The sequence below is a fragment of the Neobacillus bataviensis LMG 21833 genome, assembly GCF_000307875.1.
GTDB classification, from domain to species: Bacteria; Bacillota; Bacilli; order Bacillales; family Cytobacillaceae; genus Neobacillus; species Neobacillus bataviensis.
The window spans coordinates 1-54,486 of sequence record NZ_AJLS01000053.1; the positions used below are offsets into that span (position 1 = coordinate 1).

Sequence of the window (54,486 nt, forward strand, 5' to 3'; positions counted from 1 at the left end):
CGAGTTTTGTCCTTCATTCGTTTGATGAAGGACATTTCTCCGGATTCTTTCCGAGTTTTGTCCTTCATTCGTTTGATGAAGGACATTTCTCCGGTTCTTTTCTGAGTTTTCTCCTTCATTCGCATGATGAAGGACATTTCCACAAATTCTTTCCGAATTTTGTCCTTCAATATAATGGATTTTTATTTTTTATATTGCTTTGTCCGTTAAATAGAAAAGACCACCGTTAATGAAGGATATGTTAATCTTTGGCTCGTATTGCTCCTGAAGGGCCTGTTTTTCTGTCGAGTAGCTCTCATTATCTTCTTCAGCATCCTCATAAAAATGGTCTAATAACCGTAAATCCTGATCCCATCGCTTTCGTGCCTCATCAGCCCATGAATGGTCTTCCTCTGAAATCACTGATTTTAAATACGTTTCCACCCGCGACATTCCACTTTTGGGCCGAACTAAAGGTGATAAGGTAAAGGAGTAATCCGGAATTTTGGGTGTCAATGGTATTTGCAGTAATCGGTCGTGGAAATCCTCGACCATTTGTCCATTAATGAGCTGCAGGCCGATGGATTTAAAAACATCGCGCTTGCGGTCACATTGATAGGAAATCTTAACATTCATGCACAACCATGGGAGCAAGGGGGTCTGGTTCCCTTGCTGGCGATGGTTCTCATAAAGGCGAATATAACTGGCGAGATTTTTTGTTGATTCAAAAATTTGATGCAAACGTGGTGAACCAAAATGAATGATTTCGCCCTTCATATTTTCAGGGGCTCTTTCTTTGTCGGTAATGAACGTTAGACGCATTGGATTTGGACTTCCACCAGTTTTTTCAAGATAGTGCCAGTAAAACGGCCGGTTCATGAGTTCTTTATCGAGTTCAATCGTTAACTGAACGGTTAAATAGCCCGGTTTATTTTCAACTATTGGGCATTCATTCGCTTTAAAATAATTCAAAAGAAAGTTATGAATTTCCTGCTGCTGCATGTGAATCCCCTTTCTTCATATCCTCGGCAAATTCAATCATTGATGATAAATTTTCCATTTTTATTCGCATTTCGCCTTCGGATGCAGATTGACCGAAAATATCAATCAAATGATCTTCAATATTGCCAAATTCCAGTTTGGTTAAAATATCATCAAGTTCCCCGATAACCTTTTCAAAAAGATGTATTTTTTCATAAAGAAGCTTTAAGATATGTTCTTCGACCGTGTTTTTTATGGCAAAATTGTAAATCATGACATCCTTTTCCTGGCCAAGCCGATGAATCCGTCCAATTCGCTGTTCAAGCCGCATGGGATTCCAAGGCAAATCAAAATTAATAATATGATTACAGAACTGTAGATTAATACCTTCGCCGCCCGCTTCTGTCGCAATTAGTACTTGTGCATGCTTTTGGAACAATTCCCGCATCCAATCCTTTTTCCCGCGCTTAAAGCCGCCGCGGAACGGTACAGACGAAATCCCATGTTGTTTTAAAAACCACTGCAGATACATTTGTGTTGCACGGTATTCGGTAAAGATGATAACTTTATCATCAATTTTTTGAATCAATTCAAGAGCCTTTTCCGCTTTGGTATTTTGCTGAACGGCTTCCACCTTGTTAATCAGGAACTGTATTTGTTCCTCGAAAGCATGGGTTGGATTCTCCTTTTTCTGAAGCATGTTTTTCAGCGTATAAAAAACAGCTTCTCTGCTGCTGCATGCCTCACGTTGAAGTGTCATAACTGAGAAGGCACTTGACTGAAGCCAATCACCTTCGTGTTTCATTGTATTAATCGCCTCATATAGCTCTTTTTCAGGAGCTGTAAATTCAATTGGGATGGTTTCTACATGCCGTTTCGTCCATTCAATCCCTGTATCGGCCCGGCGGTTGCGGATCATCACCTTGTTTACCAATTCTTTTAAATGCTCATTATCATTTAATGACCTTGCGTCACGTTTATATTTTTCATAGAATGCGGTCTCACTGCCTAAATGTCCGGGTTTTAGCAGGGAAACAAGGTTAAAGATTTCCTCAATTCGATTTTGAATCGGTGTGGCTGTTAAGAGTAAACAAAACTTCTTTTTAAGATTTTGCACGAATTCGTAGTTTTTCGTTTTGTTATTTTTTAATTTATGTGCTTCATCAATGATGATGAGATCGTAGTCCAGGTTGTAAATAATACTGCGATGGGGGTCACGTTTGGCTGTATCAATGGAGGAAACAACGACATCACATTGTTCCCAAACATAACTTTTCCTCTGGGTTATCGCTGGGATAAAAAATTTGCTATTAAGCTCAATCGCCCATTGGGTTACCAATGAAGCGGGGACAAGAATCAATACCTTTTTTACTAATCCACGAATCATATATTCTTTTAAAATTAAGCCAGCCTCAATTGTTTTCCCAAGACCTACCTCATCAGCTAAGATGGCTTTTCCATTCATGTGTTCAATTACTTGTTTTGCTGTTTCGAGCTGGTGCGGAAGGGGAGTTAAATTAGGCAAATGACCTGGAGCTTGCAATCCCTCAAATTCAGGAATCACCAGATGTTTTTCGACTCCGATTGCCAGCTTAAAAAGCTCCCAGTTCCCCCATGGGCCATCGTTGTCAATTCTATGTAAAAAGTCGTCCTGCCAAGAGGAATCAAATTGAATTTCGACCGACATGATAACAGCTCCTTTTCATACATTGTCTACTTAAGTGCTTAACCAATTTTCATATTGGGAAAGCGCCTCCACTTTTATCATAAAGTTATTGCCCAATGTGTTGGTTTAATGGTAGGATGAAAATAGCTTTGAAAGTTTTAAATATTTTAATAAGGTAATTTATTTTAGAAGTATAATTAGTATGACCAAATTGGAAAATATTATAATGCGAATGACAACAAGGGGAGAGACTACTTTGTAGCGCCGAAGGAGCAAGCAGATTTGTGAATCTCTCAGGCAAAAGAACTCTTGTTTGACGCAGCTCTGGAGAGTGCTGGCCAATAGGATCAGCCACCAAAGGGGAAAACCATTTTCGGTAAACTTTCAGGTGCAAGGACAGAGACCTTCTTTATTCAAAGGGAGGCTTCTGTCCTTTTTTATGCTCTTTTTCGGAAGACCCAAGCATCTGTTTGTTTTTCTTAAATGAAAAAAGGATAATATTTTTTTCAGAGTAAAAGATTGAAGGGGGATATTAGGATGACGGAATTAAAACGTACTCCACTTTTCGATGTGTATAAAGAAAATGGGGGGAAAACCATCGATTTTGGCGGCTGGGAGCTTCCTGTTCAATTCTCGGGCATAAAGGATGAGCATGAGGCAGTCCGTAATCGAGCAGGGTTGTTTGATGTATCCCATATGGGGGAAGTGGAAGTAACAGGCCCTGACAGTTTAAGCTACTTGCAAAAAATGATGACAAATGACATTTCAAAAGTAAAAAACGGCGGTGCCCTGTATACAGCAATGTGCTATGAAAACGGCGGTACAGTGGATGATTTACTTGTTTATAAAATCGAAGATGACCATTTTCTCTTAGTTGTTAATGCGTCCAATATTGAAAAGGATTATAACTGGCTTGAAGAGCATTTAGAAGGTGAGGTCAGCATCGAAAACCTATCAGAAAAAACAGCTCAACTTGCTATTCAAGGGCCACTTGCTGAACAGGTATTACAAAAACTTGCGACTGAAACAAATTTAAGTGAAATTGGCTTTTTCAAATTCCAGCAAGAAGTAAACATCCACGGCAAAAAGGCACTTGTATCTAGAACTGGTTATACAGGTGAAGATGGTTTTGAAGTGTATTGTGATGCAAAAGATGTTGTCGAATTATGGAGAGCTATTTTAGAAGCAGGTAAAGAAGAGGGCGTTATTCCGTGTGGCTTAGGCGCACGTGATACCCTCCGTTTTGAAGCGAATTTAGCCCTTTATGGACAAGAATTATCACCGGAAATTTCTCCGTTAGAGGCAGGTATCGGCTTTGCAGTCAAGGTTAATAAAGAAGCTGATTTTATTGGGAAAGAAGCCTTAAAACAGCAAAAAGAAAATGGGTTAACCAGAAAATTGGTTGGGATTGAAATGATTGACCGCGGAATCCCTCGTCACGGATATCCTGTCTATACGGGTGAAGAGCTAATTGGCGAAGTGACTACTGGAACCCAGTCGCCTACATTAAAGAAAAATATCGGTCTTGCCCTCATTAAGACTGAATTTACCGGGCTTGAATCCGAGGTTGAAATTGAAATTCGTGGGAAACGTTTAAAAGCTGCTGTAGTTCCAACACCTTTTTATAAAAGACAAAAGTAAAACTAGAGGAGGGAATTAGGTATATGAAACATCGCTATTTACCTATGACTGAACAAGATAAGAAGGCTATGCTTGAAACGATTGGTGTTTCTTCAATTGATGAACTGTTTAGCGATATCCCGGAAAAAGTAAGATTTAAGGGTGAGTACAATATTAAAGCGGCTAAGTCCGAGACAGCGCTAATGAAAGAGTTATTTATGTTAGCCGACAGCAATGCCGACCTTAAAAGGAATGTCTCTTTTCTAGGTGCCGGTGTATATGATCATTACATGCCCGTCATCGTTGATCATGTGATTTCGCGTTCTGAATTTTATACTGCTTACACACCGTACCAGCCGGAAATTTCTCAAGGCGAGCTGCAAGCCATTTTTGAATTCCAAACGATGATTTGTGAATTAACAGGAATGGATGTGGCCAACTCCTCGATGTATGACGGCGGAACTGCTCTAGCGGAAGCGGCAATGCTTAGTGCCGGTCATACTAAACGGAAAACAATCGTCGTTTCAGGTGCGGTTCATCCTGAGTATCGTGACGTTCTTAAAACGTATGCAAAGGGTCAGTATCTTGAGGTGGTAGAAGTTCCGGTGAAAGATGGCGTGACAGATGTTGATGCATTAAAAGGAATGGTGAATGAGGGCGTTGCAGCGGTAATTGTTCAATATCCAAATTTCTTTGGCAGAATTGAACCGTTAAAAGAGATTGAAGAAATCGTTCATGCTGCTAAAGGGATGTTTGTTGTTAGCAGCAATCCGTTATCCCTTGGCGTTTTAACACCTCCTGGAAAATTTGGTGCGGATATTGTCATAGGGGATGCACAGCCTTTCGGAATCCCAACTGCATTTGGCGGCCCGCACTGCGGCTATTTCGCTGTTACAACCAAATTAATGCGGAAGGTACCGGGACGTCTTGTCGGTCAGACCGTAGACGATCAAGGCCGCCGTGGATTTGTCTTGACACTCCAAGCTCGTGAACAGCATATCCGCCGTGAAAAAGCGACATCCAATATTTGTTCAAATCAAGCGCTCAACGCCCTTGCAGCATCTGTTGCAATGACAGCTCTTGGTAAAAAAGGTGTCGGTGAAATGGCTGCAGCAAATTTACAGAAGGCGCATTATGCAAAAACGGCTTTTAAAGAAGCAGGATTTGAAGTCGTTAATGATGGCTATTCGTTCAATGAATTTGTTGTTAAATTAAACAAACCAGTTAAAGAAATCAATCAAAAACTGTTACAAAAAGGTATCATCGGTGGTTACGATCTAGGACGTGACTATACTGAACTAGCCAATCATATGCTGATTGCCGTTACAGAGCAAAGGACTAAGGAAGAGATCGATACTTTCGTGAAAGAATTGGGGGATCTGCATGCATAATCAAGACCAAGCACTCATTTTTGAAGCTAGCACACCAGGACGAATCGGATACAGTCTTCCAGAAATGGATGTTCCTGAATTAGATATCAGCGACCTGCTTCCTGATGGTTATCTGCGCACAGTAGAGCCTGAACTTCCTGAGGTTTCTGAGCTTGATATTATGCGCCACTATACTGCTCTTTCAAAAAGAAACCACGGTCTAGACTCAGGATTTTATCCATTGGGTTCTTGTACCATGAAATATAATCCGAAAATTAACGAAAATGTTGCCCGCTTTAATGGATTTGCCCATGTCCATCCACTACAGGACGAAAGCTCTGTTCAAGGTGCATTGGGACTTTTATACGATTTGCAGCAGCATTTAATTGAAATTACCGGTATGGATGAAGTGACATTACAGTCTGCTGCAGGTGCACACGGGGAGTGGACTGGATTAATGCTAATCCGTGCCTACCATGAGGCAAATGGAGATCTGAACCGGACAAAAGTAATCGTTCCTGATTCTGCCCATGGTACAAACCCTGCCTCTGCCACCATTGCAGGTTTTGAAACAATTACGGTAAAATCCACTGACAAAGGACTTGTTGATCTAGAGGACTTAAGGCGTGTGGTAGGTGAGGATACGGCTGCCCTCATGCTTACTAACCCGAATACGCTTGGGCTCTTTGAAGAACACATCATTGAAATCACTGAAATTATTCACGATGCAGGCGGAAAGGTTTATTATGACGGGGCAAACCTAAATGCCGTTCTTTCAAAAGCAAGACCTGGCGATATGGGCTTTGACGTTGTACATTTAAATCTTCATAAAACCTTTACAGGCCCACATGGCGGTGGCGGCCCTGGTTCTGGTCCTGTTGGTGTTAAGGCAGATCTAATTTCGTACTTGCCAAAACCAATTATTTCAAAGCGCGGCGAAGAGTTTATCCTTGATTACGATCGTCCGCAGTCTATTGGCCGTGTGAAGCCGTTCTATGGTAACTTCGGCATCAACGTTCGTGCCTATACCTATATTCGTTCGATGGGTCCAGATGGCTTAAAAGCTGTGACGGAATATGCGGTATTAAATGCTAACTATATGATGAGAAGATTGGCTGAGCATTATGATCTGCCGTTTGAAAAGCATTGTAAACACGAATTTGTTCTTAGCGGCAAACGCCAGAAAAAATTAGGTGTCCGCACATTGGATATTGCAAAACGACTGCTTGATTTTGGTTACCATCCACCAACCATTTACTTCCCATTAAATGTGGAAGAATGTATCATGATTGAGCCGACTGAAACAGAATCAAAAGAAACACTTGATTCCTTCGTCGATATTATGATCCAGATTGCCAAAGAAGCAGAAGAAAATCCAGAGGTTGTTCAAGAGGCGCCACATACAACAGTTATTGGCCGCTTAGATGAAACTCTTGCAGCACGTAAACCAGTTTTAAAATACCAAAGAGCTTAATAAATAAAAAAAGGTCAGATTCGAAAAATGAATCTGGCTTTTTTGCGTTTATGACATAGAAAAATAATTATAATGTCAATCTCAGGTAAATAATAAAAATAAGACAAGGAGGGAAAAGATGTCTAATTCAAATGATATTTCATTGACAGCATCGGAATTAGGAAATCTATGGATGACCTATCAGGATAAAACGATGTTAATGAGGATGGTAGAGCATTTTCTTGAACATGTGGAAGAGCAAGAAATTCAACAATTATTGACGTCTTGTTACGATTTTTCGAAACAAGCCGTAGAAACAATTACTACGATTTTTGAGGAAGAAGGGGCAGTGATCCCTCTTGGTTTTACTGAAAATGATGTATATAAAGGGAAGCCCAAATTATTTGACCATCTTTATGACTTAATGTTTTTACAAATGATCGATAAAATTGGGATTAGCCTTTTTGCGCTCTACTCAACCATGTCTTTCCGAAAAGACATCAGGAATTTTTTTAAACAATTGACTGATAACGCCCAAGAGGAATTAGACAAGGTGACACAAATTCTTTTAGAGAAGGGAGTTCTTGTTCGTTCGCCATATGTGTCAATGCCTAAGGAGGTTAAGTTTGTTCAAGATAATAATTATTTATCAGGTTATAACTTTTTAAATAAGACAAGGGCCTTAAATACAATTGAAGTATCGCTGATTCATCATGCCATCGAGACAAACCTAGTTGGTTTGCAATTAATGATTGGCTTTGCCCAAGTTGCAAAAGATAAAGAGGTAAAAGAATATTTTGTTAAAGGCATGAAATTATCAATGAAAATTGAAACTACATTAGGTGAATTTCTGCGCCAAGATTTCATTGAACCACCGGCTACCCCTGCTGGGAAAGCCACCGATTCTACTGTTGCTCCATTATCAGATAAGTTGATGATGTATATCACTAACTTGTTAAGCACTTTTGGTCTTGGAAGTAATGCACTTGGGGGAGCATTTTGCTTACGAAGTGATTTACCATTGACAATGGCTCGGATGGCGTTGGATATTTACAATTTTGCCAAAAATGGCGGGGAAATTATGATTAAAAACGGTTGGATGGAGGAGCCGCCGCAAATAGAAGATCGAAGAAAGTTGACTAATTCCTAAAGAATGAGATTTAGACCTAATAAAGAGGATGTATTAAAAGGGTCTGACCCTTTTGATGCATCCTCTTTTGTTCTTATTTCTTCGCTTTTACTTTACCTGTCCATTTCTTGAACCCGCCTTGCAGCTGGGTAAGTTCTTTGTAACCTCTTTTGTGTAAAAATTGTGCAGCACGTGCACTGCGCATACCACTTTGACAATACAGGTAAACTGGCAAATCTTTGCGAAGTTCTTGCATACGCATTTTCATTTGTGACATTGGGATATTACGTGCTCCTAAAATATGGCCGCCATCAAATTCGTTCGCTTCACGAACATCTATTAGTTGTGCCTTTCTGTAACCTGCACGGAATTCTTCTTCTGTTACCGTTTTAACAATCCTCTTCTGATAGAAATAGGTGATAACGGAATAAATGATAACTGCTGCGAGAATGATTAATAAAACATAAAGTGAACTCAACTTCTTTTTGCCCCTTTCAAGCTTTCTTGCACTAGTTATTATTATATAAGTCATTTTGCTAAAGATAAAGATGAATAGCGAAAAATCTTTTACTTTTGCCTATTTAAAATTATAACAGAAACAACTTGTTTTGAAATCATATCAGATTTTGGTAGACTTAAATTAGAAATATTTTTTAAAAAATGAGGTTTGTTCATGAAAAGAGAAGTTTGGCGTTTTATCGATTCTGGAAATTGTTCTCCATCTTTTAATATGGCGTTGGATGAAGCCTTACTAGATTGGCACAGCGAGGGAAAAATTCCTCCCGTCATCCGTTTCTATGGCTGGAATCCTCCGACGTTGTCTGTAGGGTATTTTCAAAAGGTTGAAAAAGAAATTGACATGGATGCTGTAAAGGCACACGGGTTGGGGTTTGTCAGAAGACCTACAGGCGGGCGCGGCGTTCTCCATGAGCATGAGCTTACATATAGTGTAATCGTTTCAGAAGAGCACCCGGCAATGCCGAAATCTGTAACCGAGGCCTATCGTGTTATTTCGGAAGGAATCTTAAAAGGCTTCCACCATTTGGGTCTTGAAGCTTATTTTTCCGTGCCAAAGACAGCAGAGGAACGGGATGCCTTGAAAAATCCCCGCTCCGCAGTATGCTTTGATGCGCCGAGCTGGTATGAGCTGGTCGTGGAGGGCAGAAAGGTTGCTGGAAGTGCGCAAACAAGGCAAAAAGGGGTTATCCTCCAACATGGAGCAATTCTATTGGATTTGGATGAAGATAAGCTGTTTAGTTTATTTAAATATTCAAATGAACGGGTAAAGGAACGAATGAAAAAGGCATTTAAGGATAAGGCAGTTGCCATCAATGCGATTAGTCCAAAGCGGATTTCACTTGAAGAGGCAAAAGAGGCTTTTTATAAGGGGTTTGCTGAAGGGCTTAATATTGATCTAGAACCATATCAATTAACGGATGTAGAAATTGCATACGTTGAAAAAATAGCAAAAGAACGCTATGAAAGTGATGAATGGAATTTTAAACGATAATGGGAAGCGGCCGCGGCCGCTTTTTCTATTTTCTTTTTTTAAAAAAGAGGCAAGCCGCAAAAATTGTTGAATTTTCCTGTTTTAGGGCGAAAAACAAATAATAGCTTTTGTTTTCTCCTAAATCTAGTTTATTTTAAGTTTGACAAAATAAATGTTATTTGCTCGCTATACAATATATAGTGGTGTCGAAAATATTTTCGGTACTATATATTGATTTTTGATGTTTATTTTGTTAACGTAAGTGTATTAAGACAACTAGATATAGCAAAACATACTAGAATCTAACATAAGATAGAGATTTTTATTGAAGGAGTTGTTCTCATGTCTGTAGTTTTTAGACAAAAAATGAATATCGATTTTGAAAGGTTGAATGAGGATATCCGCTTGTTCCCCCAAGTACACCCGGTAACCCCAGATATGAAAATAACTCATAAGGGTGTTTCACGATTGGTCATGCTAGACCGTTACACCTTCAAAGACACAGCAAAAATTACCCTTACAAATGGCGACTTTGTTGTTTTAACAATTAAAGAAGATCCGAAATTTCCAGCAAGAGGTTTAGGAACGATCATGGAAATTGATTGGGAAAGTAAAAAAGCAAAGGTATTAATTGAAGAGGAATTCAGAGGCGCGCTCGACAATCCCGAGGAGACAAGTACAGGTATCATTGTCAGGTCTTTAGATGTCATTGAAAAGCCTCTCGAGCTCTTCTACGAGCAAATTGCGAAGAGGAATGCCACAGGTCTTGCATCTGTTGAAGAAACGGAAGAGAAGCGCCGCGAGTGGTTTGAAAAGTTCTATCAAGAACTTGTAACGATGAACTTTATTCCTGCAGGCCGTGTCTTGTATGGTGCTGGGGCAAATACCGACGTTACATTCTTCAATTGTTACGTAATGCCGTTCGTTGCAGATTCTCGTGAAGGTATCTCTGATCATCGTAAACAGGTAATGGAAATCATGAGCCGCGGCGGCGGTGTGGGCACAAATGGCTCGACTTTGAGACCTAGAAATACATTGGCTAGAGGCGTAAACGGAAAATCATCTGGATCGGTTTCATGGCTGGATGATATTGCGAAATTGACTCACCTTGTCGAACAGGGGGGGTCCCGGAGGGGGGCCCAAATGATTATGTTGACCGACTGGCATCCAGATATTATTGAATTTATTATTTCTAAAATGCAAAATCCTAGAATTCTACGATTCTTAATTGAAAATACAAAAGATGAAACGATTAAAAAACATGCGAATGATAAGCTAAAATTCACACCGTTAACTCTTCAAGAAACGGCAATGTACCAGGGAATCGTGAACTACAAAAACATTCCAGGATATGGTGGATTTAATGAAAATATCATAGCTGATGCAGAAGAAAAATTAGCAACCGGTGGAAATTACACTGTCCATAATTCAGAATTCTTAACTGGAGCAAACATTTCCGTTTGTTTGACAAAAGAATTTATGGATGCTGTAGAAAATGATGCTGAATATGAACTACGTTTCCCGTATGTAGAACACTACAACGAAGAGGAAATGAAAACTTACAATGAAGAATGGCATCAAGTCGGCGATGTACGTGAGTGGGAAAAACTTGGTCACAAAGTGCGGGTATACAAAAAAATCAAAGCCAAAGAGTTATGGAATTTAATTAACATTTGTGCTACCTACTCAGCAGAACCAGGAATATTCTTTATCGACAATGCCAATGACATGACCAATGCAAAAGCATATGGGCAGCAAGTCGTTGCAACAAATCCGTGTGGTAAAGTGGCTTAGTTTGCCTCACGTTAAAAATTGCGGAATTAAGCGGGAAGGCTGAGAGGCTAATCCGAACCGAAGGCTAGATGTAAAAGTTTGGTCAGGGGCAACGCATAGATGGTGAACCTGCGCTGCAGAATATAATCCATCCACGAGGCCGCAACATTACACACAAAAAACCATGTTCAAAAAATGAATTGATAGGATTAAGGTGATTAAAGTGAATAGAGGGTATGCGGGTTTTTATAAAGGACATTATTTAAGAAGTTCTTATGAATACGCATATGCTAAATATCTTGATTTTTATTCAATTCAATGGACCTATGAAGAAAAAGTATTCGATCTAGGTTATAAATTGTATAAGCCGGATTTTTTCTTTTACGATAAGGATAATAAGCTTGAAAAGATAGTGGAAATAAAATCGAGAAACAAGGAAGCAAAAGACAATGCAAGAAAATCTCTAAATACCATTGAAGAAAAATACAATATCAAATGCGAACTTATCTCATATGAAGAATTGCTTAAGATTTATAATGAGTTGCCATTTTCGTGCTATGGGCTACAGAAGGTACTGCAAAACAAAAAATGTTAGAGGGTTTAAGGAAATCTGGTTTAGCTCAAAAAGGTAAATTTAAAAAAACTAGACAAACCAGATTCTGCATAGAATGCGGACAAGAATTTATTGTAATTGAAACGTCCCCTCAAAAGTTTTGTAGTCAAACATGTGCCGGAAAAGAAGCTATAAGAATTGCCACAGATATTTACGTGGAAAAAAGAAAAGAGATTCATTATGGAATCAAGGAATATATAATTCAATGGACGAATGAAAACAGAGAACTTGTTCTTGCAACTCCTTTAAATAAGATAAAAACCACTATTAATCCATTATTAGAAGACATCCAAAAACTGTTTGATGTGAAAGATATTAGGGTTATTTCAAAGGCGGTTTTTGGAGAAGATCGTGGAAGAAAAGAGCTAATTAAATTTATGCAAAAGGTGTGTAATGAAAAGATATGCTGAACTAACAGGAATTCAACTGTTAGAACTATAGGATAAAAAGCCTTTAGGATAACAAACTGGAGCAACCTCTCGCACCATTTTCAGTCTGTAACCTTGCTGCTGTAAATCTTGCAGAAATGGCAGACAAGGAAACAAAAACTGTTGATTTTAAGAAACTAAAGAAAACTGTTGAAGTTGGCGTTAGAATGCAGGACAACGTTATTAACGCAACGCCATACTTTCTAGAAGAAAACAAAAAGCAAGCCCTTGGTGAGCGCCGCGTTGGACTTGGTGTAATGGGCCTACACGATTTACTAATCTACTGTGAAACAGAGTATGGTTCACCTGAAGGTAATAGACTAGTTGATCAAGTATTTGAAACAATTGCAACGACAGCTTATAGAACATCAATTGATTTAGCAACAGAGAAGGGAAGTTTCCCATTCCTAAACGGAGAAACAAGGGAAGATACAAACCGTCTTAGACAAGCTTTCATTGAAACAGGTTTTATGAAAAAAATGCCTGAAGATGTCCGTCAATCGATTTTAGAAAACGGAATAAGAAATTCACATTTGCTAACTGTTGCTCCCACGGGGTCCACTGGAACAATGGTTGGCGTCTCCACCGGATTAGAGCCTTATTTCTCATTCTCTTATTTCCGTAGCGGACGTCTTGGTAAATTTATCGAGGTAAAAGCAGATATCGTTCAAGAATATTTAGATCAGCATCCAGAAGCAGATGCAGACAATCTTCCAAACTGGTTTGTATCATCGATGGAGTTAGCTCCAGAAGCTCATGCAGATGTTCAGTGCGTCATTCAACGTTGGATTGATAGCTCCATTAGTAAAACGGTTAATGCACCAAAAGGCTACAGTGTTGAGCAGGTAGAGAAGGTTTACGAGCGTCTTTACCGTGGTGGTGCAAAAGGCGGTACTGTTTATGTGGACGGCTCAAGGGATTCACAGGTATTGACACTGAAAGCTGAAGAAAATACAAACGAACAATTATCGATGTTTGAGGATAAACCAAAGCAGCATGTCGTCCTAGTTGATACCATTACTGACCTACGATCAACGGATGTTACAATCGGTTCCGAGGTTGGAAACACATGCCCAGTCTGCCGCAAAGGAAAGGTAGAAGAAATGGGCGGCTGTAATACTTGTACCAATTGCGGTGCGCAATTGAAGTGCGGTTTATAATGGAATTCAAAGGGGATGGATGTAGTTTTGAAATAAAGTTGCGATGTTTATAAAAAAGTCGCGATATTAAAAAAAAGTCACGATGTTTATAAAAAAGTTGCGAGGAAATACCTCTTTGGATTTTTTTGTCTAAAGAGGTGTTTTTTTATGTCTAAAAGAACAAGAACGTCTAAAATCGACAAATGGATTAAAGAAGGCCGTGGATCTGGTTTGGCTCAGATAATAAACCGTGGTTGAATATTCAAGATGTCTCTTCGTTAGGTCGCTCTACTCGATTGAAAGGAATCAAAACAGGAAGGCAGCACGAATTTTTGTCCGATTTTCATATCTCCAGCTTTGAAATGTTTGAAGAACGTGAAATATGCTACTGGATTGACCGTGAACATTGGGGAAAAGGCATTGCAACGGATGCGCTTAAGCAGTTTCTATCTTTGGTAACAATAAGTCCGTTATACGTACGTGCTGCAAAAGATAATATCGGATCGAGGCTGGTTCTCGAAAAATGTGGATTTGCGATAACGGGAGAAGACAGTGGATTTGCAAATGCACGTGACATGGAAATTGAAGAATTTATCTTCACTCTTCGATGATAGTAGAAACTGAACTCATGATTGTTCTTATTTCATAAAAGGGGGCAAGAGTTAAAGTTCAATAACAAATCGATGGCTCCATTTTTCTTATTATGCTAATTGGTCAGGATTATTGAATAAGCAAGGGGGGCTTATTAAGGTAGATATTTCTAAATCATAAAGTTCTGGCAGGTCAAACAGGATTTCTTGTCGAAACTTAGACATATGAAATTCATTAAATTGGAGGAAAAACAGATGGCAGATGTTTTGTTGTTACACCATGTTTTAGGCCGGACGAAGGGGATTGAAGCAATCGCCGATCAACTAAGAGATGCGGGGCATACTGTGCACGTGCCAGATTTATTTAACGGTCGCATGTTTTCCTCTCTGGAGGAAGGCTTGGTGTTTGTTAAGGAAATCGGATTTGAAGAAGTGACGGCGCGTGGCGTTCGGGCAGCCAGCGAGCTTTCACGCGATGTCGTCTATGCTGGTTTTTCACTTGGTGTCCCGGCAGCACAGCAGCTCGCTCAAACTCGTGAAGGCGCCAGAGGCGCACTGTTTTTTCATGCCTGCCTCCCGACATCGGCGTTCGAATCTCAGTGGCCGGTCGACTTGCCTGTGCAAATTCACGCCATGAGTGCAGATCCTTTTTTCGTTGAAGACGGCGATATCAACGCGGCCCGTGAGCTTGTGGCGTCGGCCAATCACGCTGAACTTTTTCTGTACGAAGGCAAGGAACATCTCTTTACCGACAGCAGTTTACCGTCTTACGATGCTGACGCGACGAAACTTGTGATCAAGCGGGTTCTCGACTTTCTCGCATAGTTGTTTACGAAAAAAAATTCAGCAGCTGGGACATAACTAGACTAAAATAATAAGAAAAGCGGCAGAGCGCCATTGATATGTCAATATTTTATAAGAAATCAGCATAGCAAATGGCACCCTCTTTCGCACGATGACAATAGATATTGTCATCGTGCGAAAGAGGGTGCTATTTACTTGTTATTTGGTATGTCATTTTTATCAAAAAAAACAGGACACGATGCACCTCTTTTCAAATGGTTAAATTAATGTTATGATTCTATTGCTTTAAAAATAAATTTTAATGAGGTGAGGACAATGAAAACAAAAAAATATACGTCATATCCTCATATTGCTTTTTAGTTATCTTTTTACGAATACATTAGGCTCTGAGGGTAGGATTCACTCTCAGGGCTTTTATATTTAGGCAGAAGTAACGTTTAAGCTTTCTTGCCGATCTATGACAGCCACTTACAGAGTGGCTGTTATTTTTTTGTTTTCCGTTATTCACCGCTTTCCAAATATGAAAGGATGATGCTTTATTAAAAGACTCGCTCAATATTTTCGCTCCTTACAATCCGGTCAGTCATCTTACAGTATGATTTATGAAGACCCAATTTATTGGAATAATGATGTTGCCTATTACATTGAACGGACACATAAACTCACACTGGATAAACCATGTATCACCATAAAAATACCTTTTGACCGTATCGGCTTAGATAAAAATATGGACCAAGTTGTTCTCTCAGATTTTGCATTAAGAGGATGGGTTAATCATATTGAGGCATTAAATAAATTGATTTATAACCGGTCACGTTCTGATAAAGAAAATGGTGCTTTTTATTGTTTTCGTCCAACCAATGTGGTGTTGCACCGTAATGCATCCTTTGTCGAAGTCATCTCGGAAAAATGGTATCTATGCTTAATGATTACAGTTCAACTTCCATTCAGAAATAATGATAAAGCCATGCGCATGCTCTGCAAAATGCTTCCTAAAGAAGTGGAGGAGTTTATTGCCAAGTTTGATCTCATCAAATTAAATGCTGCCTATGAATTGGTAAAAAAGCAAAATATGATTCGCGAATGGCTAAAATCCAGTGGTTATAGCGCGTTTATTGGGAATGGCAGCATTTTGCCAAGAAATAAAGAAAACAGCGGGCCACTAGGAGGTGCCTTGTCTTTTACATCCCCGGAAGATGTTGAAGTTGAAATTTGTGGTTTGCGAGGAATGGGAATAAAACATGGTGTGACGGTCATCACCGGCGGTGGTTATTCCGGTAAAAGCACATTGCTGGATGCACTAAATTCGGGGATTTACAATCATATCATTGGTGACGGACGAGAATTTGTGATTACAGAACAAAGTGCAATGGAAATATCTGCAGAGGAAGGCCGTTCCATAAAAAATATCAATATTACGCCTTTCATAAAATGGATACCCAATAGTTCGGCTGAACAGTTTTCGACTGACTACGCCTCAGGTTCCACTTCTCAAGCCGCAAATATTATGGAGGCAATCAACTTCGGATGTAAGCTTCTTCTTATTGATGAAGATAGAAGTGCGACCAATTTTATGATTCAAGACATCAAAATGCGTTCATTAATCAAGCATGAACCCATTACACCTTTTACGGAACGTGTCAGGGAGCTTTATGAGGCTGTTGGCGTATCATCCGTTCTTGTTATTGGAGGTAGCGGTGAATTTTTATCCGTTGCCGATCAAATTATTTTGATGGACAATTTTGCCCCAAAAAATGTAACACAGGAAGCAAAAAATTTATGTGAACACGACAAACCACGCGAACGTATCCCCCTTACAAAATGGGAGATAGAAAGAAAAATAACCGCCGATCACTTTTCGAGCTATCCACAGGGCAGTGGTACAGAAAAGCTGATGGTTTCAACCATGGGATACATGATGATAGGTGATGAACAAATTGATATCAGAGGGCTATACAATATCACATCACACGCCCAGCTTGCGGCTATTGCCTTTTTAATTCGAAAAATCGCTATAAGAAATCAGGATCGTGTCATCTTTCTTCATGAAAAGATTAAAAAAGCTCTCGAAGATATGGAGAGAGAAGGAGTGGATATTGTATTTTCTTCCTTTTTTCCCGGTTTCGAAAGATGGCTTGAATTACCTAGAATTAATGAAGTATTATCTGTCATAAACCGAATGAAACATTTGAATTTTATTCAGTTTGAGCACTCTGAACACCTCTAATTACGACATAAATATTGATTTGTAAAAATAGCTTCCCAAATAAATTATATCAATATAACGATGTAACCAAATTGTAATCTTCCCGTGATGTCCTTGTTATTCTTTCCTTGTATAGTATGAGTATCAAATCACTCCAAGGGGGAATAACATTATGCTAAAAAAATTCATTACCGCTCTTGCGATTACAATTGGACTTAGCTCAGTGTTTGCCACGACGGGTGATAAAGCAGAAGCGGCTTATTATCATACAAAAGCAATCTCAGTTGCCAAAGCAAATCTCGGTGTTCCCTATCGCTGGGGAGGAATTTCACCAAGAGGTTTTGATTGCTCAGGTCTTATAAAATATTCATTCGGTCAGGCTGGAAAAGTATTACCACGTACAGCGGCTGATATGTACTATACAAAAGGATATCGAGTAAGTTCTATACAGCCGGGAGACTTGCTGTTTTACGCACCAAATAAAGCAAGCAAACCAACACATGTTGCGATGTATATTGGAGCAGGCAAGATGATTATGGCTTCATCGTCAAAAGGCGTCATGATTACCTATACCAATAACAGCTACTGGAATCCAAAATTTATTGGTGCAAAACGAATATAGTTTTTATTTAGTATCCACCCGAACATTGGCAAAGCCAATGTTCTTTTTTTATATTGCTATTACGGAAATCCCAAGTGGGTTATTGAATTTGCGGCAATAATTTGAACAATGGACAATCTTCACACATTCTTCATCCTATTATGTTATCGTAAATCTATTACAACTGCAGGGTGAGGATATGTACAATTTATTTAGTCAAATAAGTTCATTCTTAAGCCAACCGTTTTTGAATGTGACCAATAGTATAGAAGCCTGGCCTCTTTTATTTGCATTAATACTAGGACTTGTCGGAGCACTTGCCCCATGCCAGCTTACGGGAAATATTAGTGCAATCACGCTGTATGGAAATAGTTCGATTCAAACGAAAATTGTCTGGAGGGATGTTTTCAGTTTCACCTTGGGTAAAATAGTGGCATTCTCCCTATTAGGTGGTTTAGTTTGGCTCCTGGGCAAAGGAATTGAACAAAACCTAATCCTTTATTTCCCGTGGCTTCGGAAGATTATGGGCCCTATCTTAATTATTGTGGGATTATATATGTTGGGTTTTATAAAAATTAGAGGGACTATAAATCTATATAAGCACTCTAAGGAGAACAGAAAGGAAAGCCGTTTCGGTTCCTTCATGCTTGGATTTAGTTTTTCCTTAGCTTTTTGTCCGACCATGTTTATTTTGTTTTTCGTCACATTAATGCCAGTAGTGCTGTCAAGCTCATATGGTTTTATTCTTCCTTCCATTTTTGCCCTAGGAACAGCCTTACCACTCTTAATTGTCATTTTGATCATTTGGTATCTTGGCGGTGGTGGGGTATTAATGAAAAAGGGGAGAAAATTCGGTACCTTTGTTCAAAGACTAGCAGGAATCCTTATGCTTCTCTTAGGTATATTTGACACCTTAACGTATTGGTCACTATAAATTGAAAGAAAGCGCTGAGAATCAAGTACGTTGCAACAAATTATGTGATTTCAACAAGTTAGTACCGTCATAAAAAATATAATGAGATTATTAATGAGCTAACATTTTGAACAAATTATGAAAAGAGAAAAATTTTTGAAAAAATAAAAGGTACCTCTTTACATAGGGTAGGGGGGTATGGTAAGATTTGTTTATAGAAGTTCACATTATAAAATTTTCACGAAGAAGGGTTGGTTTTTTATGGAGAAGATTACACTAAACGTACAAGGAATGTCTTGCAATCATTGTGTGAAAGCAGTAGAAGGAAGTGTTGGAGCACTTAACGGTGTTGCCGCTGTAAAGGTAAATTTAAAAGCAGCTACTGTTGATGTGGAATATAACCAGCAGCAAGTTTCCTTGGATCAAATTAAAGAAACCATCGACGACCAAGGTTACGATGTGAAATAAGTAGTAAAACGACGTGCTTTCTTATAGCACGTTCTTTTTTCTAAAATATATACCTATATGGGGTATAAGGAGTTGGCTTTTATGAGTCATAGTCTCAAAGAAACAAGTTTACAAATTTCCGGGATGACCTGTGCGGCCTGTGCCACAAGAATTGAAAAAGGTCTAAACAGGCTAGCTGGTGTTGAGTCAGCGAATGTGAATCTCGCCTTGGAAAAATCCGCTATTAAATATGACCCGTTGCAGATCAACGTTGATGATATTGAAAAGAAAATTAGAGATTTAGGATACGAGGTTGTCACCGAGAAGACAGAGCTTGACATCACCGGAATGACCTGTGCTGCCTGCTCAACAAGAATTGAAAAAGGGCTAAATAGAATAGATGGCGTCATCAAGGCAAATGTGAATTTAGCTCTTGAAAAAGCAACCATTGAGTTCAATGGCTCCGTCCTTTCAACTGCCGACATAATAAAGAAGGTCGAGAATCTAGGGTACGGGGCAAAAATCAAAGAAGGAACGAAGGATTCTAGTGACTATCGCGAAAAAGAAATAGCCAAACAAACGAAAAAGCTGATTTTTTCGGCTATTTTATCCCTTCCCCTATTATGGGCAATGGCTGGCCACTTTTCGTTTACTTCCTTTATTTGGGTACCTGAAATATTTATGAATCCTTGGTTTCAGTTGCTATTGGCTACTCCGGTTCAGTTTATTATTGGAAGTCAATTTTATATCGGTGCCTATAAGGCGCTTAAGAATAAAAGTGCCAATATGGATGTACTTGTTGCCTTAGGTACTTCCGCCGCCTATTTCTACAGCCTTTACCAGGCCATCCTGACCCTGAGCGGAAAGATCCATATGGTGGAGCTCTATTTTGAAACAAGTGCTGTATTAATTACCTTGATTATTCTAGGAAAGTTGTTTGAAGCAAAGGCAAAGGGCCGTTCATCTGAAGCTATTAAAAAATTGATGGGACTTCAGGCAAAGACGGCTATTGTAGAACGAGAAGGAATGGAGCAAGAAATTCCGCTTGAGGAAGTAAACGTTGGCGATATCCTTCATATTAAACCGGGTGAAAAGATTCCCGTTGATGGAATCATTATCGAGGGTCAGTCAGCTATTGATGAGTCGATGTTAACCGGTGAAAGTGTTCCTGTAGATAAAAAAATCGGTGATCCCGTAATCGGTGCGACACTTAATAAGAATGGATTTTTAAAGGTTGAAGCTGCAAAGGTCGGCAAAGACACAGCGTTAGCACAAATAATTAAAGTAGTAGAGGAAGCACAAGGCTCAAAAGCCCCTATTCAACGTCTTGCTGATAAAATCTCTGGTGTGTTTGTTCCCATTGTTGTGGGCTTAGCCGTTTTAACGTTTATCGTTTGGTATGTTTGGGCAGCTCCAGGGGATTTTGCGGAAGCCCTTGAGAAAATGATTGCCGTTCTTGTCATTGCTTGTCCATGTGCCTTGGGGCTTGCTACGCCAACATCGATTATGGCTGGTTCTGGTCGTTCTGCCGAATATGGCATCCTTTTTAAAGGAGGCGAACATTTAGAAATGACCCACCGGATTACCACTGTTGTCCTAGATAAAACCGGTACGGTTACAAACGGAACTCCTGTATTAACCGATGCTTTCCCGGCTGAATCTTGGACTGAAAATGAACTTTTAGCAATCGTTGGATCAGCAGAGAAGCAATCGGAACACCCGTTGGCAGAAGCTATTGTCCAAGGAATCAAGGAAAAAGGGATCCAATTGAAGGAAGTTTCAAAATTTGAAGCAATCCCGGGATTTGGCATTAAAGCAACAGTTGATAAAAATGAAGTGTTAATTGGTACGAGAAAATTAATGAACATGTATGATGTCAATGTTGAAAAATCCCTTAAAAAAATGTCTGATCTTGAGACGGTTGGTAAAACCGCCATGCTTATTGCGATAAATGGACAGTACGCAGGCATGGTTGCTGTCGCAGACACCATCAAGGGAACTTCCAAAATGGCAATCGGACGTTTGAAGGAAATGGGACTTGATGTCATTATGATTACAGGTGATAATCAACGAACTGCGGAGGCAATTGCAGCCCAGGCGGGGATTGACCACGTAATCGCTGAGGTTCTTCCCAAAGGAAAAGCCGATGAAATCAAAAAATTACAGGCACAGGGCAAGAAAGTGGCTATGGTTGGAGATGGAATTAATGACGCCCCGGCATTAGCGATTGCTGATATTGGAATGGCCATTGGTACCGGTACGGATGTAGCAATGGAAGCGGCCGATATCACACTGATCCGCGGTGATTTAAATAGTATTGCTGATGCCATTTTCATGAGTAAAAAGACCATAACGAATATTAAACAAAATCTGTTCTGGGCGCTGGCCTATAACTCACTGGGCATTCCCATTGCGGCTCTTGGGTTCCTTGCACCATGGCTTGCCGGTGCTGCAATGGCATTCAGCTCGGTTTCAGTTGTTCTGAATGCATTAAGATTACAAAAAGTAAAATTATAGAAAGTGCCCAAAATGAGGGCAGAGTGTTTTAAAGGGCTGACACATAATTGTCAGCCTTTTTCAATTCTTACACCATCTATAGCTATTATACTGAATACATATAATTTCATGTTAGCAGGGTGATTTCCATGAATCAAATCTTATTAGTAGAAGATGAACAAAGTGTATTAGGGGTAATAAAAGCCTATTTAGAAAAAGAAGGTTACCTGGTTCACAGCGCTGATACGGGATTAAGAGGAATTGATCTTTTTATGGCTGAAAGATTTGACCTGGTAATTCTAGATTTAATGCTGCCGGATATTAGCGGTGAAGAGGTCTGTAAAATTTTCCGGCAAACCTCCGATGTTCATATTTTTATGCTGACGGCAAAAGGGTCATTAAATGACCGCATTGAAGGATTAAGGATAGGGGCAGATGAATATTTAATCAAACCCTTTAGTCCGAGAGAGTTGACAGCAAGAGTAAATGCTCTTTTCCGCAGACTTAATGGAAATGTATATTCTTCAGGTGTCATTTTTGATGATGGGAATCTGCAAATAGATTGTTCGAAAAGGACTATTAAAGTTTGTGGTAAGGAAAAGCCCTTTACCCCAAATGAGTTTGATATATTGAGAATCCTTGTTGCGAATAAAGGGAAGGTTTTATCCAGGGATCAGCTAATAGATAAATTATATGGAGAAGAATTTAGCGGCTTTGATCGGACAATCGATGCCCATATTAAAAATATTCGTAAAAAGATTGAAATGGATACGAAGAATCCTAAATATGTCGTAACCGTGTTGAAAGCAGGCTATAAATTTGGATGATTTCACAAATAATTAGTTGATTTTGTAAAAAAGAGGAAGTCAAAAAGCAGTGTGCTAAAGTCCATGCAAGACATCCTCTTTTTTAGTATTATATTTTCTTTAGATCATCAACTACCTTAATAACTCCTCGTTTCATTCCCATCCAGCAGCTAAACGGAATATCTTCACTACCAGGGGTAAATTCAATGATATTTTTTCCACTTTGAAGTTTCTGCTCTACATTCATATCAGGCATGACAATCGTATTGTTACAAACGGTAATTTGCTCTCCGTCCACAACCCACTTAACTGGAATTCCCTTTTGGACATAAAGTGTATTGGGAGTATAACCGTAGACGTTAGCTGTCATATTTAAAACCTGCACCCCATCCTTGAGTGTGGCATTCGTCGCATTTGCAGCGGCGGCGGGACTATTACCAAAAGCTCCGATATTGGCAAGCATAGAAGTCGGGCTTATATTCATTCCGGCAAGAGCTAAGCCCCTATTACTCATAACAAGTCCAAGAACGACAATAAGAATGCCGCTAAATTTAAGGATTTTCTTTGTGTAGCCTTTACTTAAAAGACTTGATAAGGCACCGAAGGTAAGCATGAGTGGGATCGTTCCAATGGCAAACATAAACATTGAGAGCGCCCCGCTGATTGCGCTTCCTGTTCCCAAAGCATATAGCTGCATGGTTTGCAGAGGGCCGCAGGGCATTAACCCATTAAGCATACCAATAAAAAACGGTGTCTTTGGTTTTGGTTTTGTTAATATTTTTATAACAGAAGCTGGCAGCTTAAACTGAACCTTTCTAAACGCTTTAAAGCCTGCCATATTAAAGCCCATCATAATCATGAATACACCGGCAAGAATTTGCATAGTAGATTTAGTGGTTAGTGAAAGTGCAAATACGGAACCAATCGCACCAACGATTCCACCAATAATGGTATAGGCAGTAACTCTTCCAAGGTTATACAAAATAGCCGGTTTTATCGCCTCAAATTTATTTTTACTTTCCTTACCAATAGTTTGGGAAAGCATAATCCCTCCGCACATTCCTACACAATGGAGGGAAGTGATCAACCCAACAATAAATAAAACAGCATAGGAAGCATTTTTGAGCTTATCTTCCATATTAAAGCTGCCGGTATTAATACCAAGCAGTAAAATAGCAGCACTGACGATAATGATGCCAATAACCTTAAAGCCTTTCCCATTTTCTGTACTGTAGCCGGCGTGATTAATTGCCGCCTTAATCTGGTTCATGCTGCATATTTCATCATTAAACTCAACATCTGCAAATTGACCCGTAAAATTCGCCTTAACATTGATGACACCATGTATCTTTTTCACTGTTCTTTCAATCCGCTTTTCGCATGATATACAGGTCATATTGTACACCTTTATTCTTTCCTTCCGAATACCCATAAGGTTAACCGCCTTTTCAAATTAATAAGAATAATAAAATGATAGGGTAAGTGTATGAAATCGATATGTTGATGGTATGAAGAAAATAGGTACAAAAAATGTACACTTTATATAAAAATTTTCCCCCTGTCCAATGTACTATTTTGGCGATGTGCTGATTAAAGATGTAAAAATGAGTTCATCTTAGGGGTGGCTGCCATGAAAATAGACGGTGTTTTTTCCGGAGGGGGAATTAGAGGGTTTTCAATCATTGGAGCCTATGAAGAAATTGAAAACAGGGGGTTTCAGTTTGTCAGGGTCGCAGGAACGAGTGCGGGGTCTATTGTTGCCGCTTTAATTGCCGCAGGTTATACGAGTAAAGAAATTTATCAATTAGTGGATGAGTTTGATTTGCCTAAAATGCTTGATGCCCGGAAATCCATCATTCCATTTTCAATCGCAAAATGGCTGCATGTCTATTGGAAGCTTGGTCTTTATAAGGGAAATGAACTAGAAAAATGGATGAAAGAAAAGCTTGAAGCAAAAGGGCTGAGAACATTCTCTGATCTTCCGCCCAATGCCCTAAGAGTCGTTGCCTCAGACCTATCGAATGGGCGAATGGTCGTTTTGCCCGATGACTTAGAAAAATACGGAATTTCCCCAGGGTCATTCTCTATTGCTAAAGCAATTAGAATGAGTTGCAGTATACCGTACTTTTTCGAACCTGTTAAATTACGATCGATTGATGGGTTGAATGTTATTGTGGATGGTGGTGTACTCAGTAATTTCCCCATGTGGCTTTTTGATAGGGATAATGTAAAAAAGGTTCGGCCTGTGCTTGGTATTAAGTTAAGTCCAAGTGAATATGAACATGAAAAACATCAAATAAAAAATGGTATTCAGTTAATGTCCGCCTTGTTTGAGACTATGAAGGATGCACATGATCAACGTTATATTTCGAAAAAACATGTGGAAAATATTATTTTTATTACAGCTGAAGGGGTATCGTTAACCGAATTTAATCTAACGGATGAAAAAAAGCTGAAATTATTTGAAATTGGCAAAGAGTATGCGAAAAATTTTTTAGATAAATGGGGTTACTAGGAAACTATTTCATAAAAAAATCGAGTGTCTAAAAAGACGCTCGATTTTTCTTTTTTCCCTTTTTTCCATCGATAACGGTCAAGTGAGCAGGGGATTTCTTTTTTGTCTTGTTGTTTTTCTTTAATGTTGTTAACGTCCCAAGAGAAGAGGTTTTTACGGTCGTATCTCCACTCTTTTGCTGCAATCGTTTTTTTGATCTTTTTGCTGCTTTAAGAAATGCCCGCTGCTCTTTTTTCTGAGGGCTCGAATTTGAAAACTTTCGAAAAAGGAAAAAAATCGCCAGTCCGATCAATGCGATGACAGCTATTCTCTGAATGAAACCGGCAGGATTAGCTGTAAATGATCCAACAAGGCCAAGTAGAGCAAGAATAATGAGTATCCCAACAATAATAACGGGCGCCCGATTTTTCAAGAATGCCACCTCCCTAAGAGCATCTTAAGCATTTTTTTATTCTTTTAAACACATAAAAATAAAGATTTAGACAATTTCTTTACTTTCCATTTCGAATTCTGATTCCCTTTCCCGTTTAAGTAATTCGTTAAAGGAGAGAATCGCTACTTCCACTTGGTCATTATTTGGTTCCTTCGTCGTTAACAATTGAAGCCAAAGCCCTGGAATTCCTAGATACTTCAAGACAGGAATGTCGCGAAGTTTATTGGTGATTTGCAAGACTTCAAAAGCAATTCCTAACACTACTGGTATTAAGAGAAGTCGATCGACTACCCGTAACCAAAGGGGTGACGTAGGGACCAACATATAAACAAACACACCAACGATAACGGTAAATAAGATAAAACTACTGCCGCATCGATAGTGTAATCGGGAATGGGCCTGAACATTTTCAACGGTCAATTCTACCCCTGCTTCAAAGGTGTTAATTACTTTATGCTCAGCACCATGATATTGAAACACTCGTTTGATTAATGGGGTAAGCGAAACAAAATATATATAGGTAAGGAGCAGCAACAGCTTAAAGAAACCTTCCACTAAAACTTGAGCAAAATCTGAAGGAAAAATGGGTTTCGTTAGTACAGCTAAAAAGACTGGTATTAACGTAAAAGCAAATTTTCCAAATAAAAATGAAAGGACACCTATAGCGGCTACACCTAAATACATCGTTAACTTTGAAACTTCCTTTTCCTTTATTGTTTCATCATCTTTTGGATCTACATCGTATCTCTCCGTTGAGAAATTTAAATGTTTTGATCCATTGGCACTAGATTCAATAATCGCGATGATCCCTCGCAGGAACGGGATTTTCTTTAATCCAGTTAGAGCAGGATTCGCTTTCCTCGGTAAATGAAAATATTCAATCGAACGATCGTTTCTGCGAACTGCGGTAACATAATGATGTTTTCCGCCAAACATGACTCCTTCAACGACCGCTTGGCCGCCATACACAGGTTTTTGAGAATTGGACATGGTTATTAACACCAACCTAAACATTAGTTGCACAATAGCAGAAATGTGATAAATCTGTTTGTACTTACATTTATTCTACTAGAAAAATGAAAAAACCTCTAGGATGACAGAATATTTCCAAAAAAAATTTGTAAATAATTTTTTTCATGTAAGGATTAAACACCTATGGGCATAATAATGGTTGAATTTATCATCATATTATCAAATTTATTGCTTGATGATAAGGAAGCATGAACGGTAACAGTGCTTCAATATTTAACAAACAAAAAAACTGGGGGTTGTCACTTTGACGGAAAAAGAAAAGTTAGGAAATTATCCAAAACAAATGTCCTTTACAGCAATGGTTTTTTGGACGGGTTTATTTGGGGGGCTATTTTGGGGAACAATTGGGTACATTGCATCCTATTTTAATTTTACAGAAGTTAGCCCCCGTGTCATAATCGAACCATGGGTACTTGGAAATTGGAAAAATGGCTGGCTTGGGACGGTTATCTCCATTATATTATTGGGTGTTTTATCGATTATAGCTGCGTATGTTTACTATGCTTTACTAAGAAAGTTCAAAGGATTTTGGTTTGGGCTGGGTTACGGCGTCGTGTTGTTCCTATTGGTTTTTTTTATCCTGAATCCTCTATTTCCCGGAATAAAAACATTTGCTGAATTAAGCAGGGATACCATCATTACGTCTATTTGTTTATATATCGTATATGGGATTTTCATTGGTTATTCCATAAATTACGAGTTTGAACTTAATAAAGTACAAGTGAACGAGGCTTCGACTTAAGCTATAGATTAGTTTGAATAATCAGGTTGTGTTAAAATATTTTTATCCTACAGATAAGAAATGGAGAGTGGAGACTATGGAAAAAGTAGATAAATTAAGAGCAAATTTTTCGCAACATGGTATTGATGGGATTCTAATTACCAGTCCTTTTAATCGCCGCTACATATCTAACTTTACCGGAACTGCCGGTGTTGTTTTAATTAGTGCTGATAAGGCGCAGTTTATTACAGATTTTCGCTATCTTGAACAAGCCTCAAAACAGTGCCAGGGTTTTGAAATTGTTAAATTTGCTAGTTCCATTCCTGAAGAAATAGCACGTCTTGCTAAAGAATTAGGAATTCAAAAACTAGGTTTTGAAGAAGATCATCTCACTTACTCTTTATTTAAAGTATATGAGAAAGAAGTGGAAGCTGAACTTGTACCAATTTCTGATGTAATAGAAAAGTTACGCTTGATTAAGACCGATGCAGAGATTAAGATATTAAAGGTAGCAGCAGATATTGCTGATGCTGCATTTAAACACATTTTAGACTTCATTCGTCCTGGAAAAACGGAACTTGAAGTATCGAATGAATTAGAGTTCTTTATGAGAAGGGCCGGAGCGACTTCATCTTCCTTTAATACAATTGTTGCCTCGGGTCATCGTTCTGCACTACCACACGGTGTCGCGAGTGATAAAGTGATAGAGGCTGGAGATTTTGTTACAATGGACTACGGTGCCTATTACAATGGGTATGTTTCTGATATAACTAGGACAGTTGCTGTTGGTGAGCCAAATTCCAAGCTTAAAGAAATTTATGACATTGTTCTTGAAGCGCAAGTACGTGGTATGGCTGGATTCAAACCAGGATTGACAGGTAAGGAAGCAGATGCTTTAACTAGAGACTACATAACAGAAAAGGGTTTTGGGGAATACTTTGGACATTCAACTGGTCATGGTATTGGGCTTGAGATTCATGAAGGGCCTGCTTTGTCAATGAAATCTGACATTATTTTAGAACCCGGAATGGTTGTAACCTGTGAACCAGGTATCTATATTCCAGGTCTTGGCGGCGTTCGAATTGAAGATGATACGCTCATAACCCAAAATGGTAACGAGGCACTTACCCATTCAACCAAAGAACTAATTATACTGTAATGGATTTAGGAGGATTTAATCATGATTTCTGTTAACGATTTTAAAACAGGATTGACAATCGAAGTGGATGGCGGCTTATGGCGCGTCATGGATTTCCAACATGTAAAGCCAGGTAAGGGAGCAGCGTTTGTTCGTTCAAAGCTGCGTAACCTTCGGAACGGAGCAATCCAAGAAAAAACATTCCGAGCCGGTGAGAAAGTAGAAAAAGCGCAAATTGATAACCGTAAAATGCAATATCTTTATGCTAGCGGTGATTCACACGTGTTTATGGATATGGATTCTTATGAACAAGTAGAACTTCCGGCAAACAACATTGAATATGAATTAAAGTTTTTGAAAGAAAACATGGAAGTTCATATTATGATGTTTAATCATGAAACGCTTGGTGTTGAATTACCAAATACGGTTGAATTAGAAGTAACAGAAACGGAACCGGGAATTAAAGGTGACACAGCGTCTGGTGGTACAAAGCCTGCAACCCTTGAAACGGGACTTATTGTTCAAGTTCCTTTCTTCGTTAACCAAGGAGATCGATTAATTATTAATACAACGGAAGCTTCTTACGTATCACGTGCGTAATTTGTTTCTAAACATAAGGTCTTTGTCCGTTTACCGGACCAAGGCCTTTTTCTTTTAAAAATAATTTCCACTTTTTAAAGATTAAAAACTTCACTAAATAGTAAGAATTAGCAACAATTAAACCAGTCCCTTTTTGTTACAATAAACGAGAATAAGACATTAAAGGAAGGGGTGAAACAGATATGAAACGAATAACATCTCTCTTGTTCCTTTTTATTTTAATTGCGATTGTCGCAGCGGGATGCAGCTCTAAAATGGATAATGTAACACTGGATAAAAAACATAAGCCGCTGCCTGATTATGTTATGAATTCTTCAGAAAAAATTCAAGAGACTTATATCTTGGCGTCCACCTATCCAGAGGTAATAGCGCAAGTACCTTGCTATTGCGGATGCTTTGCACAGGATGGCCATAAAAGTAATTTAGATTGCTATATTGATCAAATGGGACCTAATAATGCTGTTGAAGAATGGGATTCGATGAGTATATCGTGAGACGTCTGTATCGATATCGCCCGGGAGGCGATAGATATGCATCTTGACGGTAAAAGTCCTAAGAAAATTTATCAGCTAATCACTAAGAAGTATGAAGATTTTGGGGAACCAACTCCAACACCCGAACCAAAGTAGGGAGTAACCCATGAAAAAGCTATTAATCGGATTTTATCTTTTGATTATTATTGGAATAATTGTTTGTTTAAGTAATAGCGATATTTTCGCCAGCAAAAATTCGCAAGCGATTGCCGCAGGAGAAAAGCTATATAATAAAAATTGCCTTATCTGCCATGGGAAAACAGGAAAAGGTGAAGGGCCTTATGCTGGAACTGCTCTTAATAATCAGCATTTTTTGAGCACTGTATCCGATAAGGATTTATTTAATTATGTGAAATTTGGCAGAGAAGGAACATCAATGCCGGCTTATGATTCAAGATTATCCGATAAGGATTTACATAATCTTGTTGCCTTCATAAGGGATTGGCAAAACAAAGAAATTGAATTTGACATACCCAAAACCATTTTAGGTGATTCTGTAAATGGGGAAAAACAATACAATTTATATTGCCTAAACTGTCATGGTGAAGCAGGTGCGGGAAAAGTAAAAATGGGTACGGTACTTTCCAATTCGCACTATTTAGAATACACGACAGATCAGCAAATTTGGATTACCACAGCTTACGGCCGTGAAGAAACACGTATGGGACCATCATTAAAAAGTCTTGAAGGCGCGCGGCAATTAAGTGAAAAAGATATTACAGACATCGTTAGTTATATCCGCACTTTAAAGCCAATTAAAGAAACACCAAACGATTATCTCAAACCTTGAACCTGGAAAATAGGTTCAAGGTTTTTTTGTACCCAAAATATACAAATGTGAACAATTTGTGGTAGTTTTTTGTCGAAATCGTAACGTTTCTTACCACTTAACAAAATGTTCAAGAGTGGGTCAACAACTATAGATTGATAACGATTATATTTATTTCAAAGAGGACTATAGTGAAAAATAGAACCTTCTACGAATGAGTTTTTGAAGGTCAAGGAGGATTAATATGCTTAAGAATAAATGGTTGGCATTGTTTGTCATTGCATCGTTCCTCACTAGTTTTATCAGCTTCAAAGCTAGTGCTGAAACTGCATTTCAGGCAGAAAAGTTCCCTTTTAAGGAAATGCAAGTTCAGGTAATGCCTGAATTTGATTACCCGGAGGATTGGGGATCAAAAGATACCCCGTCATTACTAGTAGGCCAGTATGGAACAATTGCCAACAAGAGCGGCCAAGACTATGAGGGGGAAATTGAAATTCCCGTCCCGGCGATGGAAAAAGGGTTTGAAGCCTATTTAGTAGCAGAATTTCCTGAAGAGAATAAACCCGAAGTACAACGTCCGTATGATGTAGACAAAGAAAAAGGGATTGTGACCTGGAAGCCGGCAAAGGCAATTAAAAATAATGAGACTTATAAATTTGTTATTGAGTACTATACCAAATCAATCGACGTTAAAGACAAAAAGAGATTTACATATCAATTAGTTAATAATGCTGACATCGACCAATTGGATGTGGTCTTTTACGCACCAATGGAAGCAAAGGAAATCAAACTTGAGCCCAAGGCGGAAAGTAATACAAAAAGTGAGTATGGTGAAGAGCTATATTACTACCAATATAAAAATGTAAAAGCTGGGGATAACCTGAACTATTCCTTCTCTTATAAGAAAGAAGGAACGGAATCTACATTGGAAGCAATTAATAAAAAGCAGCCGCCAAATGATGAAAACCATAGTGGTGTGACCACCGCAACAGACCAAGTTACTAAAGGAGGAACTGACAACTCTAAGCGTCCGATCATTGGAGTCGGCGGTGCATCGATTATTGGAATTGCCCTTATTATTGCCGGCCTCTTTGTCTTCCTAGGATTGAAAGGTAACGCTGAAACGGGTCTTAAAGCAGCTGACAAGGATAAAAAAACTAAACAACAATCAAAGCAAACGACCGGCAAAAAGGACATCAAGTCTGCAAATACTGAAGAAAAGAAGGAACTGCGCAAAAAACTTTTAACGGGAAAAATTGACCAAGAAATGTATGAAGAAGAAATAAAAAAATTAATTTAATGAGGTGAGTGGAATGAAAAAAAATACGATTGTCATGCTTGGCGGATTTATAATTGCCGGAGCTATTGTGTTCCTCCTTATGGCGGCGACACCAGGCTCTAGTGGGGTTGAGTTGACGATGAAAGAGCTATTGGCAACGCAGGAACAGCATAAAGATGATTTTGTCACGGTTGAGGGTTTATTAATGGAAGATTCCATTAAGTGGAATCCGGATAAAATTGAATTGAAATTTGATGTAAAAAACAATGAGGGTCAAATCATGCATGTCATCCATAACGGACCCAAACCTGATAATTTTTCCGAAGGGGTTATTACCATTCTTCAAGGATCACCTACTAAGAAGGATACTTTTGTAGCTGAATCTGTGAAAACTAGATGTCCTTCAAAATACGAAGGCAAAGACATGAAAGATTATGATCCTGAAACACATAAAGAAAAGCTAAATCAACCACCGAAAGAAAAATAACAGGCTTAAGTCTAAGAAGGTGACGAAATGTTTTTATTTGCCAACGCAACAATTTATATTGGATTAGCCATTGCCATCTATTCGCTCCTCATTCTTACCTTGGGGATTAGTACCAAAAACCAAAAACTCGTCAATAGTGGAAAAGGTGGAATGATTGCATTATTTGTCTGTGCAGCACTTGCAATGCTTTCCTTGTTTTACCTTTTAGCAACATCGCAGTTCCAGTACGAATACGTAAGTGATTATACAAGCAGTGAACTGCCAATCATATATAAACTTACTGCTCTTTGGGCCGGTAATGCTGGTTCCTTGTTATTATGGACATTCTTTTTAACACTTTACATGATTATGATTGCTTTTTCTCGGAAGATGAAAGGAAATCCAATGGTTCCCTACATTTCCGCCATTTTGATGGCCAATGCGGTTTTCTTCTTCTTCATCTTAGGGTTTGTCGCAAAACCATTTTTATTATTAGATACTGTTCCAATTGAAGGAAAAGGGTTAAACCCTATGCTGCAAAACCCTGGAATGATTATCCATCCAGTTACCCTTTACCTTGGGTACGTGGGTCTTGCGGTTCCATTTGCCTTCGCAATGGCGGCCCTGCTTCTGAAAAACGTTGATGATTTTTGGATTAAAATGACGAGACGCTGGACGATTGTTGCTTGGTTATTCTTGAGTCTTGGAAATATTTTTGGCGGTCAGTGGGCATATGTGGAACTTGGCTGGGGCGGATACTGGGCATGGGATCCGGTTGAAAATGCTTCCTTTATGCCATGGTTAACGGCCACCGCGTTCTTGCATTCCGTGATGATTCAAGAGCGGAAAAATATGCTGAAAATATGGAATATCAGCTTAATCATTGTTTCTTATGCACTTACACTATTTGGAACATTCCTTGTACGAAGCGGCGTACTGACATCTGTCCATGCATTCGCCAATTCAAATCTAGGATTATACTTCTTAATCTTCATGGGTATTGCTGTCATTCTAGCTCTATATGTTTTAATGAGCCGCTACAACCTGCTTAAACGCAGTGCCGGGGAATTTAATTCATTTGTATCAAAAGAAAGCAGCTTCTTAGTTAACAATCTATTACTTGTCGGGGCAGCATTTGCAGTGTTCTGGGGAACCATTTTCCCACTAGTATCTGAAGCTGTTCGTGGTACGAAAGTAACTGTTGGTCTCCCATTCTTTAATAAGGTTGAAGCACCTATTCTTTTATCGATGATGTTTGTCATGGCAGTTTGTCCAATGCTTGCCTGGCAGAAATCTACCGTAAAAAATCTAAAGAAGAACTTTATGATTCCAGCGATTCTTGCAATTGTTGGCATGGTACTCATGGTTGTATTAGGGATTCAAAAAGCATGGGCCGTCATTGGCTACGGAGTTATCATTCTATTATTAATTACCCATTTTCTGGAGTTTTATAGAGGGGTAAAAGCTAGAAGGAAAATGACGAAAGAATCACCAATTGTAGCTTTGTATCGTTTGATGATCCGTAACCGCCGCAGATATGGCGGATATATCGTTCATCTGGGGATTGCCTTCATTACAATGGGAATTATCGGTTCACAAAACTACGATGTTGAGACCATGAAAACGGTACCTCTTGGGGGGACGATTGAGCTAAAGGATTATCGGATCAACTATGAGCGACTAGACCAGAAAAGAGAAGGAATTAACGATATTGTTTATGCAGATTTAACGGTATTTAGGAATGGGAAAAAATTAGGGACTTTCCAACCTGAAAAAGTATTCTACGGCAACTGGGAACAGCCTTCTTCCGAAGTGGCGATTATCTCCTCTGTCAAAGAAGACTTATATATTGTTCTAAGTGCATGGGAAGATGATGGCAAAGCCACATTTGTTGTGAAAATAAATCCGATGATGAACTGGTTATGGTTTGGTTCCTTCATGATCGTGATTGGTGCACTATTCGCCGTTTGGAACGGAAAATATGGAAATGTCACTCCGAGATACACGGGAATACGCAAAGAGGTATCTTAATATGAAAAATAAAATTTATCTTGGACTGCTCATAATTGCGTTTATCTTTCAAGGTTCTTTCATTCGTGTGGAAGCAAAAGAGTTTGATTATAAATCTCCTGAATTCAAAGCGGTTGCCCAGCAATTTGCCTGCACTTGCGGCTGCGGACAGGATCATTACGAATGTGATCCAAATACGTGTAATCTGACAACTGATTTTAAAAAGGATTTAGTTGAGATGATGAACAAAGGCTGGGATAAGGATAAAATCCGTGAGTACTATGTCAATATTTACGGTGAAGAAATTTTAACTTCCCCGGAGAAAAGCGGTTTTAGCCTGACTGCATGGGTTCTCCCATTTGTTGTATTAGGAGCAGCAGGAATAGCTGTGTTTATCCTCATCCGTAAATGGGTGAAGAAAAAAGGAATCGAAGAAGTAGTCAATAATTTCGAGACCACCGAGGATGAAGTAGAGGGAGAAATCCTTTCTTCCATGATCGATGAAGAACGCAAAAAGTATCTTTAGGATGTGAACATAATGCACGATATCTCAATCATTTCGATGATTTTCACTGCGGCATTGGCGCTTGTTAGTTTATTTCTAATATTATCACCATTATTTAAGTGGGGTCATCTTCCCTATTTACATGTTGGTACAAAGGGTCAGGATTTGGCGACAACGAAAGAAGCACTTTTAACAACTCTTAATGAGATAGAGTTTGAGTACAAAATGGATAAAATCTCGCATGCAGATTATAAACACCTAAAGAAGCAGTATGAAATAGAAGTGGCCAGTATTATGAAGGAAGAAGAACAAATAGTGGAACCAAGTGTTGATCATGATCTTATGGCAGAAGTGGAAAAAGAAATTGAAGCGCAAATGCAAACTTATAAGAAGAAAAAGGGGGAAGAAAAGTGATCAAGAAAATCACCGCCCTCCTCCTAGGGTTGATGCTGCTAATTCCTACAACCGGTTTAGCAGCAACTGATGCAAAGATCATCATCGATATGCATTACCTTGTCGTCAGTCCGGCTGAAGATGGCTCAACAAATCTGATGAATATGACGAATTATACCAACACTTCATCTGAAGAATATAAGGGTGATGGAACAAGTGAGGCCGTATTACATGTAACCATGCCTGAAGGAGCAAAGGATCTAAATTTTTTAGATAATAAGATTGCTTTTAAGCAAGTGGAAAAGGGCTTTATTACCACAACATCAATCTCTAAGAATCAAACAATGGTGCTGCCATATAGTTATCGAATGCCGAAGGGGAAAGAAATTAATGTAACTGTTGATTATCCTATTCAAATGATGCAAATTCTTGTACCTGAGGGTAGGGGAAGTATTGAGGTGAAAGGTGCTGAAGCTACTAGCCAAGGGCTTTTCAAATTCGATGACCAAAATTACTTTGGGTACAGTATTGAAAGTTTGAAGGAAAATCAGACATTTACGCTTGTTTATAATAAAGACAAACAGCCTGCTGGTGATGAAACAAAAGCTAAAGCGGCAGCAAATGAAGGTGGGAAAAATAGTGCTGTTACCCATACGGCACCGGCATTCCACAATCCGGGACATTTAAGAATGTGGGCGCAATCACCATTACACAGCTTTAACCCGCATATCTTTATGATTATCATGGGTGCCATTATTATTGCGGGAATTTCCTACTTTGCCTATTTTAGAAGAAAAGCAAGATTAGAAGAGGAACGACTCGGAGCAGATAAGGAAGAGAAAGCCTTTAAGCTTTTGATGGCGAAGCAAAAAGCCATAATGGATAAGATTATTGAATTGGAAGAAACCTTTGGGGAGGGTAATCTCAGAGAGGATGAATATCAGGCAAAGCTTGCTGCTTATAAACAGCATTTAGTCCAGGTTAAATTAAATTTACGTAATTTTATTGAGTAACTGCTTGTTGGGAGGGACCTGCAGATGATAGAAATAAAAAAACTAACAAAGCAAGCTGACAATAAGCTGATATTGCGTGGTGTAGACCTCCATATAGAAAAAGGAGAAACGGTAGCGATACTAGGGCCAAACGGTGCTGGAAAGAGTACGCTGCTAAAGGTGTTGGCAACCTTAATAAAACCTACATCAGGACAAGTGTTGATTAATGGAATGGAATTGAAAAAGAACCAGGTTGAAATCAAAAAACTATTAGGTTATTTACCCCATTCCAGCTTACTTTATGACCATTACTCCCCGTTAGAAAATCTCGTTTTCTTTGGGAATATTTATGGGGTTAGGGTTGTGGAACAAAAAGCCATTCAACTTGTAAAAGAAGTAGGATTGTCCTTCTTTTTGAATGAACCAGTTAAGAATTTTTCACGTGGTATGATTCAGAGGATTGCTATCGCTCGGGCCATTGTACATGATCCGGCAGTTCTTCTTTTAGATGAACCGCACACGGGACTGGATCAAGGAGCTATTTCGATTCTCAACAATGTGATTCTTTCGATGAAAGAAAAAGGTGCGACAACGTTGATGGTCACCCATGATTTCAAACAAGCAGCTGAGATTTGTGACCGGGTCATCATTGTAAAGAATGGGAAGATTGTCGATGACTTTAAAATAGAAAATCGAAATTTAGGCTATGTTTCTGAAAAATATGAGCTTCAGATGGAGGCTGTATCATGAATCTATTCCGAACAGCCCTCTTCCTAGCAAAAAAAGATTTATATTCAGAGTTAAAAACAAAACAAATTCTCACGACACAGATCATTTTCGCTGGACTCGTAATCGTTGTTTTCAGCTTTGCATTTGATCCGGCTAATAATACAACAAAGGCAGTAATTCCTGGGGTCATTTGGGTCATTATCGTGTTTGCTGGTATTTTAGGTCTTAACAGATCGTTTATCTCGGAGCAGCGAAATGATACGATACAAGGCTTACTGGTTGCGCCAATGGAGGCTGCGAGCATTTATTTAGGAAAGTTCCTGGCCAATTTTGCGATGATGCTAGTAGTGGAACTCGTTTCCATCCCATTTTTATTCTTATTATTTGATTTTAAATTTCTGGGCAGTTTTCCTTATTTTATTTTGACCGTTTTCTTAGGGAGCTTCGGATTTATTGCAATTGGAACGTTCTTAGCTGCTCTGGCTGCCAATTCAAAAAGCAGTGAAATGTTGTTGCCATTATTGCTTTTTCCGATTACAACCCCAATCTTAATTGGAGTTGTTCAGGCAACGAAAATCATTCTAACGAATATGGAAAAGCTTTCAAGCGCACTCGCTTGGATCCAATTGGTTACGGCGTATGATGTTATCTTCTTTGTTGTTTGTTTCATATTAATAGATTATGTGCTGGAGGTTTAGGAGATGAGTATGAATCTCGAACGAGAGAAAGCGGTGCTTCCTGAAACAAAGTTGGCTAATGCAAAATCAACAAATCTTTCAAAAATTTTGTTTGGTGCCACAGTGATCTCGATGCTAGTTTCTCTTTATTTTATTTTCATTTTTGCTGCAGAAGAAACAACCATGCATGCAGCACAAAAAATCTTTTATTTTCATGTTAGCTCTGCATGGCTAGCGTTTATGGCATTTTTTGTCACATTTGTATTTAGTATTTTGTTCCTAATCAAGCGGAAAAGAATATTTGATACCTATGCCTATGTTTCAGCTGAAATTGGTGTTGTGTTTACAATTATTGTGTTAACGACAGGTCCCATTTGGGCCAGATCGGCTTGGAATACATGGTGGGTATGGGAGCCGCGTTTAATCACAACATTAATTCTTTTCTTTATCTATATTGCCTACATAATGATTAGGCAGATGGATGGCGTTTGGGATAAAAAGGCTCGACTTTCAGCAGTCTTTGGCATCATTGGTTTTGCTGATGTTCCAATCGTATTCTTCGCCATTCGCTGGTGGCAAACGAAATTTCACCCAATTGTTTTTGGGGATGGCCCATCTCAAAAGGGCGGTGGGATTGAGGATACAATGTTAGCGGCATTGCTAATCACGATTACTGCTTTTACCATTCTTTATTCGTATCTGCTTTATAAAGGGGTTTCTTTCGAAAATATGAGGATTAAGGTTGAGCGATATAAAGAAAAATTAAGAGAACAGATGGAAAAATAGGAGGGTTTACTCATGAATTATGAATATATGTTTGGTGCTTATTCTGTTGCCTGGGTGGTTATCTTTGCTTACATGTTTATTATCGGTAAAAGACACGACAAGCTTAAAAAGGAAATTGAATTCTTAAAGCAGCTCGATCAATAAACTGCTAGTCTCGAGTGTCAGGGGGAAATACGATGAACCAGCGAGTTATCAAATTACTCGTATTGATTCTGATTGTAGGAATGTTTGGCTTTTTTGGCTATAGTTTAGTATCCAAGGGCAAACATACGGATATTGGTGATAAAGCTTATAATTTCGAACTGCCCAAGATTGATGGAAGTAATACCAAGCTTTCAGACTATAAGGGTAAGGTTGTTATTTTGAATTATTTTGCCAGCTGGTGTGCACCGTGTAAAGAAGAGCTGCCGGAACTCGAGGCTTTTCAAAAAGACTACGGTGATCAATATCCATTTCTAATGATTAACCGCGGTGAAACCATCGATAAGATTAATAAGGTGACAGATCATAATAAAGCAGGAATGAATTATCTTTTCGATTATAATGCCAAGGTATCAAAATTGTATAATGTGACAGGTCAGCCTGAAACATTTGTCATTGATAAACAAGGTACCATTAGAGAGCACTTTAATGGGCCAGTTACAGAAATGCAGCTGTATAATTGGGCCAAGAAATATGATAAATAGTTATATTCAAAAAGGATTGAACCCTGTTAAAGCGGTTCAATCCTTTTCTTTTTTTAGAGTGGTGCTTGATATTGTGTTTGATAATGAAATTCAGCAGAGATACTAGCCTTAACCACTATTTGGCCTGGTTCAAATTGCGTTGAATTAACTCCTTTTACAAAGGTTTCGGCATGATGATGGAAGGGTTGATTCGTATCTCCTCCCTCCATCACTAGGGTTGGAGTTGGGATTAAGGTTACATTTAACGTCCCCGCAATCGTTTTGGCTTTTTCAATTGCATTGTTTAGTGCAAGGGCTAAGGCTTGCTGATATAAAGAATCTTTATTCTTTACTTTAAATTGTACATTTGAGACATAATTAACTCCGTTTTTTACGGCCGTATCCACTACTTTCCCTATCATTGATAAATCTTCTATTTTCACCTGTAATAGATGAGTTATTTTATACCCGCGGAAAATTTGTTTCCCTTGATCATAATCGTAATCTGATTCAATCCGATAATCGAAGGTTTGTAATTGATTTTGCGGAATTCCAAGTCCGTGCAGGGAGTTGATTACTTTTGTCACCTCAACAGAGTTCTGCTGCTGCGCTGTGATCAATTCCTTATTTTCTGTGATAACACCTACGTTCACTGATGCCGAATCTGGCTGGACCAGGAGCTCACCTTCGCCTGTTACTTTAATTAAATGGCCTTTGTGATGTAAACCATTTCGATTAGGTGGCAGGTATTGATACAAACTTATCTCCCCCTTTACATTCATCCCTTCCTATAAAATACGGGCAATTCGGAAGAAATGTTCCTTTATTAGAATCTATTCTTGTAAATTTAGTTCTAGCAATCTTAACTCAAAAATAGAAATGAATTAACAGATTGGAAAGTCATATTGTGTCCAAGCAGGCATACATTTTAAATAATGAGATATGCAAATAAAAGGAGGAAGCATACGTGGAAACGATCCTAACCTATTTACCGAAAAACATTGCCGACCTAATCAGCAAAATCCCTCCTGACCAAAAAGAAGAATTAGAGGAAATCCGTGTTCGTGTTAACCGTCCAATTGAAATGATGCTTAAGGGAGCCCCGAGGTTTTTATCTTATATTGTTCAGCCTGAAGATGCTATTCACCTACTAAATAAAATTAGCCATTTCTCCATTTATACGCTAGAGGAAGAACTAAAACGGGGGTATATAACCATATCCGGCGGACATCGGATTGGACTTGCCGGAAAGGTTATTCTTGAGGACGGCAAGGTTAAGGCGATTAGAGATATCTCCTCATTTAATATACGAATTGCCAGGGAAAAGGTAGGGATTGCCGAACCTATCGTTCCTTTTATTTATAAAGGCATCTGGATGCATACGATGATCATTGGACCGCCACAAACGGGGAAAACGACGCTGTTACGTGATATCGCCAGAATTATTTCTACAGGCAACAGGGCTGGAGGAATTCAGGCTTACAAGGTGGGGGTTGTGGATGAACGGAGTGAAATTGCAGGGTGTGTCCATGGGGTTCCGCAATTGACTTTCGGTCACCGCTTGGATGTGTTAGATGCCTGCCCAAAGGCAGAAGGAATGATGATGCTGATTCGTTCAATGAGCCCGGATGTCTTGATTGTCGATGAAATTGGCCGTAAGGAAGATGCTGAAGCTATCCTCGAGGCAGTCCATGCTGGTATAAAACTGATCATGACCACGCACGGGACGAGCATTGAAGAACTAAGAAAAAGACCATCCTTAAGAGATCTAATTGACCAAAAAATATTTGAACGGTTTGTTATCCTTAGCAGGGCATCTGGTCCTGGGACCATTACCCATATACTTAACGCAAGCGGGCAGGAAATGAATCAAAAAGTGAGAGTGACAAAATGATTAAGCTAATTGGTGCCATCATCATTATTGTTGCAACAACTTGGACCGGATTTGAGGCTTCCCGAAATTTTAGTGCACGTCCAAAACAACTTAGAGCGTTAAGGTCGGCACTTCAATCACTCGAGGCTGAAATTATGTATAGCCATACACCATTGCATGAAGCAGCTAGGAGATTAGCGGCCCAGCTAACCAAGCCGCTTTCCACGTTTTTCGAAGCTTTTGCAAGGAAACTTACCGACACGGAAACAACGGTAAATGAGGCGTGGGAAACAAGTTTAAGAGAAGTTTGGAAATCAACGGCTTTAAGACAGGGAGAATTTGAAATTATGAAGCAATTTGGGGAAACCCTTGGGCGTCATGATCGCTTCTCTCAGCAAAAACATATTATGCTCACTCTTTCCCACCTTGAAAGAGAGGAAGCAGATGCCATCGACCGGCAGGCAAAATATGAAAAAATGGTAAAAAGTCTGGGATTCTTATCAGGATTATTACTGATTATTTTATTATTTTAGGAGGAAAAGCAATGGGTTTAGAAGTGGATATTATTTTTAAAATCGCCGGAGTTGGAATTGTTGTAGCCTTTTTGCATACCGTACTTGACCAAGTAGGTAAGAAGGAGTATGCCCAGTGGGTCACGCTGTTCGGTTTTATCTATATTTTATTCCAGGTAGCCTCAATCGTGGATGATCTTTTCCAGAAAATAAAATCAGTATTCTTGTTTCAGTAGAAGGGAGGTCTTTGCGATTGAAATCATAAAAATTGTCGGTTTTGCTCTCATCGCAACCTTTCTTGCTTTAATCATTAAAGAGCAAAAACCTAATTTTGCCTTCCTTTTAGTCGTATTTGCTGGTTGTGTCATTTTCCTTTTCTTGGTGGATAAGATTTTTGAAATTATTCATATGCTTGAAAAGCTGGCAGTGAATGCAAAGGTAAATATGGTCTATGTTGAAACGATACTTAAAATCATTGGAATTGCCTATATTGCTGAATTCGCCACGCAAATTACCAAGGATGCAGGTCAGGGAGCAATCGCCTCAAAGATTGAATTAGCAGGAAAGATCATAATTCTTGCGATGGCGATCCCTATTCTAACTGTGTTGATTGAAACCATTATTAAACTAATTCCGAGCTAAAGGAAAGACCTTAAAAAAGAGGTGTTAATCATTGAAGCAGAGGCTGCAGATTATTCCTATTTTCATTCTTTTATTCTACTTTTTGTTCATTCCAAGTGTCCAAGCTGCCGAAAAATCCAAAGACACCTCAAATCCACTTTCTCCACAGGAATTAGTAGATGAACAGCTAAAAACCTTGGACTTAACGGAACTTAAGCAATTTTGGGAGGATATTACCACTAAATATGGAGGCTTTCTCCCAGAAAGCCAAAAAGGAAGCCTTTATGATTTTGTAAAAGGAGATAAAAAATTTTCATTTAAACAATGGGGTCAAGGGGTATTAAAATTTGCCTTTCAAGAGTTTGTTGCGAATGGAAAATTACTTGGTTCGTTAATTATGTTAACTATTTTCAGCATGTTTCTTCAATCCATGCAGAATGCTTTTGAGAAAAGCGCTATTAGTAAGGTTGCCTATTCAATTGTTTATATGGTGCTGGTCATCCTGGCTCTTAATAGTTTTCATATCGCAATCAGTTATACAACTGAGGCAATCGGGACAATGACCTCCTTTGTCCTTGCACTTGTTCCCCTTCTGCTGGCGCTCATTGCGGCATCGGGAGGACTTGTATCTGCAGCCTTCTTTCATCCGGTAATTTTATTCTTAATGAATATGAGCGGAACGTTCATGCAATATGTGATTCTGCCACTCCTTTTTTTAGCTACATTGCTCAGTATTGTCAGCACCATGTCTGAACAATATAAAGTGTCACAATTGGCTGCCCTTTTGCGAAATTGGAGCATCGGGTTAATGGGTCTTTTTTTAACAATCTTTCTAGGGGTTATCTCAGTCCAAGGGGCATCAGCAGCTGTGACCGATGGAGTTGCCATAAGAACGGCAAAATTTGTGACAGGAAATTTCATTCCTGTCATTGGGAGAATGTTTACTGATGCCACGGATACAGTTGTTAGTGCATCTGTGCTCTTAAAAAATACAGTTGGCATTGCCGGAGTTGCTATCCTGCTCATTATTGTAGCTTTCCCGGCTATAAAAATATTAATGATTGCCTTTATTTATAAATTTGCAGCTGCCATCCTTCAGCCGTTAGGTGGTGGTCCAGTTATTAAATGCCTTGATATTATCAGTAAAAGTGTTATCTATGTTTTTGCAGCCCTCGGGATTGTGTCATTGATGTTCTTTTTAAGTATTACCGTCATCGTTGCGGCTGGAAATTTAACGATGATGATGAGATAGGAGGGGGGCTTCGAACATGGAGTTTTTAAAAGAGTGGGTAACAAATATAATTCTTTTTATCCTGTTAGCTACAGTGATTGATATGCTGCTGCCAAATTCCAGCATGCAAAAGTATACCAAGATGGTCACTGGGCTCCTTCTAATAGCGATTATTCTTACTCCCATTTTTAAATTGATCTCTAAGGATTTTGAATCAGCACTTGGTTCAATCCCAACCTATCAAAGCCCTGGAGAAAAAAATATGAAAAATGTAATAGATTCAAAGAAAAAAGAAATACAAGCTTCAACTGATGCATATATTTTAAAAGAAATGGCTGTCCAGCTGAAAAAGGACGTTAAGGAGGAGTTGATGGAACAATACGGATTGGAGATCGAGAAAATTGACCTAGCCATAGATGATAAAAGTGACCAAGCATTTCCTGAGAACCTCCAAAAGGTTATAGTTCTTCTAAAACAGCCGGAACAAGGCGTAAAGACAGTCGAAGTGATTAAACAAATCGAAATAAACACAGAAAAACCTCTTCCCTCTAAAGGGTCAACAGAAGAAACAAAAAAAATAACCGCATTTCTATCGCAGAAATGGAATGTAACCGAAGCAGCAGTGGAAGTTTCGATTGAAGGGGGGATTAAAAAGAAGAATGGATAATAACAAAGGGCCATTAACGTGGCTCAAAAAAATAATGAAATTGGATGAAAAAGGCGAGAAAAAAACAGGAAAATATCAGTATATGCTTCTGGTTCTATGTGTCGGTGCCGCGTTTATGCTTGCAGGGAACATTTTGTTTAAAAAGGATCCAGGTACTGCAGCAGTGCCTGTTGGAGCAAACGAAAAAGCAGCTTCTGAAGATGTACCGACCTTTGGTGTAAAAAAGAGTTCAGGAAATAAGGCAATCGCTGAATATGAGGAAAAATATGAAAACCAGTTGAAGAAAGCACTAGAGGAAATGCTGGGAGTAGATGATGTGACTGTCGTGGTAACCATTGATTCAACAGATAAGAAAGTATTTGAGAAAAATAGAGTAAATAAATCGCAAAAAACGGATGAAACGGATCGTGAAGGAGGGCAGCGCACGGTTGTGGATTCCTCTTCAGATGAACAACTGGTCATCATCCGTAAAGGAGACCAAGAGGTTCCAATTGTTGTAGAAACCATACGGCCAGAGATTCGCGGTGTCCTCGTCGTTGCAAAGGGAGCAAATAATATCGAGGTAAAAAAATGGATTAGGGAAGCAGTCACAAGGGCTTATGGCGTGCCAAGCCACCGGGTTGCTGTCATGCCTAAAAAATAAAAGGGGGATTTAGAAAATGCTTTTGAAAAAACAAACTGTTTGGTTATTAACAATGTTAAGTTTAGTTGTGGTGTTATCGGTTTATTACATTACCTCTCCGGAGCAAAAAACCAATGATTTAGCAGCAGTGCAACAAAATGCTAAGGATCAAAACCAGGGTAAAACAAAGACTGAAGTGAAGAAGGACGGTAAAACAGTGGTATCTACCGTAGCGGGTGATGATGAGTTTGCTGAGCTTCGTATGAAGCTTGAAGATCTTCGCAGCGAGGAGCAAACAGGGTTAACAGAGGAGTTAGCCTCAACTGATCTTTCTGCAGACGAAAGAAGCAAGGTGAAGGATCAAATGAATAAATTAAATAAAATTGCCCAAAGTGAAGAAATGCTTGAAACATTTATTAAAACTATGGGGTTTGATGATGTTCTGGTTAGAGCCGATGGTCCAAAGGTTATCGTAACGGTAAAATCCAAAAAGAAACCTTCTGCCTCAGAGGCCAATAAGATTATGTTAGAAGTGAAAAAGGAAATTGATGAAACGAATTATGTAGCGGTTGAATATCAGCATGCAAAGTAATTTTCGTTCACAAAGGGAAGTCTACGGCTTTCCTTTTTTTGTTTAATATCTTTATTTAATGGGGAAAATAATCTATTAGGTCAAAAGGCTACCCAAAATTCCTTTTGGCTGCTAAAAAAAGTATAATGGAAGTAGGATATTTCAAGAAATGTTCGGCCCCTTTGATTTAAAATATTGAACTATTACTAAATATTATCGTATAGTATTAGTAGTAAGTCCTAATTAAAGCTGTACAAGGAGTGTTACTCAATGTTAAAAGTACAAGAAATTCGTGAATTAATTAAATTGGTAGACCAGTCCAGCATTGATGAATTTGTATATGAGAATGAAGGATCAAAGATCAAAATGAAGAAGACTGCTGCAGCTACTATTGTTTCCCAAGTAAGTCCGGCAGCAGTTGTGCAGGAAATAGCTCCGGTTGTTCAACCCGTACCAGTGACTGCAGCATCTGCACCGGTACATGAAGCAGCACAGGAAGCTACAAAAGCAGAAGAAGTAAAGCAAGCTGATACTGCAAATTTACATAAAATCACTTCGCCAATGGTTGGTACCTTCTATGCATCGCCAACACCAGAGGCAGATATTTATGTAAAAGCAGGGTCAAAGGTCTCTAAAGATTCTATCGTATGTATTGTTGAAGCGATGAAATTATTTAATGAGATTGAGGCAGAAGTAAACGGTGAAATTGTTGAAGTACTTGCGAAAAACGGTCAATTAGTAGAATACGGACAGCCTTTATTTTTAGTAAAACCTGAGTAAGGAGCGGTAACAGAATGATTAAAAAACTGTTAATTGCAAACAGAGGAGAAATTGCAGTCAGGATTATTCGCGCCTGCCGGGAAATGGGAATAGAATCTGTTGCCGTTTTTTCCGAAGCAGATCGTGAGGCTCTGCATGTCCAGCTGGCGGATGAAGCCTATTGTATTGGACCAACTCCATCAAAAGATAGTTATTTAAATGTCACAAATATTATTAGTGTCGCAAAGTTGACTGCCTGTGATGCCATTCATCCAGGCTATGGTTTCCTTGCTGAAAATGCAGATTTCGCAGAACTTTGCCGTGAGTGCAATATCACATTTGTCGGTCCAAGCCCTGAAGCCATCACAAAAATGGGTACGAAGGACATTGCAAGAGAAACGATGCGTGAAGCGGGTGTTCCAATTGTTCCTGGTTCAACGGGAATTATTAATGATATTGATGAAGCCCTTGAACTAGTTAAAAAGATCGAATATCCAGTCATCATAAAAGCGACTGCAGGCGGTGGCGGTAAAGGGATCCGCGTTGCTAAGAATGAACAGGAATTAATTAAAGGCATCAATATTACTCAGCAAGAAGCGTTAACAGCGTTTGGAAATCCTGGTGTATACATAGAAAAATATATAGAGGATTTCCGTCATGTCGAGATTCAGGTTCTTGGTGATACCTACGGGAACACCATCCATTTAGGTGAAAGAGATTGCTCTATCCAGCGTAGGCTGCAAAAGCTGCTTGAAGAAACCCCTTCACCTGCATTAGATGGGGAAATTCGTACAGAAATGGGTGAAGCAGCAGTAAAAGCTGCAAAAGCAGTTGATTATTCTGGTGCCGGCACGGTAGAATTTATATATGACTACCGTAATCGTAAATATTATTTTATGGAAATGAACACAAGGATTCAGGTGGAGCATCCCGTAACAGAAATGGTCACAGGAATTGACCTTATTAAGGAAATGATTCGAGTGGCAAGCGGCGAAAAATTATCGATTACCCAACAGGATGTTACTTTTACAGGTTGGGCAATCGAATGCCGAATCAATGCGGAAAATCCAGAGAAAAACTTTCTGCCTTCAGCTGGGAAAATTAACATGTACCTTCCCCCTGGTGGGTTAGGTGTACGGGTTGATTCAGCCGCATATCCAGGATATACGATTCCGCCATACTACGATTCCATGATTGCGAAAGTCATCACATATGGCAGCAGCAGGGAAGAAGCAATTTCCAGAATGAAACGTGCGTTAGGAGAGTTTGTGGTGGAAGGTATCCATACCACCATCCCGTTTCATTTAAAACTGCTGGAACATGAAAAATTTGTCGAAGGAAACTTCAATACGAAATTCCTGGAATTGCACGATGTGATGAAATCTATCTAATATCTGGAGGGGTTATAAAATGAGTGAATTTAATGTCTTGGAAATGGATCAAGGAAATAACGGACATGGAAAAATTGAAATTGCCCCTGAAGTCATTGAGGTGATTGCAGGTATTGCTGCTTCCGAGGTAGAAGGTGTAGCAGGAATGCGTGGTAATTTTGCCGCAGGTGTTGTCGAACGTCTGGGGAAGAAAAACCATGGTAAAGGTGTAAAAGTTGAATTAACTGAATCAGGAATAAAAGTGGACGTATATTGTTTAATGAAGTTCGGCGTTTCTATACCGAATGTTGCTGGCGAAATACAAGATAATATTCGTCAAGCGCTGCTAAATATGACGGCTTTAGATGCAGAAGAGGTAAACATTCACGTTGTCGGAATTCAATTCGAAGCGCAAAAGATTGAGCCTGTGATTGAATCAGAGCTTTAAAAAGTATAACCAAAGGATTATTCCTTTGGTTTTTCTTATTTACTAATATCCTTGCAAATAAAAAAATCAACCATTGTGTGCGATTCTCCTTTAGTTATGCTATTATCTTTTTATGTGTAAACAAGTTATTATGCAAAAATAATAGGTCTTGTATGAAAAATCGACAAATATTATTTATATATCTAAAGGAGTTAACGGTATAATGAAAAGAAGAACAGCTAGGGAAAAAGCGCTTCAGGCTCTTTTTCAAATCGATGTAAGTAACACGGAACCATCAGATGCAATTGATCATGTTTTGGAAGGGGAAGCAGGTGACGAGTATCTATCGAGACTGGTTTTAGGGGTAATCGAACAAAAAACCGAAATTGATGAATTAATCTTGCAGTATCTTGAAAAGTGGTCTCTTGATCGATTGGCAACTGTTGATCGAAATGTTTTAAGAATGGCTACATATGAATTGAAATATTTCCGAAATGAAGTTCCTGAAAATGTAATTTTAGATGAAGCTATAGAAATCGCTAAAATATATGGGGATGACCAATCAAGCAAGTTTATTAATGGTGTTCTTTCAAAGGTGAAACAAAAGCTTCTTACCGAATAATTGATTGGGTCTTCTCGAATAAGGGGAGAAGTGACAATGACTGCACAAATTATTAATGGACAGGAAATAGCTGCGAAAAAAAGATTAGAGATTGCTGAAAAGGTTGAAGAACTTAAACGTCAGGGTGTTACTCCAGGACTCGCCGTTATTCTCGTTGGAAATAATCATGCATCGCAGACATATGTAAAAAGTAAGGAAAAAGCATGCAAAGAACTTGGTATGTACTCTTTATTAATAGAAATGCCTGAGGAGATTACTGAGGAAAAATTACTTGCAAAAATTGATGAATTGAACGCTGACCCCGAAATTCATGGTATTTTAGTTCAATTACCGCTTCCAAAACAGATCGATGAAAGAAAGGTTATTGAATCCATCTCTCCTTTAAAGGATGTTGATGGTTTTCATCCGATTAATATTGGCAGGATGATGACGGGTCAGAATGCTTTCTTGCCATGTACTCCATACGGAATCATGGTGTTACTCGAAGAATCGGGTATTTCCGTTTCAGGTAAGCATGTTGTTGTTGTTGGTAGAAGTAATATTGTCGGCAAGCCTGTCGGGCAATTATTCCTAAATCAGCATGCAACGGTAACTTATTGTCACTCAAGAACCAAAGATTTAGCATTCCATACAAAACAAGCGGACATTCTTATTGCCGCTGTGGGGATTCCAAACTTTATTAAGGCGGAGCATGTGAAAAATGGCGCAGTTGTCATTGATGTTGGAATTAACCGCAATGAGTTTGGAAAGCTTTGCGGAGATGTAGCTTTTGATGAAGTGTCTGGAAAAGCTGGGGCAATCACTCCGGTACCAAAGGGTGTTGGTCCAATGACTATTACGATGCTTATGTACAATACGCTAAAATCGGCCGCTGAAACTTTAGACCGCAAATAAGCTGATTCTTGTCCTTATCTTTAATGATTGAAGTTCTTTTTAAGTCGATTTTAAAGACACAAAAAGCGGACTTCATTTAAAATAGGTAAGGACAGTTTTCGCTATTTGGTTGAAAAGAGGAACTTTTGATGCAGGAGCAAAGATATCTATCTGTAAATGCCCTAACCAAATACATAAAAAGAAAATTTGATGCCGATCCCCATTTACGCGATATTCATGTTAGAGGAGAAATTTCAAATTTCAAACAGCATTCGAGCGGACATATGTATTTTACCTTAAAGGATGAAAAAGCCCGAATTCTTGCCGTGATGTTTGCCGGGCAGTCCCGCTTTATGAAATTTTCGCCGGAAAATGGAATGAAGGTGATTGTAAAAGGGGATATCACTGTATATGAGCCTAGCGGTCAATATCAAATTTACATAAAAGAAATGCAGCCGGACGGGATTGGTGAATTGTTTTTAGCCTACGAACAGTTAAAGCAAAGGCTAGAAGCGGAAGGTTTATTTGCGCATGAAGCAAAAAAGGCCATTCCTATGTATCCAAGAACTGTTGGCGTCATAACTTCACCAACGGGTGCGGCAATTAGGGATGTGATCATAACCATCAAAAGACGCTATCCCATCGCTAATATTCTTGTGTTTCCGGCGCTTGTCCAAGGTGATAACGCGGCTCCTTCCATTGTTAAGGCGATTGAAAAAGCAAATAACATGAAGGAGATTGATGTTTTGATCGTCGGACGCGGGGGAGGATCAATTGAGGAGCTATGGGCCTTTAATGAGGAACTGACGGCTCGTGCTATTTTTGGCTCCAAGATCCCGATTATTTCAGCAGTTGGTCATGAAACTGATTTTACGATTGCTGATTTTGTTGCGGACTTACGTGCCCCGACGCCAACTGGTGCTGCTGAACTTGCCGTCCCGCATTTGGATGAGTTATTGGATAGGATTTTGCAGCGGCAAACCCGTCTTCTCCGTGCGATGAACGGAAAGTTTCAGTTTGAAAAGGAACGCTTATATCGTGTGCAAAAATCGTATGCTTTTCGCTACCCCCACCGACTATATGAACAAAAGTTAGAACAACTGGACAAATTAACGGAATTGCTTGTTCGCGGAACGTCCCGCTTATCGATCATAAAAAAAGGCCAGCACGAGGTGCTCCATAAACGGTTGCAGCGAAACCATCCTAACGAAGCACTTAGCAAAGCAAAAATAAATTTTGATCGTACTCAAAAAGACATGAAACGCTCTATGCTGCAGATACTTTCAAAAAAACAAACTGATTTCGAGCGGATCCTTTCAACCTTACAGGCATTGAGTCCATTGAAAATAATGGAGCGTGGTTATAGTTTGGCTTACTCAGAAGATAACCGTCTGCTGAAAAGTGTGAAACAGGTTAAAGAAAATGAGCAAGTCCAGATACAATTAACAGATGGCAGCCTATTCTGTAAGGTGGAGAATATAAAGGAGAGAGAAAAAAGTGACAAATGAAAATACAATAACGTTTGAAGAAGCAATGACGAAGTTGGAACAAATCGTTGAAAAGCTTGAAGAAGGCGACGTTCCTTTGGAAGAGGCGATTCTTTTCTATAAAGATGGTATGGAACTGTCAAAACTTTGTCACGATAAATTGAAAAATGTGGAAGAACAACTGACGCAGATCATTACGGAGGATGGACGGACGGAGAGTTTTTCTATTGAGGAGGAATAAAACTTGGAAACCGGTTTACTGGACGCATTTGCACAAGAATATAAACATCTGTTAGATTCGGAGCTTCGTGCACTGGTTGAAAAGCTTGATGCTCCTTCTGTTATTAAGGAATCCATGATTTATTCGCTTGAAGCAGGCGGAAAAAGAATCCGTCCCTTATTGCTATTTGCAACCTTAGACGCGTTTGGAATCGATCCCAAAAAAGGACTGCCTGTTGCGGCTGCAATTGAAATGATCCATACCTATTCTCTAATCCATGATGACCTGCCAAGTATGGATAATGACGATTTAAGAAGAGGAAAACCGACCAATCATAAGGTATTTGGAGATGCCATTGCAATATTAGCAGGTGATGCCTTATTAACCTATAGTTTTGAAGTAATAGGCTTGCTTTCAAATGAGTTCGCACCTGCTAATACAAAACTAAAGTTAGTAGTTGAAATGGCAAAAGCGGCAGGAACAGAAGGAATGGTTGGCGGACAAGTTGCCGATATGGAAGGAGAAGGAAAGAATCTCACTCTTCCGGAACTTGATTATATACATATTCATAAAACGGGTAAGCTGCTCAGGTTTAGTGTGGTAGCAGGAGCTATTTTGGCTGATTCCAGTCAAAGCCAATTAGACCATCTTTCGGGCTTTGCACATCATCTTGGACTTGCATTTCAGATACAGGATGATATCCTTGATTTGATAGGGAATCCGCAAGTAATTGGAAAGCCTGTTGGCAGCGATACTACAAACCATAAGAGTACTTATCCCCAATTACTATCATTGGAAGGTGCAAGGGCTGCTTTACATAAACAAATTAACCTGTCAGAAGAATATCTTATAAAGACGGGACTAAATACAAAATTGCTAAGAGAAATAACGGATTTAGTTGCTTCAAGAGATCACTAATTACGGGTGTTTGAGGTAATGAATGTAGTGTGTTATAATCGTTTTCAATGTAGAGAACGTTTGAATGCCGTTATCACATATGTGTTAGCGGCTATTTTTTCAAAATGTATGAAAGTGAGTGGTCCAAAATGGATTTATTATCAATAAAGGACCCATCCTTTTTAAAAAGGATGTCGAATAAAGAATTAGAGGCATTAAGTCAGGAAATTCGCCAATTCTTAGTTGAGAAACTGTCAGTGACAGGCGGCCATATTGGCCCTAATTTGGGTGTTGTGGAATTAACCATTGCATTACATAAATGTTTTGATAGTCCAAAGGATAAAATTATTTGGGATGTTGGCCATCAATCCTATGTTCATAAAATATTAACCGGCAGGGCATGTGAATTTGATACCTTAAGGCAATTTAAAGGACTATGTGGTTTTCCAAAACGGATTGAAAGCGAGCATGATGTTTGGGAAACTGGACACAGTTCGACATCTCTTTCAGCTGCGATGGGGATGGCCATTGCCAGAGACTTAAAAAAGGAAAAGTCCTTTGTAGTACCGGTGATTGGTGATGGTGCATTAACAGGTGGAATGGCATTAGAAGCCTTAAATCACATTGGCCATGAGAAAAAAGATATGATCGTCATATTAAATGATAATGAAATGTCCATTGCTCCTAATGTTGGTGCCGTCCATAATATTCTCGGTCAATTGCGTACGGCCGGAAAATATCAATGGGTGAAAGATGAACTTGAAGTGTTGTTGAAAAAAGTACCCGCAGTTGGCGGTAAGCTTGCGGCAACTGCAGAACGGATTAAGGATAGCCTAAAGTATTTAGTTGTTTCAGGTATGTTTTTTGAAGAATTAGGTTTTACGTATTTGGGCCCGATTGATGGCCATAATTTTGACGCGTTATTTGAGAACTTCAGCTATGCTAAAAAGACGGAAGGCCCCGTCCTCCTCCATGTGATTACCAAGAAGGGTAAAGGGTATCAACCGGCTGAAAGTGATAAAACAGGTACGTGGCATGGAACGGGTCCATATAAAATAGATACCGGTGATTTTGTTAAACCTGTTAAAAAGCAGCCGCCAGCCTGGAGCAGTTTAGTAAGTGAAACAGTCCGAAAGCTTGCAAGAAACGACGAACGAATTGTAGCGATTACTCCGGCAATGCCGGTGGGTTCAAAGCTTGAGGGCTTTGCCAGTGAGTTCCCTGAACGAATGTATGATGTGGGTATTGCCGAACAGCATGCAGCGACGGTTGCGGCAGGTTTAGCTACCCAAAACATGAAGCCTTTTTTAGCTATTTACTCTACGTTTTTACAACGAGCCTATGACCAGGTTGTCCATGATATCTGCCGGCAAAATTTAAATGTTTTTATCGGAATTGACCGTGCTGGTTTAGTCGGGGCAGATGGGGAAACACACCAAGGTGTATTTGATATTGCCTTTTTAAGGCATATACCGAATATCGTCTTAATGATGCCTAAAGACGAAAATGAAGGTCAGCATATGGTGTATACCGCCTTGAATTATGATGATGGTCCAATTGCGCTGAGATTTCCGCGTGGTAACGGGCTAGGTGTCCCAATGGATAAGGAATTAAAGGCCATCCCTATTGGTAAATGGGAGGTTTTAAAAGACGGTGATGATGCAGCCATTTTAACCTTTGGTACTACCATTCCAATGGCATTAGAAGCAGCAATGGCACTTGAAAAAAAGGGAATTTCGGTAAGGGTTGTAAATGCCCGTTTTATCAAGCCTCTTGATGAAAAAATGCTGATTAGCCTTCTAGAAATAAATATCCCGCTTCTCACCATTGAGGAAGCAGTTTTACAGGGCGGATTTGGAAGTGCTGTTCTAGAATTCGCTCATGACCATAGTTTTTATCAGGCACAAATTGACCGAATTGGAATCCCCGACCAATTTATTGAGCATGGGGATGTAGGCTCCTTGCTTGAAGAGATTGGCTTAACGACAGATGCAGTCATTAAAAGGATTTCCACTCTGGCAAGGAAAAAACAGCAAAGGGCTTAAACAATGAAAAATAAAGAAAGAGTAGATGTGTTACTCGTGGAGCGAGGTTTAATTGAGACGCGAGAAAAAGCTAAACGAGCGATTATGGCAGGGTTGGTTTATACAAATGAAGAGCGTTTAGATAAACCGGGTGAAAAGGTTAAAATCGATATTCCGTTAAATATTAAAGGAAAGATGCTCCCGTATGTCAGCCGCGGGGGTTTAAAGCTTGAAAAGGCGTTAAAGGTGTTTGATGTAAATGTCCAGGATAAGATCCTACTAGACATCGGTGCTTCAACTGGCGGGTTTACTGATTGTGCCCTCCAAAATGGGGCGAAAATGTCCTATGCCCTTGATGTCGGTTACAATCAGCTAGCTTGGAAATTGAGGCAGGACGACCGTGTCGTGGTAATGGAAAGAACTAATTTTCGCTACGTAACACCAGCAGACTTAAACGGGGAAATGCCGAACTTTGCATCGATTGATGTATCATTTATCTCCTTAACCTTAATATTGCCGGTGTTAAAAACACTTCTAATACCTGGAAGTGATATTATCGCCCTTATCAAGCCGCAATTTGAGGCCGGACGTGACCAAGTGGGTAAGAAAGGGATTGTTCGGGATGAAAAGGTCCATTTACAAGTTATCGAAAAAATAATTAGCTTTTCCCTTCAGCAAGGATATTGTGCCGCCAACCTTTCCTTCTCACCGATTACTGGCGGGGATGGAAATATTGAATACCTACTGCACCTAAAATGGGAAGGGGAACAGGAGGAAGGAAGGAATTTATTGCCTGTTAGCCCTTTAGAAGTCGTAAAAGAATCCCATAATGAATTTAAAACGAAACAAACCCCCGAAGGATAGGCAAATGCTTATCCTTTTTGACGTGTCCAGCTCCAGGCGCCATCGGCTAGTGTACTTCGCTCTTCTCCCTACGATAAGTCAACATCGGATCGCTACGCTC

At 39.2% G+C, this 54,486-nt stretch carries 57 protein-coding genes, 3 pseudogenes and 1 riboswitch; of the genes and pseudogenes, 53 read left to right on the plus strand and 7 right to left on the minus strand.

Annotated elements, in window-relative coordinates; genetic code table 11:
- Positions 1-189: 189 nt before the first annotated feature.
- Positions 190-981, minus strand: a complete 792-nt coding sequence (locus BABA_RS07585; RefSeq protein ID WP_007084568.1) for a YqhG family protein — start codon at positions 979-981, stop codon at positions 190-192.
- Positions 959-2,647, minus strand: a complete 1,689-nt coding sequence (locus BABA_RS07590; RefSeq protein WP_007084569.1) for a DEAD/DEAH box helicase — start codon at positions 2,645-2,647, stop codon at positions 959-961. The genes BABA_RS07585 and BABA_RS07590 overlap by 23 nt, the downstream gene beginning before the upstream one ends.
- A 211-nt stretch (positions 2,648-2,858) precedes the next feature.
- Positions 2,859-2,945, plus strand: a riboswitch (glycine riboswitch).
- Positions 2,946-3,163: 218 nt separating this feature from the next.
- Between BABA_RS07590 and gcvT the strand changes: the two genes are divergently transcribed.
- From gcvT to BABA_RS07610, 4 genes are all read left to right on the plus strand, one after another.
- A complete protein-coding gene (gene gcvT, locus BABA_RS07595) occupies positions 3,164-4,267 on the plus strand; it encodes a glycine cleavage system aminomethyltransferase GcvT (RefSeq protein WP_007084570.1) in 1,104 nt (367 codons plus the stop codon).
- Positions 4,268-4,290: 23 nt separating this feature from the next.
- A complete protein-coding gene (gene gcvPA, locus BABA_RS07600; RefSeq protein WP_007084571.1) occupies positions 4,291-5,637 on the plus strand; it encodes an aminomethyl-transferring glycine dehydrogenase subunit GcvPA in 1,347 nt (448 codons plus the stop codon).
- On the plus strand, positions 5,630-7,090 hold the full coding sequence (gene gcvPB / locus BABA_RS07605) for an aminomethyl-transferring glycine dehydrogenase subunit GcvPB (RefSeq protein WP_007084572.1): 1,461 nt from the start codon (positions 5,630-5,632) through the stop codon (positions 7,088-7,090). The genes gcvPA and gcvPB overlap by 8 nt, the downstream gene beginning before the upstream one ends.
- Before the next feature lie 118 nt (positions 7,091-7,208).
- Entirely contained in the window at positions 7,209-8,219 is a 1,011-nt protein-coding gene (locus BABA_RS07610) for a DUF3231 family protein (RefSeq protein ID WP_007084573.1), read from the plus strand.
- A gap of 73 nt (positions 8,220-8,292) precedes the next feature.
- Here BABA_RS07610 and BABA_RS07615 read toward each other — a convergent pair whose 3' ends face one another.
- Positions 8,293-8,676 (minus strand): rhodanese-like domain-containing protein, encoded by a 384-nt coding sequence (locus tag BABA_RS07615; RefSeq protein ID WP_007084574.1) that lies wholly within the window; start codon positions 8,674-8,676, stop codon positions 8,293-8,295.
- Between the two features lie 195 nt (positions 8,677-8,871).
- On the opposite strand from BABA_RS07615, the gene BABA_RS07620 reads away from it, so the two are divergent.
- The 14 genes and pseudogenes from BABA_RS07620 (at position 8,872) to BABA_RS07675 (ending at position 22,524) form a co-directional block, all read left to right on the plus strand.
- Positions 8,872-9,708, plus strand: a complete 837-nt coding sequence (locus BABA_RS07620) for a lipoate--protein ligase family protein (protein WP_007084575.1) — start codon at positions 8,872-8,874, stop codon at positions 9,706-9,708.
- Positions 9,709-10,029: 321 nt separating this feature from the next.
- Positions 10,030-11,472 (plus strand): annotated as a pseudogene (locus BABA_RS07625) (vitamin B12-dependent ribonucleotide reductase); the annotation flags it as partial.
- 211 nt (positions 11,473-11,683) lie between these two features.
- Entirely contained in the window at positions 11,684-12,055 is a 372-nt protein-coding gene (locus tag BABA_RS28020; RefSeq protein WP_007084577.1) for a hypothetical protein, read from the plus strand.
- Positions 12,013-12,483, plus strand: coding sequence for a hypothetical protein (locus BABA_RS28025; RefSeq protein ID WP_235749611.1), 471 nt, complete (start codon positions 12,013-12,015; stop codon positions 12,481-12,483). Before BABA_RS28020 ends, BABA_RS28025 begins: the two co-directional genes overlap by 43 nt.
- 59 nt (positions 12,484-12,542) lie before the next feature.
- Positions 12,543-13,661 (plus strand): annotated as a pseudogene (locus BABA_RS07635) (vitamin B12-dependent ribonucleotide reductase); the annotation flags it as partial.
- 147 nt (positions 13,662-13,808) lie between these two features.
- Positions 13,809-14,020 (plus strand): annotated as a pseudogene (locus BABA_RS27845) (TnsA endonuclease N-terminal domain-containing protein); the annotation flags it as partial.
- Positions 14,003-14,251 carry a GNAT family N-acetyltransferase gene (locus BABA_RS27530; protein ID WP_083865331.1) on the plus strand — a complete coding sequence of 83 codons (249 nt, stop codon included), beginning with the start codon at positions 14,003-14,005 and terminating at the stop codon, positions 14,249-14,251. The pseudogene BABA_RS27845 and the gene BABA_RS27530, both read left to right, overlap by 18 nt.
- A 234-nt stretch (positions 14,252-14,485) precedes the next feature.
- The gene (locus BABA_RS07645) at positions 14,486-15,055 is read left to right on the plus strand and encodes a dienelactone hydrolase family protein (RefSeq protein ID WP_007084581.1); all 570 of its coding nucleotides are present in this window, start codon (positions 14,486-14,488) and stop codon (positions 15,053-15,055) included.
- Positions 15,056-15,629: 574 nt separating this feature from the next.
- Complete coding sequence (locus tag BABA_RS07650; protein ID WP_007084582.1) at positions 15,630-17,261, plus strand: P-loop domain-containing protein; 1,632 nt, start codon at positions 15,630-15,632, stop codon at positions 17,259-17,261.
- Positions 17,262-17,412: 151 nt separating this feature from the next.
- Positions 17,413-17,862, plus strand: coding sequence for a C40 family peptidase (locus BABA_RS07655; RefSeq protein ID WP_007084583.1), 450 nt, complete (start codon positions 17,413-17,415; stop codon positions 17,860-17,862).
- Positions 17,863-18,040: 178 nt separating this feature from the next.
- Entirely contained in the window at positions 18,041-18,775 is a 735-nt protein-coding gene (locus BABA_RS07660) for an urease accessory protein UreH domain-containing protein (RefSeq protein WP_007084584.1), read from the plus strand.
- 240 nt (positions 18,776-19,015) lie between these two features.
- Positions 19,016-19,222, plus strand: coding sequence for a copper chaperone CopZ (copZ, locus tag BABA_RS07665; RefSeq protein WP_007084585.1), 207 nt, complete (start codon positions 19,016-19,018; stop codon positions 19,220-19,222).
- Positions 19,223-19,303: 81 nt separating this feature from the next.
- The gene (locus tag BABA_RS07670) at positions 19,304-21,718 is read left to right on the plus strand and encodes a heavy metal translocating P-type ATPase (protein ID WP_007084586.1); all 2,415 of its coding nucleotides are present in this window, start codon (positions 19,304-19,306) and stop codon (positions 21,716-21,718) included.
- A gap of 128 nt (positions 21,719-21,846) precedes the next feature.
- Positions 21,847-22,524 carry a response regulator transcription factor gene (locus BABA_RS07675; protein WP_007084587.1) on the plus strand — a complete coding sequence of 226 codons (678 nt, stop codon included), beginning with the start codon at positions 21,847-21,849 and terminating at the stop codon, positions 22,522-22,524.
- 88 nt (positions 22,525-22,612) lie between these two features.
- Here the strand turns inward: BABA_RS07675 and BABA_RS07680 are convergent, their stop codons facing one another.
- Entirely contained in the window at positions 22,613-23,935 is a 1,323-nt protein-coding gene (locus BABA_RS07680; RefSeq protein ID WP_007084588.1) for an urease accessory protein UreH domain-containing protein, read from the minus strand.
- 198 nt (positions 23,936-24,133) lie between these two features.
- On the opposite strand from BABA_RS07680, the gene BABA_RS07685 reads away from it, so the two are divergent.
- A complete protein-coding gene (locus BABA_RS07685; protein WP_007084589.1) occupies positions 24,134-25,018 on the plus strand; it encodes a patatin-like phospholipase family protein in 885 nt (294 codons plus the stop codon).
- Between the two features lie 28 nt (positions 25,019-25,046).
- On the opposite strand, the gene BABA_RS07690 is transcribed toward BABA_RS07685, so the two are convergent.
- Both BABA_RS07690 and BABA_RS07695 read right to left on the minus strand, forming a co-directional pair.
- Positions 25,047-25,439 carry an SA1362 family protein gene (locus BABA_RS07690; RefSeq protein ID WP_275450337.1) on the minus strand — a complete coding sequence of 131 codons (393 nt, stop codon included), beginning with the start codon at positions 25,437-25,439 and terminating at the stop codon, positions 25,047-25,049.
- A gap of 57 nt (positions 25,440-25,496) precedes the next feature.
- Positions 25,497-26,441 carry a DUF1385 domain-containing protein gene (locus BABA_RS07695; protein ID WP_007084591.1) on the minus strand — a complete coding sequence of 315 codons (945 nt, stop codon included), beginning with the start codon at positions 26,439-26,441 and terminating at the stop codon, positions 25,497-25,499.
- Between the two features lie 286 nt (positions 26,442-26,727).
- Between BABA_RS07695 and BABA_RS07700 the strand changes: the two genes are divergently transcribed.
- From BABA_RS07700 to BABA_RS07770, 16 genes are all read left to right on the plus strand, one after another.
- Positions 26,728-27,225, plus strand: a complete 498-nt coding sequence (locus tag BABA_RS07700; protein WP_007084592.1) for a YqhR family membrane protein — start codon at positions 26,728-26,730, stop codon at positions 27,223-27,225.
- 76 nt (positions 27,226-27,301) lie between these two features.
- Entirely contained in the window at positions 27,302-28,363 is a 1,062-nt protein-coding gene (locus tag BABA_RS07705) for a M24 family metallopeptidase (protein WP_007084593.1), read from the plus strand.
- 21 nt (positions 28,364-28,384) lie between these two features.
- Complete coding sequence (gene efp, locus BABA_RS07710) at positions 28,385-28,942, plus strand: elongation factor P (RefSeq protein WP_007084594.1); 558 nt, start codon at positions 28,385-28,387, stop codon at positions 28,940-28,942.
- Positions 28,943-29,124: 182 nt separating this feature from the next.
- Entirely contained in the window at positions 29,125-29,571 is a 447-nt protein-coding gene (locus BABA_RS28030; protein ID WP_338040015.1) for a PCYCGC motif-containing (lipo)protein, read from the plus strand.
- A gap of 10 nt (positions 29,572-29,581) precedes the next feature.
- Positions 29,582-30,265, plus strand: coding sequence for a c-type cytochrome (locus BABA_RS07720; RefSeq protein ID WP_007084596.1), 684 nt, complete (start codon positions 29,582-29,584; stop codon positions 30,263-30,265).
- Between the two features lie 223 nt (positions 30,266-30,488).
- Positions 30,489-31,544 carry a hypothetical protein gene (locus BABA_RS07725; RefSeq protein ID WP_007084597.1) on the plus strand — a complete coding sequence of 352 codons (1,056 nt, stop codon included), beginning with the start codon at positions 30,489-30,491 and terminating at the stop codon, positions 31,542-31,544.
- Positions 31,545-31,557: 13 nt separating this feature from the next.
- Positions 31,558-32,010 (plus strand): cytochrome c maturation protein CcmE, encoded by a 453-nt coding sequence (locus tag BABA_RS07730; protein WP_007084598.1) that lies wholly within the window; start codon positions 31,558-31,560, stop codon positions 32,008-32,010.
- 27 nt (positions 32,011-32,037) lie between these two features.
- Entirely contained in the window at positions 32,038-34,020 is a 1,983-nt protein-coding gene (locus BABA_RS07735) for a heme lyase CcmF/NrfE family subunit (RefSeq protein WP_007084599.1), read from the plus strand.
- A 1-nt stretch (position 34,021) separates the two neighbouring features.
- Complete coding sequence (locus BABA_RS07740; RefSeq protein WP_007084600.1) at positions 34,022-34,525, plus strand: cytochrome c-type biogenesis protein; 504 nt, start codon at positions 34,022-34,024, stop codon at positions 34,523-34,525.
- 12 nt (positions 34,526-34,537) lie between these two features.
- Positions 34,538-34,918, plus strand: coding sequence for a hypothetical protein (locus tag BABA_RS07745; RefSeq protein WP_007084601.1), 381 nt, complete (start codon positions 34,538-34,540; stop codon positions 34,916-34,918).
- Positions 34,915-35,910 (plus strand): hypothetical protein, encoded by a 996-nt coding sequence (locus BABA_RS07750; protein ID WP_007084602.1) that lies wholly within the window; start codon positions 34,915-34,917, stop codon positions 35,908-35,910. Before BABA_RS07745 ends, BABA_RS07750 begins: the two co-directional genes overlap by 4 nt.
- A 24-nt stretch (positions 35,911-35,934) precedes the next feature.
- Entirely contained in the window at positions 35,935-36,639 is a 705-nt protein-coding gene (gene ccmA, locus BABA_RS07755; RefSeq protein ID WP_007084603.1) for a heme ABC exporter ATP-binding protein CcmA, read from the plus strand.
- Entirely contained in the window at positions 36,636-37,316 is a 681-nt protein-coding gene (locus BABA_RS07760; protein WP_007084604.1) for a heme exporter protein CcmB, read from the plus strand. The genes ccmA and BABA_RS07760 overlap by 4 nt, the downstream gene beginning before the upstream one ends.
- A gap of 3 nt (positions 37,317-37,319) precedes the next feature.
- Positions 37,320-38,081 carry a cytochrome c biogenesis protein gene (locus BABA_RS07765; RefSeq protein ID WP_007084605.1) on the plus strand — a complete coding sequence of 254 codons (762 nt, stop codon included), beginning with the start codon at positions 37,320-37,322 and terminating at the stop codon, positions 38,079-38,081.
- Between the two features lie 12 nt (positions 38,082-38,093).
- Positions 38,094-38,225 (plus strand): CcmD family protein, encoded by a 132-nt coding sequence (locus BABA_RS26430; protein ID WP_083865325.1) that lies wholly within the window; start codon positions 38,094-38,096, stop codon positions 38,223-38,225.
- Between the two features lie 32 nt (positions 38,226-38,257).
- Positions 38,258-38,767 carry a TlpA family protein disulfide reductase gene (locus BABA_RS07770; protein WP_007084606.1) on the plus strand — a complete coding sequence of 170 codons (510 nt, stop codon included), beginning with the start codon at positions 38,258-38,260 and terminating at the stop codon, positions 38,765-38,767.
- Positions 38,768-38,820: 53 nt separating this feature from the next.
- Here BABA_RS07770 and BABA_RS07775 read toward each other — a convergent pair whose 3' ends face one another.
- Positions 38,821-39,504 carry an SIMPL domain-containing protein gene (locus BABA_RS07775; RefSeq protein ID WP_007084607.1) on the minus strand — a complete coding sequence of 228 codons (684 nt, stop codon included), beginning with the start codon at positions 39,502-39,504 and terminating at the stop codon, positions 38,821-38,823.
- 209 nt (positions 39,505-39,713) lie between these two features.
- On the opposite strand from BABA_RS07775, the gene spoIIIAA reads away from it, so the two are divergent.
- The 18 genes from spoIIIAA (at position 39,714) to BABA_RS07865 (ending at position 54,386) form a co-directional block, all read left to right on the plus strand.
- Positions 39,714-40,640 carry a stage III sporulation protein AA gene (spoIIIAA, locus tag BABA_RS07780; RefSeq protein WP_007084608.1) on the plus strand — a complete coding sequence of 309 codons (927 nt, stop codon included), beginning with the start codon at positions 39,714-39,716 and terminating at the stop codon, positions 40,638-40,640.
- A complete protein-coding gene (gene spoIIIAB, locus BABA_RS07785; RefSeq protein ID WP_007084609.1) occupies positions 40,637-41,152 on the plus strand; it encodes a stage III sporulation protein SpoIIIAB in 516 nt (171 codons plus the stop codon). Before spoIIIAA ends, spoIIIAB begins: the two co-directional genes overlap by 4 nt.
- Positions 41,153-41,163: 11 nt before the next feature.
- Positions 41,164-41,367: a stage III sporulation protein AC gene (gene spoIIIAC / locus BABA_RS07790; RefSeq protein WP_007084610.1), complete on the plus strand. Its 204-nt coding sequence runs from the start codon at positions 41,164-41,166 to the stop codon at positions 41,365-41,367.
- Between the two features lie 16 nt (positions 41,368-41,383).
- Complete coding sequence (spoIIIAD, locus tag BABA_RS07795; protein ID WP_211214167.1) at positions 41,384-41,773, plus strand: stage III sporulation protein AD; 390 nt, start codon at positions 41,384-41,386, stop codon at positions 41,771-41,773.
- A gap of 31 nt (positions 41,774-41,804) precedes the next feature.
- Positions 41,805-43,004 (plus strand): stage III sporulation protein AE, encoded by a 1,200-nt coding sequence (gene spoIIIAE, locus BABA_RS07800; RefSeq protein WP_007084612.1) that lies wholly within the window; start codon positions 41,805-41,807, stop codon positions 43,002-43,004.
- A 16-nt stretch (positions 43,005-43,020) separates the two neighbouring features.
- Positions 43,021-43,650 carry a stage III sporulation protein AF gene (gene spoIIIAF, locus BABA_RS07805; RefSeq protein WP_007084613.1) on the plus strand — a complete coding sequence of 210 codons (630 nt, stop codon included), beginning with the start codon at positions 43,021-43,023 and terminating at the stop codon, positions 43,648-43,650.
- Complete coding sequence (gene spoIIIAG / locus BABA_RS07810) at positions 43,643-44,293, plus strand: stage III sporulation protein AG (protein ID WP_007084614.1); 651 nt, start codon at positions 43,643-43,645, stop codon at positions 44,291-44,293. Before spoIIIAF ends, spoIIIAG begins: the two co-directional genes overlap by 8 nt.
- Positions 44,294-44,309: 16 nt before the next feature.
- The gene (locus tag BABA_RS07815; protein WP_007084615.1) at positions 44,310-44,864 is read left to right on the plus strand and encodes a SpoIIIAH-like family protein; all 555 of its coding nucleotides are present in this window, start codon (positions 44,310-44,312) and stop codon (positions 44,862-44,864) included.
- A gap of 249 nt (positions 44,865-45,113) precedes the next feature.
- On the plus strand, positions 45,114-45,623 hold the full coding sequence (gene accB / locus BABA_RS07820; RefSeq protein WP_007084616.1) for an acetyl-CoA carboxylase biotin carboxyl carrier protein: 510 nt from the start codon (positions 45,114-45,116) through the stop codon (positions 45,621-45,623).
- Positions 45,624-45,637: 14 nt separating this feature from the next.
- A complete protein-coding gene (gene accC, locus BABA_RS07825; RefSeq protein WP_007084617.1) occupies positions 45,638-46,993 on the plus strand; it encodes an acetyl-CoA carboxylase biotin carboxylase subunit in 1,356 nt (451 codons plus the stop codon).
- 19 nt (positions 46,994-47,012) lie between these two features.
- Positions 47,013-47,420: an Asp23/Gls24 family envelope stress response protein gene (locus tag BABA_RS07830; RefSeq protein ID WP_007084618.1), complete on the plus strand. Its 408-nt coding sequence runs from the start codon at positions 47,013-47,015 to the stop codon at positions 47,418-47,420.
- A 202-nt stretch (positions 47,421-47,622) separates the two neighbouring features.
- Positions 47,623-48,021 carry a transcription antitermination factor NusB gene (nusB, locus tag BABA_RS07835; protein ID WP_007084619.1) on the plus strand — a complete coding sequence of 133 codons (399 nt, stop codon included), beginning with the start codon at positions 47,623-47,625 and terminating at the stop codon, positions 48,019-48,021.
- Positions 48,022-48,057: 36 nt separating this feature from the next.
- Complete coding sequence (gene folD, locus BABA_RS07840) at positions 48,058-48,915, plus strand: bifunctional methylenetetrahydrofolate dehydrogenase/methenyltetrahydrofolate cyclohydrolase FolD (protein WP_007084620.1); 858 nt, start codon at positions 48,058-48,060, stop codon at positions 48,913-48,915.
- A 128-nt stretch (positions 48,916-49,043) separates the two neighbouring features.
- Positions 49,044-50,402: an exodeoxyribonuclease VII large subunit gene (xseA, locus tag BABA_RS07845; protein WP_007084621.1), complete on the plus strand. Its 1,359-nt coding sequence runs from the start codon at positions 49,044-49,046 to the stop codon at positions 50,400-50,402.
- Positions 50,392-50,622, plus strand: coding sequence for an exodeoxyribonuclease VII small subunit (locus BABA_RS07850; RefSeq protein WP_007084622.1), 231 nt, complete (start codon positions 50,392-50,394; stop codon positions 50,620-50,622). The genes xseA and BABA_RS07850 overlap by 11 nt, the downstream gene beginning before the upstream one ends.
- Before the next feature lie 3 nt (positions 50,623-50,625).
- The gene (locus BABA_RS07855) at positions 50,626-51,519 is read left to right on the plus strand and encodes a polyprenyl synthetase family protein (protein ID WP_007084623.1); all 894 of its coding nucleotides are present in this window, start codon (positions 50,626-50,628) and stop codon (positions 51,517-51,519) included.
- A 128-nt stretch (positions 51,520-51,647) separates the two neighbouring features.
- Positions 51,648-53,543 carry a 1-deoxy-D-xylulose-5-phosphate synthase gene (gene dxs, locus BABA_RS07860; RefSeq protein WP_007084624.1) on the plus strand — a complete coding sequence of 632 codons (1,896 nt, stop codon included), beginning with the start codon at positions 51,648-51,650 and terminating at the stop codon, positions 53,541-53,543.
- 3 nt (positions 53,544-53,546) lie between these two features.
- Positions 53,547-54,386, plus strand: a complete 840-nt coding sequence (locus BABA_RS07865; RefSeq protein WP_007084625.1) for a TlyA family RNA methyltransferase — start codon at positions 53,547-53,549, stop codon at positions 54,384-54,386.
- Positions 54,387-54,486 lie beyond the last annotated feature (100 nt).

Bases quoted from the DNA above. Each gene is read 5' to 3' on its own strand.
- dxs (WP_007084624.1), top strand. From the start codon at position 51,648: ATGGATTTATTATCAATAAAGGACCCATCCTTTTTAAAAAGGATGTCG.
- BABA_RS07620 (WP_007084575.1), top strand. From the start codon at position 8,872: ATGAAAAGAGAAGTTTGGCGTTTTATCGATTCTGGAAATTGTTCTCCA.
- BABA_RS27530 (WP_083865331.1), top strand. From the start codon at position 14,003: ATGTTTGAAGAACGTGAAATATGCTACTGGATTGACCGTGAACATTGG.
- efp (WP_007084594.1), top strand. From the start codon at position 28,385: ATGATTTCTGTTAACGATTTTAAAACAGGATTGACAATCGAAGTGGAT.
- BABA_RS07770 (WP_007084606.1), top strand. From the start codon at position 38,258: ATGAACCAGCGAGTTATCAAATTACTCGTATTGATTCTGATTGTAGGA.
- BABA_RS07725 (WP_007084597.1), top strand. From the start codon at position 30,489: ATGCTTAAGAATAAATGGTTGGCATTGTTTGTCATTGCATCGTTCCTC.
- spoIIIAC (WP_007084610.1), top strand. From the start codon at position 41,164: ATGGGTTTAGAAGTGGATATTATTTTTAAAATCGCCGGAGTTGGAATT.
- accC (WP_007084617.1), top strand. From the start codon at position 45,638: ATGATTAAAAAACTGTTAATTGCAAACAGAGGAGAAATTGCAGTCAGG.
- BABA_RS07685 (WP_007084589.1), top strand. From the start codon at position 24,134: ATGAAAATAGACGGTGTTTTTTCCGGAGGGGGAATTAGAGGGTTTTCA.
- BABA_RS07815 (WP_007084615.1), top strand. From the start codon at position 44,310: ATGCTTTTGAAAAAACAAACTGTTTGGTTATTAACAATGTTAAGTTTA.
- spoIIIAF (WP_007084613.1), top strand. From the start codon at position 43,021: ATGGAGTTTTTAAAAGAGTGGGTAACAAATATAATTCTTTTTATCCTG.
- BABA_RS07735 (WP_007084599.1), top strand. From the start codon at position 32,038: ATGTTTTTATTTGCCAACGCAACAATTTATATTGGATTAGCCATTGCC.
- gcvT (WP_007084570.1), top strand. From the start codon at position 3,164: ATGACGGAATTAAAACGTACTCCACTTTTCGATGTGTATAAAGAAAAT.
- nusB (WP_007084619.1), top strand. From the start codon at position 47,623: ATGAAAAGAAGAACAGCTAGGGAAAAAGCGCTTCAGGCTCTTTTTCAA.
- gcvPB (WP_007084572.1), top strand. From the start codon at position 5,630: ATGCATAATCAAGACCAAGCACTCATTTTTGAAGCTAGCACACCAGGA.
- xseA (WP_007084621.1), top strand. From the start codon at position 49,044: ATGCAGGAGCAAAGATATCTATCTGTAAATGCCCTAACCAAATACATA.
- copZ (WP_007084585.1), top strand. From the start codon at position 19,016: ATGGAGAAGATTACACTAAACGTACAAGGAATGTCTTGCAATCATTGT.
- spoIIIAB (WP_007084609.1), top strand. From the start codon at position 40,637: ATGATTAAGCTAATTGGTGCCATCATCATTATTGTTGCAACAACTTGG.
- BABA_RS07610 (WP_007084573.1), top strand. From the start codon at position 7,209: ATGTCTAATTCAAATGATATTTCATTGACAGCATCGGAATTAGGAAAT.
- BABA_RS07645 (WP_007084581.1), top strand. From the start codon at position 14,486: ATGGCAGATGTTTTGTTGTTACACCATGTTTTAGGCCGGACGAAGGGG.
- BABA_RS07730 (WP_007084598.1), top strand. From the start codon at position 31,558: ATGAAAAAAAATACGATTGTCATGCTTGGCGGATTTATAATTGCCGGA.
- BABA_RS07765 (WP_007084605.1), top strand. From the start codon at position 37,320: ATGAGTATGAATCTCGAACGAGAGAAAGCGGTGCTTCCTGAAACAAAG.
- BABA_RS26430 (WP_083865325.1), top strand. From the start codon at position 38,094: ATGAATTATGAATATATGTTTGGTGCTTATTCTGTTGCCTGGGTGGTT.
- accB (WP_007084616.1), top strand. From the start codon at position 45,114: ATGTTAAAAGTACAAGAAATTCGTGAATTAATTAAATTGGTAGACCAG.
- BABA_RS07745 (WP_007084601.1), top strand. From the start codon at position 34,538: ATGCACGATATCTCAATCATTTCGATGATTTTCACTGCGGCATTGGCG.
- BABA_RS07675 (WP_007084587.1), top strand. From the start codon at position 21,847: ATGAATCAAATCTTATTAGTAGAAGATGAACAAAGTGTATTAGGGGTA.
- BABA_RS07695 (WP_007084591.1), bottom strand. From the start codon at position 26,441: ATGTCCAATTCTCAAAAACCTGTGTATGGCGGCCAAGCGGTCGTTGAA.
- ccmA (WP_007084603.1), top strand. From the start codon at position 35,935: ATGATAGAAATAAAAAAACTAACAAAGCAAGCTGACAATAAGCTGATA.
- BABA_RS07590 (WP_007084569.1), bottom strand. From the start codon at position 2,647: ATGTCGGTCGAAATTCAATTTGATTCCTCTTGGCAGGACGACTTTTTA.
- gcvPA (WP_007084571.1), top strand. From the start codon at position 4,291: ATGAAACATCGCTATTTACCTATGACTGAACAAGATAAGAAGGCTATG.
- BABA_RS07830 (WP_007084618.1), top strand. From the start codon at position 47,013: ATGAGTGAATTTAATGTCTTGGAAATGGATCAAGGAAATAACGGACAT.
- BABA_RS07585 (WP_007084568.1), bottom strand. From the start codon at position 981: ATGCAGCAGCAGGAAATTCATAACTTTCTTTTGAATTATTTTAAAGCG.
- BABA_RS07760 (WP_007084604.1), top strand. From the start codon at position 36,636: ATGAATCTATTCCGAACAGCCCTCTTCCTAGCAAAAAAAGATTTATAT.
- folD (WP_007084620.1), top strand. From the start codon at position 48,058: ATGACTGCACAAATTATTAATGGACAGGAAATAGCTGCGAAAAAAAGA.
- spoIIIAG (WP_007084614.1), top strand. From the start codon at position 43,643: ATGGATAATAACAAAGGGCCATTAACGTGGCTCAAAAAAATAATGAAA.
- BABA_RS07865 (WP_007084625.1), top strand. From the start codon at position 53,547: ATGAAAAATAAAGAAAGAGTAGATGTGTTACTCGTGGAGCGAGGTTTA.
- BABA_RS07650 (WP_007084582.1), top strand. From the start codon at position 15,630: ATGATTTATGAAGACCCAATTTATTGGAATAATGATGTTGCCTATTAC.
- BABA_RS07655 (WP_007084583.1), top strand. From the start codon at position 17,413: ATGCTAAAAAAATTCATTACCGCTCTTGCGATTACAATTGGACTTAGC.
- BABA_RS07660 (WP_007084584.1), top strand. From the start codon at position 18,041: ATGTACAATTTATTTAGTCAAATAAGTTCATTCTTAAGCCAACCGTTT.
- BABA_RS07680 (WP_007084588.1), bottom strand. From the start codon at position 23,935: ATGGGTATTCGGAAGGAAAGAATAAAGGTGTACAATATGACCTGTATA.
- BABA_RS07670 (WP_007084586.1), top strand. From the start codon at position 19,304: ATGAGTCATAGTCTCAAAGAAACAAGTTTACAAATTTCCGGGATGACC.
- BABA_RS07740 (WP_007084600.1), top strand. From the start codon at position 34,022: ATGAAAAATAAAATTTATCTTGGACTGCTCATAATTGCGTTTATCTTT.
- BABA_RS07720 (WP_007084596.1), top strand. From the start codon at position 29,582: ATGAAAAAGCTATTAATCGGATTTTATCTTTTGATTATTATTGGAATA.
- BABA_RS07705 (WP_007084593.1), top strand. From the start codon at position 27,302: ATGGAAAAAGTAGATAAATTAAGAGCAAATTTTTCGCAACATGGTATT.